At 39.2% G+C, this 57,671-nt stretch carries 55 protein-coding genes, 1 pseudogene and 1 riboswitch (2 of these 57 running past the window's edge); of the genes and pseudogenes, 45 read left to right on the top strand and 11 right to left on the bottom strand.

From position 1 onward, the window contains the following. The 17 genes and pseudogenes from ACHUFV_RS17990 to ald form a co-directional block, all read left to right on the top strand. Positions 1-833: the 3' portion of a vWA domain-containing protein gene (locus ACHUFV_RS17990; protein ID WP_394236546.1), read on the top strand. Its footprint begins 583 nt before the window's first position; the window shows 833 of its 1,416 coding nt (coding positions 584-1,416); its start codon lies beyond the left edge, outside the window; the stop codon is at positions 831-833. Between the two features lie 131 nt (positions 834-964). After that, positions 965-1,942 (top strand): 2-hydroxyacid dehydrogenase, encoded by a 978-nt coding sequence (locus tag ACHUFV_RS17985; protein ID WP_394236544.1) that lies wholly within the window; start codon positions 965-967, stop codon positions 1,940-1,942. Between the two features lie 168 nt (positions 1,943-2,110). Next, on the top strand, positions 2,111-3,217 hold the full coding sequence (locus tag ACHUFV_RS17980) for a DUF6920 family protein (protein WP_394236542.1): 1,107 nt from the start codon (positions 2,111-2,113) through the stop codon (positions 3,215-3,217). A 235-nt stretch (positions 3,218-3,452) separates the two neighbouring features. Beyond that, positions 3,453-4,088, top strand: a complete 636-nt coding sequence (locus ACHUFV_RS17975) for a GAF domain-containing protein (protein WP_394236540.1) — start codon at positions 3,453-3,455, stop codon at positions 4,086-4,088. Between the two features lie 3 nt (positions 4,089-4,091). Further along, positions 4,092-4,484 carry a helix-turn-helix domain-containing protein gene (locus ACHUFV_RS17970; protein ID WP_394236538.1) on the top strand — a complete coding sequence of 131 codons (393 nt, stop codon included), beginning with the start codon at positions 4,092-4,094 and terminating at the stop codon, positions 4,482-4,484. Between the two features lie 108 nt (positions 4,485-4,592). Beyond that, a pseudogene (locus tag ACHUFV_RS17965) lies at positions 4,593-6,181 on the top strand (spore germination protein). After that, the gene (locus ACHUFV_RS17960; RefSeq protein WP_394236537.1) at positions 6,171-7,271 is read left to right on the top strand and encodes a GerAB/ArcD/ProY family transporter; all 1,101 of its coding nucleotides are present in this window, start codon (positions 6,171-6,173) and stop codon (positions 7,269-7,271) included. The pseudogene ACHUFV_RS17965 and the gene ACHUFV_RS17960 overlap by 11 nt, the downstream one beginning before the upstream one ends. Next, on the top strand, positions 7,268-8,476 hold the full coding sequence (locus ACHUFV_RS17955; protein WP_394236535.1) for a Ger(x)C family spore germination protein: 1,209 nt from the start codon (positions 7,268-7,270) through the stop codon (positions 8,474-8,476). The genes ACHUFV_RS17960 and ACHUFV_RS17955 overlap by 4 nt, the downstream gene beginning before the upstream one ends. A gap of 194 nt (positions 8,477-8,670) precedes the next feature. Next, positions 8,671-9,237, top strand: a complete 567-nt coding sequence (locus ACHUFV_RS17950) for a PAS domain-containing protein (protein ID WP_394236534.1) — start codon at positions 8,671-8,673, stop codon at positions 9,235-9,237. Between the two features lie 44 nt (positions 9,238-9,281). Continuing rightward, positions 9,282-9,638 (top strand): response regulator, encoded by a 357-nt coding sequence (locus ACHUFV_RS17945; protein ID WP_394236532.1) that lies wholly within the window; start codon positions 9,282-9,284, stop codon positions 9,636-9,638. Between the two features lie 143 nt (positions 9,639-9,781). Further along, complete coding sequence (locus tag ACHUFV_RS17940) at positions 9,782-11,911, top strand: EAL domain-containing protein (RefSeq protein ID WP_394236530.1); 2,130 nt, start codon at positions 9,782-9,784, stop codon at positions 11,909-11,911. 2 nt (positions 11,912-11,913) lie between these two features. Next, a complete protein-coding gene (locus ACHUFV_RS17935; protein ID WP_394236528.1) occupies positions 11,914-15,147 on the top strand; it encodes a response regulator in 3,234 nt (1,077 codons plus the stop codon). Positions 15,148-15,178: 31 nt separating this feature from the next. Then, positions 15,179-16,033 (top strand): CheR family methyltransferase, encoded by an 855-nt coding sequence (locus tag ACHUFV_RS17930; protein WP_394236526.1) that lies wholly within the window; start codon positions 15,179-15,181, stop codon positions 16,031-16,033. 297 nt (positions 16,034-16,330) lie between these two features. Continuing rightward, a complete protein-coding gene (locus tag ACHUFV_RS17925) occupies positions 16,331-16,495 on the top strand; it encodes a Spo0E family sporulation regulatory protein-aspartic acid phosphatase (RefSeq protein WP_394236524.1) in 165 nt (54 codons plus the stop codon). Between the two features lie 26 nt (positions 16,496-16,521). Beyond that, entirely contained in the window at positions 16,522-16,671 is a 150-nt protein-coding gene (locus tag ACHUFV_RS17920) for an anti-repressor SinI family protein (protein ID WP_394236522.1), read from the top strand. Positions 16,672-16,726: 55 nt separating this feature from the next. After that, positions 16,727-16,901, top strand: a riboswitch (cobalamin riboswitch). Positions 16,902-16,997: 96 nt separating this feature from the next. Beyond that, entirely contained in the window at positions 16,998-18,047 is a 1,050-nt protein-coding gene (cobT, locus tag ACHUFV_RS17915) for a nicotinate-nucleotide--dimethylbenzimidazole phosphoribosyltransferase (protein ID WP_394236520.1), read from the top strand. Between the two features lie 208 nt (positions 18,048-18,255). Next, positions 18,256-19,401: an alanine dehydrogenase gene (ald, locus tag ACHUFV_RS17910; protein WP_394236518.1), complete on the top strand. Its 1,146-nt coding sequence runs from the start codon at positions 18,256-18,258 to the stop codon at positions 19,399-19,401. Between the two features lie 68 nt (positions 19,402-19,469). Here the strand turns inward: ald and ACHUFV_RS17905 are convergent, their stop codons facing one another. After that, a complete protein-coding gene (locus ACHUFV_RS17905; RefSeq protein ID WP_394236516.1) occupies positions 19,470-19,931 on the bottom strand; it encodes a RidA family protein in 462 nt (153 codons plus the stop codon). A 357-nt stretch (positions 19,932-20,288) separates the two neighbouring features. Between ACHUFV_RS17905 and ACHUFV_RS17900 the strand changes: the two genes are divergently transcribed. Further along, the gene (locus tag ACHUFV_RS17900) at positions 20,289-20,741 is read left to right on the top strand and encodes an OsmC family protein (protein ID WP_394236514.1); all 453 of its coding nucleotides are present in this window, start codon (positions 20,289-20,291) and stop codon (positions 20,739-20,741) included. Positions 20,742-21,421: 680 nt separating this feature from the next. Further along, positions 21,422-22,825 (top strand): amino acid permease, encoded by a 1,404-nt coding sequence (locus ACHUFV_RS17895; RefSeq protein ID WP_394236512.1) that lies wholly within the window; start codon positions 21,422-21,424, stop codon positions 22,823-22,825. 42 nt (positions 22,826-22,867) lie between these two features. On the opposite strand, the gene ACHUFV_RS17890 is transcribed toward ACHUFV_RS17895, so the two are convergent. Then, positions 22,868-25,954, bottom strand: a complete 3,087-nt coding sequence (locus tag ACHUFV_RS17890) for an efflux RND transporter permease subunit (RefSeq protein WP_394236580.1) — start codon at positions 25,952-25,954, stop codon at positions 22,868-22,870. A gap of 92 nt (positions 25,955-26,046) precedes the next feature. On the opposite strand from ACHUFV_RS17890, the gene ACHUFV_RS17885 reads away from it, so the two are divergent. The 6 genes from ACHUFV_RS17885 (at position 26,047) to ACHUFV_RS17860 (ending at position 31,873) form a co-directional block, all read left to right on the top strand. Further along, on the top strand, positions 26,047-26,871 hold the full coding sequence (locus ACHUFV_RS17885; protein WP_394236510.1) for a TetR/AcrR family transcriptional regulator: 825 nt from the start codon (positions 26,047-26,049) through the stop codon (positions 26,869-26,871). A 168-nt stretch (positions 26,872-27,039) separates the two neighbouring features. Further along, positions 27,040-27,183 (top strand): GapA-binding peptide SR1P, encoded by a 144-nt coding sequence (locus ACHUFV_RS17880; protein WP_394236508.1) that lies wholly within the window; start codon positions 27,040-27,042, stop codon positions 27,181-27,183. A gap of 258 nt (positions 27,184-27,441) precedes the next feature. Then, positions 27,442-28,476, top strand: coding sequence for an LLM class flavin-dependent oxidoreductase (locus tag ACHUFV_RS17875; RefSeq protein WP_394236506.1), 1,035 nt, complete (start codon positions 27,442-27,444; stop codon positions 28,474-28,476). Positions 28,477-28,624: 148 nt separating this feature from the next. Beyond that, entirely contained in the window at positions 28,625-29,335 is a 711-nt protein-coding gene (locus ACHUFV_RS17870; RefSeq protein ID WP_394236505.1) for a response regulator transcription factor, read from the top strand. Continuing rightward, positions 29,332-30,810, top strand: coding sequence for a sensor histidine kinase (locus tag ACHUFV_RS17865; protein ID WP_394236503.1), 1,479 nt, complete (start codon positions 29,332-29,334; stop codon positions 30,808-30,810). Before ACHUFV_RS17870 ends, ACHUFV_RS17865 begins: the two co-directional genes overlap by 4 nt. Continuing rightward, on the top strand, positions 30,800-31,873 hold the full coding sequence (locus tag ACHUFV_RS17860; protein ID WP_394236502.1) for a LolA family protein: 1,074 nt from the start codon (positions 30,800-30,802) through the stop codon (positions 31,871-31,873). The genes ACHUFV_RS17865 and ACHUFV_RS17860 overlap by 11 nt, the downstream gene beginning before the upstream one ends. Positions 31,874-31,952: 79 nt before the next feature. Here ACHUFV_RS17860 and ACHUFV_RS17855 read toward each other — a convergent pair whose 3' ends face one another. Next, a complete protein-coding gene (locus ACHUFV_RS17855; protein WP_394236501.1) occupies positions 31,953-32,075 on the bottom strand; it encodes a hypothetical protein in 123 nt (40 codons plus the stop codon). A gap of 319 nt (positions 32,076-32,394) precedes the next feature. Here ACHUFV_RS17855 and ACHUFV_RS17850 point away from each other — a divergent pair, with 319 nt between their 5' ends. From ACHUFV_RS17850 to ACHUFV_RS17835, 4 genes are all read left to right on the top strand, one after another. After that, entirely contained in the window at positions 32,395-32,640 is a 246-nt protein-coding gene (locus ACHUFV_RS17850; protein WP_394236499.1) for a hypothetical protein, read from the top strand. 130 nt (positions 32,641-32,770) lie between these two features. Next, positions 32,771-32,905, top strand: a complete 135-nt coding sequence (gene yhfH / locus ACHUFV_RS17845) for a protein YhfH (protein ID WP_394236498.1) — start codon at positions 32,771-32,773, stop codon at positions 32,903-32,905. 264 nt (positions 32,906-33,169) lie between these two features. Further along, positions 33,170-33,907 carry an SDR family oxidoreductase gene (locus tag ACHUFV_RS17840; RefSeq protein ID WP_394236496.1) on the top strand — a complete coding sequence of 246 codons (738 nt, stop codon included), beginning with the start codon at positions 33,170-33,172 and terminating at the stop codon, positions 33,905-33,907. A 175-nt stretch (positions 33,908-34,082) separates the two neighbouring features. After that, positions 34,083-34,793 carry a class I SAM-dependent methyltransferase gene (locus ACHUFV_RS17835; RefSeq protein ID WP_394236494.1) on the top strand — a complete coding sequence of 237 codons (711 nt, stop codon included), beginning with the start codon at positions 34,083-34,085 and terminating at the stop codon, positions 34,791-34,793. Between the two features lie 199 nt (positions 34,794-34,992). Here the strand turns inward: ACHUFV_RS17835 and ACHUFV_RS17830 are convergent, their stop codons facing one another. Next, positions 34,993-35,364 (bottom strand): hypothetical protein, encoded by a 372-nt coding sequence (locus ACHUFV_RS17830; protein ID WP_394236492.1) that lies wholly within the window; start codon positions 35,362-35,364, stop codon positions 34,993-34,995. A 322-nt stretch (positions 35,365-35,686) separates the two neighbouring features. On the opposite strand from ACHUFV_RS17830, the gene treP reads away from it, so the two are divergent. The 4 genes from treP to tatA all read left to right on the top strand — a co-directional run bounded on the left by treP (position 35,687) and on the right by tatA (position 39,942). Next, positions 35,687-37,114 (top strand): PTS system trehalose-specific EIIBC component, encoded by a 1,428-nt coding sequence (gene treP / locus ACHUFV_RS17825; protein ID WP_394236491.1) that lies wholly within the window; start codon positions 35,687-35,689, stop codon positions 37,112-37,114. A gap of 88 nt (positions 37,115-37,202) precedes the next feature. Then, positions 37,203-38,885: an alpha,alpha-phosphotrehalase gene (treC, locus tag ACHUFV_RS17820; RefSeq protein WP_394236489.1), complete on the top strand. Its 1,683-nt coding sequence runs from the start codon at positions 37,203-37,205 to the stop codon at positions 38,883-38,885. A gap of 15 nt (positions 38,886-38,900) precedes the next feature. Next, the gene (gene treR / locus ACHUFV_RS17815) at positions 38,901-39,617 is read left to right on the top strand and encodes a trehalose operon repressor (protein ID WP_394236487.1); all 717 of its coding nucleotides are present in this window, start codon (positions 38,901-38,903) and stop codon (positions 39,615-39,617) included. 124 nt (positions 39,618-39,741) lie between these two features. After that, positions 39,742-39,942, top strand: a complete 201-nt coding sequence (gene tatA / locus ACHUFV_RS17810) for a twin-arginine translocase TatA/TatE family subunit (RefSeq protein WP_394236485.1) — start codon at positions 39,742-39,744, stop codon at positions 39,940-39,942. Positions 39,943-40,031: 89 nt separating this feature from the next. On the opposite strand, the gene ACHUFV_RS17805 is transcribed toward tatA, so the two are convergent. Further along, entirely contained in the window at positions 40,032-40,829 is a 798-nt protein-coding gene (locus ACHUFV_RS17805) for a Cof-type HAD-IIB family hydrolase (RefSeq protein WP_394236483.1), read from the bottom strand. Between the two features lie 182 nt (positions 40,830-41,011). Here ACHUFV_RS17805 and ACHUFV_RS17800 point away from each other — a divergent pair, with 182 nt between their 5' ends. The 4 genes from ACHUFV_RS17800 (at position 41,012) to ACHUFV_RS17785 (ending at position 42,580) form a co-directional block, all read left to right on the top strand. After that, a complete protein-coding gene (locus ACHUFV_RS17800) occupies positions 41,012-41,164 on the top strand; it encodes a hypothetical protein (RefSeq protein ID WP_394236481.1) in 153 nt (50 codons plus the stop codon). A gap of 173 nt (positions 41,165-41,337) precedes the next feature. Beyond that, positions 41,338-41,472 (top strand): protein YhfH, encoded by a 135-nt coding sequence (gene yhfH / locus ACHUFV_RS17795; protein WP_394236479.1) that lies wholly within the window; start codon positions 41,338-41,340, stop codon positions 41,470-41,472. 194 nt (positions 41,473-41,666) lie between these two features. Continuing rightward, positions 41,667-42,344, top strand: a complete 678-nt coding sequence (locus ACHUFV_RS17790; RefSeq protein WP_394236477.1) for a hypothetical protein — start codon at positions 41,667-41,669, stop codon at positions 42,342-42,344. A gap of 68 nt (positions 42,345-42,412) precedes the next feature. Next, on the top strand, positions 42,413-42,580 hold the full coding sequence (locus tag ACHUFV_RS17785) for a hypothetical protein (RefSeq protein WP_394236475.1): 168 nt from the start codon (positions 42,413-42,415) through the stop codon (positions 42,578-42,580). Positions 42,581-42,881: 301 nt separating this feature from the next. On the opposite strand, the gene ACHUFV_RS17780 is transcribed toward ACHUFV_RS17785, so the two are convergent. Continuing rightward, a complete protein-coding gene (locus tag ACHUFV_RS17780) occupies positions 42,882-43,619 on the bottom strand; it encodes a CsxC family protein (protein WP_394236473.1) in 738 nt (245 codons plus the stop codon). A gap of 222 nt (positions 43,620-43,841) precedes the next feature. Here ACHUFV_RS17780 and yhfH (ACHUFV_RS17775) point away from each other — a divergent pair, with 222 nt between their 5' ends. The 3 genes from yhfH (ACHUFV_RS17775) to yppF all read left to right on the top strand — a co-directional run bounded on the left by yhfH (ACHUFV_RS17775) (position 43,842) and on the right by yppF (position 45,811). After that, positions 43,842-43,973, top strand: coding sequence for a protein YhfH (yhfH, locus tag ACHUFV_RS17775; RefSeq protein WP_394236471.1), 132 nt, complete (start codon positions 43,842-43,844; stop codon positions 43,971-43,973). A gap of 222 nt (positions 43,974-44,195) precedes the next feature. Continuing rightward, the gene (locus ACHUFV_RS17770) at positions 44,196-45,440 is read left to right on the top strand and encodes an MFS transporter (RefSeq protein ID WP_394236469.1); all 1,245 of its coding nucleotides are present in this window, start codon (positions 44,196-44,198) and stop codon (positions 45,438-45,440) included. A 188-nt stretch (positions 45,441-45,628) separates the two neighbouring features. After that, positions 45,629-45,811: a YppF family protein gene (yppF, locus tag ACHUFV_RS17765; RefSeq protein ID WP_394236467.1), complete on the top strand. Its 183-nt coding sequence runs from the start codon at positions 45,629-45,631 to the stop codon at positions 45,809-45,811. Between the two features lie 111 nt (positions 45,812-45,922). Here yppF and ACHUFV_RS17760 read toward each other — a convergent pair whose 3' ends face one another. From ACHUFV_RS17760 to ACHUFV_RS17745, 4 genes are all read right to left on the bottom strand, one after another. Further along, the gene (locus tag ACHUFV_RS17760) at positions 45,923-47,158 is read right to left on the bottom strand and encodes an ATP-binding protein (RefSeq protein ID WP_394236465.1); all 1,236 of its coding nucleotides are present in this window, start codon (positions 47,156-47,158) and stop codon (positions 45,923-45,925) included. A 396-nt stretch (positions 47,159-47,554) separates the two neighbouring features. Next, on the bottom strand, positions 47,555-48,355 hold the full coding sequence (locus tag ACHUFV_RS17755) for a CsxC family protein (protein ID WP_394236463.1): 801 nt from the start codon (positions 48,353-48,355) through the stop codon (positions 47,555-47,557). Between the two features lie 115 nt (positions 48,356-48,470). Further along, positions 48,471-49,091: an RraA family protein gene (locus tag ACHUFV_RS17750; RefSeq protein WP_394236461.1), complete on the bottom strand. Its 621-nt coding sequence runs from the start codon at positions 49,089-49,091 to the stop codon at positions 48,471-48,473. A 444-nt stretch (positions 49,092-49,535) separates the two neighbouring features. Beyond that, positions 49,536-50,354 carry a histidinol-phosphatase gene (locus ACHUFV_RS17745; protein WP_394236459.1) on the bottom strand — a complete coding sequence of 273 codons (819 nt, stop codon included), beginning with the start codon at positions 50,352-50,354 and terminating at the stop codon, positions 49,536-49,538. Between the two features lie 172 nt (positions 50,355-50,526). On the opposite strand from ACHUFV_RS17745, the gene ACHUFV_RS17740 reads away from it, so the two are divergent. The 4 genes from ACHUFV_RS17740 (at position 50,527) to ACHUFV_RS17725 (ending at position 55,463) form a co-directional block, all read left to right on the top strand. Continuing rightward, positions 50,527-50,877, top strand: coding sequence for a hypothetical protein (locus tag ACHUFV_RS17740; protein WP_394236458.1), 351 nt, complete (start codon positions 50,527-50,529; stop codon positions 50,875-50,877). Positions 50,878-51,071: 194 nt separating this feature from the next. Then, complete coding sequence (locus ACHUFV_RS17735; RefSeq protein WP_394236456.1) at positions 51,072-53,336, top strand: EAL domain-containing protein; 2,265 nt, start codon at positions 51,072-51,074, stop codon at positions 53,334-53,336. A 41-nt stretch (positions 53,337-53,377) separates the two neighbouring features. After that, positions 53,378-55,048 carry a thiamine pyrophosphate-binding protein gene (locus tag ACHUFV_RS17730; RefSeq protein ID WP_394236454.1) on the top strand — a complete coding sequence of 557 codons (1,671 nt, stop codon included), beginning with the start codon at positions 53,378-53,380 and terminating at the stop codon, positions 55,046-55,048. A gap of 16 nt (positions 55,049-55,064) precedes the next feature. After that, the gene (locus ACHUFV_RS17725; protein ID WP_394236452.1) at positions 55,065-55,463 is read left to right on the top strand and encodes a carboxymuconolactone decarboxylase family protein; all 399 of its coding nucleotides are present in this window, start codon (positions 55,065-55,067) and stop codon (positions 55,461-55,463) included. Positions 55,464-55,577: 114 nt separating this feature from the next. Here the strand turns inward: ACHUFV_RS17725 and ACHUFV_RS17720 are convergent, their stop codons facing one another. Beyond that, positions 55,578-56,939, bottom strand: coding sequence for a sigma-54 interaction domain-containing protein (locus ACHUFV_RS17720; protein WP_394236450.1), 1,362 nt, complete (start codon positions 56,937-56,939; stop codon positions 55,578-55,580). A gap of 566 nt (positions 56,940-57,505) precedes the next feature. On the opposite strand from ACHUFV_RS17720, the gene ACHUFV_RS17715 reads away from it, so the two are divergent. Further along, positions 57,506-57,671, top strand: partial view of an aromatic ring-hydroxylating oxygenase subunit alpha gene (locus ACHUFV_RS17715; protein WP_394236448.1) — the beginning only. Its footprint extends 917 nt past the window's final position; 166 of the gene's 1,083 nt are visible here — the first part of the coding sequence; its start codon is at positions 57,506-57,508; the stop codon falls past the right edge of the window.

Genomic DNA, 57,671 nt, shown 5'->3' with positions numbered 1-57,671 from the left:
AAGAGTCTATTGAGGATTTTGCTTCAAACCTGCCTGACAAAGCAAAAGTTTCTTTAACAATCTATGGACACAAGGGGACAGGTTCTGAAGCAGATAAGAAACTTTCATGCAGCAGCATCGAGGAAATCTACCCGCTTTCCACTTATGATGCAGACATTTTTGCGACAGAATTAGAATCTATTGCTCCAAGCGGATGGACATCAATGGCGGCATCACTTACACAGGTCGGTGAAAAACTGGCAGTCGAGAGTAATGAGGAGTCGACGAATGTCATTTATCTTGTTTCAGATGGTAAAGAGACATGTGATGGGAATCCGGTGGAAGCAGCAAAGCAGCTTGCTGACTCAAATATCAACCCTATCATAAATGTAATTGGGCTTGCTGTACAATCAGAGGATGCGAATGAACTGCAAAAAATAGCTGAGAGTGCTGAAGGCCGCTATATTAATGTGAAAAATCAACAGGAGCTTGATAAGGAATTTCAGGAATCAAACAACTCCATTCAGCAATGGATTGATTGGCATAGACAAAATACTAGTGAAGCAATTGATCAATTAATGGAAGATAAACAGCGCCTGATGGACTTAAATGAACAAACAGTGGATAGACTTATGCTATTCCTTCGTCATGCCAAACAGACATTAATGGATTTGAATAAGACGCAGGACCTTGATCAGGAGGTTTATAATATAGTATTTGAGGACTTGGAGAACTTTTATAACACAATGTATAGGGAGAAGGATGAGCTCTATACTGCGAAATTTAAAACAATTGAAGAAACCTATAACAGTACTAAAAGTGAAATAGACGAGACGTATAATAATAATTTTTAATACAAAAAGGACAGGTGGCATTTAATACATGTGCAGCCTGTCCTTTTCTTAATCTCAAAATGGTGTTGTCCGGGGCTTTCGCTTGGTACAATCATCTATAGGCAGGTATTTTGACTAAGAGGGGTTGAAACATGAACGCGAAAGTATACATAACAAGAAAATTACCGGATGAAGTAGTAGAAAGACTGGAGGAGCATTTCCATGTTTCGATGTGGGAGGATGAGGACACAGCAGTCCCATATGAGATATTGAAGGAAGAAATCAAAGAAGCTGACGGTTTATTCTCGACGGTAACAGAAACCATTGATGAGAACTTACTAGAGCAGGCTGAAAAACTAAAAGTCATCAGTACAATGGCGGTTGGCTATAATAACATAGATATTGCAGCGGCAACGAAGCGGAATATAATGGTAGCTCATACACCTGGCGTATTAACAGAAACGACTGCAGACCTTACATTTGCTCTTTTAATGGCTGCTTCTAGAAGATTAATAGAGGCTTCTGATTATTTACGGTCAGGCCAATGGAAAACCTGGTCTCCCTTGCTGTTGACGGGTCAAGATATTTATGGTGCCACAATGGGAATTATCGGCTTTGGAAATATCGGCCAGGCATTGGCTAGAAGAGCTAAGGGTTTTAATATGAATGTGTTGTACTATAATCGTAGTCGCAAGGAAGAGGCTGAAAAAGAGCTAGGTGCGGTTTTTACGGATATGGAAACGTTATTGAAGGAATCGGATTTTGTCTGTATCTTAACGCCTTTAACCGAGGAAACGAAGCATTTGATAGATGAGAAAGAATTAGGACTTATGAAGAAAACAGCCATTTTAATCAACACCGCACGTGGTGAGGTGGTGAATGAGGCTGCATTGTATACAGCCTTGAAGAACGGGCAAATTTTAGCTGCTGGTTTAGATGTCTTTCAACAGGAGCCTATTTCACTGGATCATCCTTTATTGACACTGTCTAACGTTGTCGCCCTACCGCATATCGGAAGTGCCAGTGTCAAAACAAGATTAGCCATGGCCCATTTAGCAGCGAAACAGCTGATCGAAGGGTTACAGGGGAAGATACCTCAGCATCCGGTAAATCCCATGGTGTTCAAATAATGATAAGATGGAAACGCATGTCTATAAGATATGCGTTTTTTAGTTGTGAAGGTTTTGAAAAAGGAAGCAAAAGAACCGTCCCTCTGTAACTTATCTCCTATGACTCTATCTATTATAGGTATAAAATGGAAGTAGGGAGTAGTTTAGGGATAGAAGGGTGGCAGGGTGATGAGGATTGTGTTTGTGTTTGTTGTCATGGTTCATGGGCTGATTCATTCATTAGGGTTTTTAAAGGCTTTTCATTTTGCGGAGCTGAATCAATTAAAATTAGCCATATCAAAGCCAATCGGCATCCTTTGGCTGGTTACTGCGATTTCCTTTTTATTTAGTGTCCTGTTATTTATGACTAATAAAAACTGGTGGTGGATGCCTTCACTGCTTGCTATTTTGCTTTCACAAACGGTCATTAGTTTCTCTTGGCAGGATGCGAAAGTTGGTACAATCGCAAACATCATGATACTTATCGTCACGTTAGCTGGGTATGGATCGTGGCAATTTCATCAGCAGGCAAATAAGGAGATTCAACAATTCTTGTCAGAAGTAAGTATGGAACAAACGAAGTATATTTCTGAACAGGAGCTTAATTCATTGCCAAGCATTGTTCAAAAGTGGCTGCACCAGACTGGAATAGTAGGCAAAGAAGAGATGAAGACCGTCTACCTGAAACAAAGGGGGCAGATGAAATTAAAAACGGACCAGAAGGAATGGTATCGTGCTGAAGCCGAGCAATACGTTAGGATTGAAGAACCAGGATTTATTTGGAAGGTTGATATGAAAATGCTGCCGTTTGTTCATGTAGCAGGAAAGGATCGGTTTCAAGAGGGGAATGGTACAATGACCATGAAAATTGGATCCCTAATCCCAGTTGTAAATGTAGCAGGTAATAAAAAAGTGGATGAATCTTCTTTACAGCGATATTTGCTTGAATTGCCAATATATCCATCTGCAGCACTTCAGCCTTACATTACATGGGAAGAAATGGATGAAAAAACGGCGAAAGCGGCAATGACCTACAAGGGTATTTCGGGGTCGGCCATTTTTCATTTTAATAATCAGGGAGAATTGGTAAAAATAAGTGCACTGCGATACAAGGATTCTGATGAAAAGGCTAAACGAATGGAATGTATCGGGGAAATACAGGATTATGAAATAATGAACGGAATAAAAATACCTGCAAAAATCGATATATCTTGGATGCTTGAGGAAGGGAAATTTACTTGGTATACACTAGAAATTTATGATTATCAGTATAATTTGGGGAAAGGGGACAGGTAATACGCCTGTTCTTTTTTGCTTATGGAGATGAATGAGTTATCAAGAATAACCTTTCAAAATATGGCCGACCAATACAAGCTTCAAATTGATTTCTTAGAAAAAATAATTCAGACGTTAAAGGCGTGAACAAGTGAACAAACACTAATCCGAAAGTTTAACAAGGATAAGTGTTTTTTTGTTTGTATTTAGGTTTTTTTGCCTCCATAAAGGATAAAATGGAAAAATGGAGGAGAGAATGCGGAATAAAGATATCGTTGTTTACATGAAACAATATGCAGCAAATAAAAGAATAAAAGCTCTTTTGCAAAAAATTAATCCCTTATTAGCTCAAAATGAAGAAAATATTCGAGTCCATCTGGATGCACTTGTTAACCAAGTGATTTCTGAGAATGAGTTTCAAGTAATTAATATGAAAATGGAGTTAGGTAAGCTTTGCTTAGATCTAGAAAAAGCAATTCCGGATGGGCATGTAACCATGCTATTTTATTGTCAAAAGGAAAATAAAATTTATCATGGAGCCGCACCAAATTTTCCTGTAGAATTTTTTGACTTTTTTAATGACATTAACGAAAAAAGAGCATTTGGAGAAACATGCGGGTCATGTGGAGCAGCTGTCCATAACCGAGAGGTCGTTGTGACAGACATTCAATCAAGTCCGCTATGGGGTCCATTTCGAGAGCATTTTACTAGATACGGATTTCAAACAGGATGGTCCATCCCTTTTTTTCGAGAGGATGATGTGATTGGAACCTTCGCTATTTACCATAGAACACAAAGAGGGGTAAAAAAGGAAGAAATAGCCCTTGTACAAAAGAAGATAACTCAGTATCAGGAAGCTATTTATTACATGGCTGAGCAAATTGCAGAATAGACATTGGTTGAAAGAGGAGAAGATGAGAGTATGTATCATAACCGTTTACGAGAATTGAGGCTGGAGCAGGGATACACGATGGAGGAGGTTGGCAGGATGATTGGGGTAAAAAAATCGAGCTACGCTTCATATGAATCAAAATACCGCCAGCCGCCACTTGAAAAGCTTAAAAGCTTCTCGAAATTGTACGGTGTTTCAGTTGATTATATCCTTGGTTTAACGGATGAACGGAATGCGGAAGAATCGATGCATATTCGTTTAAGAGAGATTTGCGGTAAAAAAGGTCTTCATTGGGATGGAATGGAGATTCCAGGTGAAGTTCTCAGCCTGCTTGAGAATGTACTAGAGGATGCTGCTAGGAAGTATACAGACCTGTCATACCGTAAGGAGAGTTAAAGATACTTATAGAAAGTATCTTTTTTTTGTTTTTCATGCATGTAAAAAATAGAGATTGAGATACTAAGATTAATGTTCGCTTTCCGTGAACTCGAAGGGAGGGATTAGATGTCATTTTGGCAAAAAAAGAAGCAATCTAATCAGGAAGATCATCTAACGAGTGAAACGAAAAGAATTAATACGAGTATTGAGGATAATATTAAGTATCTTAATAAAATATTAAAAAACGATATTGATTTTTCAATAAGGAAATTTCTTATAGGAAAGGTACGTCCGGCAGCTGTTGTGTATATTGACAGTTTAGCGGATAAGGAGATTATTAATCGCGATATCATACGGCCATTACAGGAACATGATGAGTTAGAGGCCATTGAACAGCAAGAGAAAAGTCAGTCACTATCACAATGGTTTTTTGACGAAGTCCTATATCATTGTGGTGGAAGCATAGCAGATGATTGGAAAAGCGTTCAGGACGGCCTGCTGCATGGTGCTACGGTTGTGTTAATTGATGGGGAAAAGAATGTCCTTCTACTTGATTCCTATAAACCAGAAAAGCGCGGAATACAACAGCCTGAGACTGAACGAGTGATTAGAGGACCGAGGGATGGTTTTATTGAGCAGCTGACTACAAATGTTTCCCTATTACGCTATCGCCTCCCAATCCTGAATTTCGTGTGGAACCAATGGAAGTGGGGGAGAGGACGAAGACGAGAGTCGCACTATGCTATATCGATAACATTGTCAGTCCGGAGCTTTTGGAGGAAGTAAAAAAAAGAATTCAAGATATCAAAATTGACCGAATTCTAGATGCGGGATATATTGAACAGTTTATCCAGGATAATCCCCGTTCTCCGTTTCCGCAGGTACAAAATACGGAGCGTCCGGATAAAGCAGCGGGTAATATTTTAGAAGGACGAATTACTATTTTAGTAGATGGTTCATCCTCAAGTCTTATTGTGCCATCTGTTTTTAATCAGTTTTACCATACGAGTGAAGATTACAATGAACGATGGCTGATCACATCAATCACTCGTGTGATCCGTTTTATGGCTCTTATCTTCTCATTGACCTTTTCTTCGTTTTATATAACGGTTCTATCGTATAACCCTGAAATGATTCCGGCTAAGTTTGTGGTAGCTGCTGCAAGTGGCCGTGCCGGTGTTCCCTTTCCCGTTGTGGTAGAGGTATTCCTCATGGAGGTAGCAATGGAGATTTTACGAGAGGCTACTGTCCGAATGCCCCAACAGGTAGGTGGTGCCTTATCCATTGTCGGCGTTCTTGTCATTGGTCAAGCAGCTGTAATGGCGGGATTTGTTAGTCCCATCACAGTGGTTATCATCGCAATGTCAACAATTGGTTCCTTTGCAACACCCTCCTATAATGCGGCAACAGCCTTTCGAATGCTGCGATTTCCATTGATTCTCTTATCAGGAGCCTTTGGGTTATTAGGTCTGGCTACAGGATTGATGTTTGTTATGAATCATATGCTGTCATTACGTTCATTTGGTGTACCCTATTTGGCACCTGTGACTCCTGGCAATTACCAAGGATTTAAGGATTCTCTTATCCGGGCACCACTTGACTGGCTGCGAAATCGTCCGGCTCTATTACATCCGCAAAATATCAAAAGGGTAGACGGTGAAATCAATGAGAATCCTAAAGTTGGAAGGAAGGGAGGCAATTCAAATGAACAATAGGGATGTCGTTACTCCCGTTCAACTAGCCACGATTATCATCAGTTCTATATTAGGTGTGGCCATGCTCGCTCTTCCACGGTTTGTGGTACGAGGAGCGGGATTTGGAGCCCCTTTTGCCAGTTTAGTAGGAGTATTAATCGCTTTTATCGGTTTGCTGGCAATCGTTTTTTTAGGCAAAAGGTTTCCACAGCATACAGTCATTGGATATAGTGAAAAGCTCTTAGGGAAGGCAATCGGGAGGTGTTTTAGTGCACTGATTATTGTGTTTTTTGCTATTGTCACTGGACTGGAAACCAGGCAATATGCCGAAATTGTTGCCGGTGCTTTAATGCCAAATACCCCGATCCAAATCGCGATTTTTTTTATGCTGCTACTATGTGCGACAACCGGGTTTCAAAAGGTGGCAACCTTTGCCTATATTCATTTTTTCTATATGCCGCTTATCATGTTTCCAATCTTTCTCGTATTAATTCCTGCTTTTCAGGATATCGAAATCTATCATGTTACACCCATATTAGGGAACAACCCAACCTTGAAGGAATTTATGAGCGGCGGGATTATTGTGAAACAAGCAGTATTAAACTTTTTTGTGATATCAATGGTTATTCCTTTTATGAAGGAACCGAATAAATGTGTAAAAAGTGGAATATGGGGTTATTGGATTGCATGTTTCTTTGTGGTGTTCATTATTACCATGACATTAGCTGTTTTCGGAGAAGAAGAGCTTCAGCAATCGTTTTGGCCAGTCCTCGTACTTGGGCGAATGGTCCATATTCCTGCACAGGTCTTGGCCCGAATAGATGCCATCCTTCATATCTCATGGATTTATGGTACGTTCACCACTTTATTGTCTTTTTATTTTGTGGTTGTCAGAGGGGTAAGTGAGTTATTTAAATCGGAACATTACCGGCTCATTTCCCTAATCGGCTTTCCTATTATGTTTGCCATTGCTATGTTCCCAGAGGATATTTATGAAATGTACGATCTAATTTTACAAATAACCTTTTATGGAATCTTTCTTACAATCGTTTATCCTGTTTTCCTACTAGTTGTTTCATTGCTGCGTAAGAAAGAGGGAGAAACGGTATGAGGAGAACACTACATATTATCTTGATGATATTCCTTATCTTACTTTTAACAGGCTGCTGGGATCGGTATGAGTTAGAGGATCGTGCCAATATATTAGGAATTGCTATTGACTTGGCACAGGAAAAGGATTTAAGTGATGAACCAGAAGTCACTCACCGTAAGGGTCATTTTCCAATTAAAAAAAGAGAAACACTATATAAGGTTACGGCTCAAATTGCCGTTCCTGGAAAAATTAAATTAGGTCCTGAAGGAGGAGGAGGCCAGGGTTCTGAAAAGACGGCATGGGTACTTGAAACATTTGGTCATACGATGAAGGATGCTATGTCAAATCTCCAGCAGCAATTAGCTGAAAAGCTTTATTTGGGTCATTTACAGATAGTAGTCGTTTCAGATGAAATTGCAAAACGGGGCTTGTCGGAAATTAATGATTATTTAAGGCGGGACTATGAGGTAAGAAGGACCGCGTGGATGATTGTTAATGAAAAAGACGCATCAAAGGTCATGAAATCCGCTCCACCGATTGAAACGGTCCCATCAATCTATCTATCAAGCACGTTAGACCATGCTGTTCGTTTTGGTAAGCTTCCCCGAGAATATCTTGGGAAATTTTGGACAGATATATCGGACGATGGTGTCAATGCCATCTTGCCAACTGTAAAAGTGATTGAAAATGATCGTATTCTGGTTGACGGTCTTGCATTTTTCAAGGATGCGAAGCTGGTTGGACGCACGTCATCAATTGAAATAGGTGCCTATATGGGCATGAAGGAAAAAAGTCCAGGAGGTTATTCGATTGCGGTGTCATTGGATAATGGTCGTGGTGTTTATTTTATTCAATCACAAAAAAGAAATCCAGATATTAAAGTGAAGGTAAAAAATGGAGTACCAAGTGCTAGCATACATGTGAAGGTAGATGCAGTCGTAGATGAAGAGGTAAATACGAATAGATTAAACACGAAAAATCTTAAGAAGCTTGAGCAAGCAGCGAATAATAAAAGTGAAGAGATATGTCGGGAGCTGCTTAAAAAGGTCCAGAAAGAGGGATCAGATGTATTGGGGCTGGGAGCGAGAATTAGAGCGAAGTATGGGGAGTATTGGGATCAAGAAATCAAAACGGAAGAAAGATGGTCAGAGGTATATAAGGAAATGGATATTAAGGTAACTGTTGACTATCACATAAAAAGAGCGGGAATGGAATGGAATTAATAATATTAATGAAGAAACTAGTTTCTAGCAGGAGCTAGTTTTTTTGTGAAGTGGTAACACTGCTTTTGTATGAATAATAGGAACTACCTCCTATCTAGAATAAGAATACAAGGTGATATCTTTTATAAAGCAATTCACGGAAAATAAGGACAAGAAAAGTTCATTGGGGAATACGAATTTGGGGGAATTTAAACATGCGAAAATTAACATGGTTCAATCATAAAAGAAAAAATGTAAATGTGGACTCTTTACTAGTATACAATCCGAGCCCTGCTACAGCTATACATGAAATTGATACGGTAAAAAGTATACTGTTCTACTTAGTGAGGCTTTCTAACTATATGATTGAACAGACTTCAATCCATCAATCCCGATTTAATAGTGTATGGAAATCATTAGCTGTAGGAAACAAAAGGGGAGATGCACTTACAAAGGAAATTGGGATTCCTAGTGGGTTTGAAGCAGTAACGGGATTTGACTCTGAACATTTTACTGATGAGGACTCTTGGGAAGCTATTATACATGAGGCTGATTATCAAGCCTATCTGGAAGAAATCGCAAAGCTAGCAGAGGTCGGAAGCATGAGTCATAAATACCGTGTGATTGATAAAAATGGAGACGTGATCTGGGTTCAAGATAGAATTCTACCTATCTATCAGTTTGAAGCGGATTGTTTCCAACTCGAAAGAATAGTAACAAATATTTCAATTCAAAAAGAATTTGAAGACAGCATGAAACACGAATTAGTAAAACGAAAGTAAGTAGAATCTATCACATTATTTTTATTAGGAAAGGTTGATGTAAATTGCCAAAAACGATACTAATAGCAGATGACTCTGTTTTTATGAGGAAGTGGTTAAAGGATATCCTGAGGGAGAGCAGATATAACGTTATTTCTGAAGCGAAGGATGGCTATGAAGCGATCCAAAACTATAAGCTGTTTGCTCCTGACATTGTTTTAATGGATATCACAATGCCTAACCTGGATGGTATTGATGCACTAAAAGAAATCAAGGCGTACGATTCAGCCGCAACGGTCATCATGTGTACGGCAATGGGTCATAAAAGGATGATTCTGGATGCTCTTAATAATGGAGCCAGTGATTTTATTATTAAACCTAATTTTGCCAACCTCATCCCAGTATTGCAAAAGATTGGGTGAATTCCGAAATTTATAGATACTTTCTATATATAATCAATAATTCTGCAGTATTAAACCATAAATTAACTCTATCCAATTTCCTAGATTATGCTATTCTAGTATATAGAAAATACTATATACATAGTGGGAACGAGGTTAAAAGTGTGAATATCGATGAACCTATTAATATTCTCCTAGTAGATGATCGAGCTGAAAATCTATTAGCTCTAGAAGCGATTATTGAACATGAGGATTACAACTTAATTAAAGCCTATTCAGGTGAAGAAGCATTAAAATACCTATTAAAATATGAATTTGCTGCGATTTTATTAGATGTGCAAATGCCGGGAATGGATGGATTTGGAACAGCAAAGATCATCAAGACAAGAGAAAAAACAAAAAATATTCCAATTCTATTTATAACCGCTAATAATATGGATTCTGAGCATATTTTCATGGGTTATTCAGTAGGGGCAATTGATTATCTGCTCAAGCCCTTTGATCCTTTTATTCTAAAATCAAAGGTTGAAGGCTTTGTGGAATTATATAAAATAAAGCAAAAATTAATCCAGCAAGCCGAGGCACTCAAAGAAAAGAATCGAATCATCGAACACATGGCCTTTCATGATGGACTGACAGATTTGCCAAATAGACGAAAATTTAATGATCAATTAATCTTTTATATAAATGAAGCAAGACGAAAGAATCAATCATTAGGGATTCTCTACTTGGATATGGATCGGTTTAAGTATGTAAACGATTCTCTCGGTCATATCATAGGAGACAAAATGCTGCAGGAAATTGCCACTCGATTGGCAGGTTTATTAAGTGAAGGGGACTTACTTGCGCGAGTGGACGGCGATGAATTCAACATCATTTTGCCTGAATCAGATCGGGAGAGCTCTTTGATGGTTGCCGAGAGTATTGTGGAAGCATTTAAAGAACCCTTTTATATTGATAAATATGAGCTATTTATGACATCATCGATTGGATTAAGTATTTTTCCATATGATGGGGAAGATTCACTTTCCTTAATCAAGAATGCAGACGCGGCTTTACGCCGAGCGAAGGAACTAGGAAAGAATAAATACAAGGTATTTCATACTGGATTGAATCTCAATTCATATCGCAGCTTTCAAATGAGAAACGATTTACGAAAGGCAATTGAAAGAGAAGAATTGGTTCTTGTCCTTCAGCCAAGAGTGGATATGGAGTCTAGCCTTGTACTAAGCGCTGAAGCTTTGTTACGGTGGAATCACCCAAGCTGGGGAACGATTTCTTCTGAAGAGTTTCTTCCAATGGCAGAAGAAAATGGACAGATTCTTGAGATTGGTCAATGGGTTTTGAGAAAGGTTTGTGGACAAATAACAAGTTGGATCAAAAAGGAACTAAATCCAGTTCGAATTGCGTTCAAAGTGAACGCGCAAGTCTTTTTACAAAACAATCTTATCGAGAGCTTCTACAAGATCTTATTGGAGACCGGCATAAGTTCCGAACTTTTAGAGGTGGAGATTACCGAGTCTGATATTTTGAAAAATGAAGATTCAATCATTCCTAAATTGCTGCAGCTGCGAAATATGGGAGCACGTGTGATTCTCGATGATTTTGGGACGGGCTATTCGTCATTAAATTATTTAAGACGTTTTCCAGTTGATATGATAAAAATTGATAAATCCTTTATTCAGGATATTTCAGAGAATCATCACCAAAGTCAAATTCTTATCGAATCGATTACTTCTTTGGCAAATAAACTTCAGCTATCGGTTATAGCTGAAGGGGTAGATACACTTGAACAACTGAAACTACTAAAGAACTATCATTGTCAAGAGTACCAGGGCAATTTATTTAGCCGACCGGTTTTACCAGCAGATTTTGAAAGATTTTTATTACATGGCAGTGAAAATTCCATTCAAAGAGAAGAAAATAAGCATGTTGTAAACCTTCCCAATAACATTCTGGGTTCAGCAAACCCGGTTCTCCCAAATCAGGATAAAGATTTCAAACAAGAAATTATTGAGGCTGCACTTATTCATATGAAGGATCAATTTAAAATTTCTTCACGTGAAATGGATGTATTTACATGTATTATCAGTGGCAAAAGCAATAAAGAGATTTCAGAGCAGCTATTCATAAGCGAACATACTGTCAAAAATCATATTACAAAAATTCTTCAAAAGTTACATGTAGCAGATCGAGTGCAAGCCATTTCGATGGTCTATGAATTTTGCATTAAAGAAGGGGAGAACTTCTACACTAAATTCAATCAAGCAAACGTAAAACCAGAAAGGGCCTAATAATGAAAATCAAAACAAAGCTTTTATTGGCATTATGTACTTTACCTGTTCTCCTAGTCATTCTTATTGGCATTGGGTTGGTACAAAATTCAGATCTCAGTAAAACAACCCGTGCCATACAAACAAACTACCAGCTATCTTCTACTGCAGGACAAATTCATACGGATGTAAAAAATGCCGGAATACGTATTCGAAACCTAGTGATTTTTACAAATGAAGCAGCACTGCAGAAGGAGTTAACCACGTTAAAATCAACAAGGGATGAAATGAAGCAAGATATTCGTTTTCTAGAATCGAATACAAAAACAGCTGAACAAAAAGAGCTGGTTTCGAGTTTAAAACAGACAAACAATGAGTTTAATTTATACCAGGATGAAGTCATTGCCGCTGTTTCCCAGGGGGATAAAGAAAAAGCACTTGCCTTAATTAATGAAAGCTCTGCGGAGATTCATGAAGAATTTTTCCAAGTTATTTCTGGAATTACCTCCACCTTTAGTTCAAACCTGGAATCATCCATCACAACCATGTTAAAGGACTTTCAGAGAGAAATTATAATAGGTGTAGTGATATTAGCAATAGTGATAATTCTTATCATAAGTATTCTGTTTCGAAATATCCGTACAATAACAACTCGTTTGAATGCTATGTCTAAGATTATGAGTGATGTAGCAAATGGAAATGCCGACTTAAGTACGAAGCTGGATATCCAATCAAATGATGAGATGGATGAAGTGGCTATTTCTTTTAATCAAATGACCGAATCACTAGAAATGCAGAAGAAAAAGGAACAAGAGCTATTATGGATAAAAGCAAATATTGCTGACATAACAACAAGCTTAAATGGTTCACATGACTTAAAAACATTGGGAAGTCAGTTCCTATCAAAAGTTGTGCCATTAGTTGAATCGAGTCATGCTGTATTCTATGTAAAGGATCTTAACGAGCAAAATCAGCCGGTCTATCAGCTTCTTTCTACCTATGCTTTTAAGGAGAGGAAACATCTATCGAATACGATTCGTTCTGGTGAAGGGCTTATCGGGCAAGCAATTTTTGAAAAAACACCTATTATTTTGACTGAAGTACCTTCCGATTATGTTCGTGTATCCTCTGGTTTAGGTGAAGCACCTCCCCTAAATTTATATGTCCTGCCTATCCTTTTTGAGGGAGATGTTAAAGCGGTTTTAGAGATTGCCTCCTTTAAACCATTTAGTGAAGCACAGCAAGCTTTCCTAGAAGAGCTTATTAATGGGGTAGGTATTATCCTTGAAAGTGTGATGGCCAGTATTCAATTAGCCAAAACACTGGAGGAGTCACAAAGATTAATGGAGGAAATCCAGGCTCAGTCGGAAGAATTGCAAAATCAGCAGGAGGAACTGAGAGCGACAAATGAAGAGCTCGAGGAACAAACGCAGGCGCTAAGACAGTCGGAGGAAAAACTCCAAATGCAGCAGGAGGAGCTTGAACAAGCAAATGCGGATTTAGAAGAAAAGGCGAAAGACTTGGAAGAACAGAACAAGAGGTTTGAACGAACGAATCGAGAAGTAGAAAAGGCAAGAGCGGAGCTGGAAACGAAAGCGAAGGAGCTCGCTTTAAGTTCGAAATATAAAACAGAATTCCTTGCCAATATGTCCCATGAGCTTCGAACACCGTTAAACAGTTTATTAATTCTATCCAAGCTATTAGCTGATAATGGAGAAGGCAATTTAACCTCTAAGCAAGTCGAATTCTCTAAAACAATCTATTCCTCTGGTCATGACTTATTAATACTGATTAATGATATTTTGGATTTAGCAAAAATCGAGTCAGGAAAAACGCAGACCCATTTGAGTGACGTGATGCTAACAGATATTGCAGGCTTTGTTGAAGCTAGCTTTAGACCAATTGCCAATGAGAAGAATTTGAATTTCTCTATTAGCTTAAAGGAAGGAGTGCCGCATTCCATCTATAGTGATGGAGCTCGAATTCAGCAAGTATTAAAAAATCTGTTATCAAATGCCTTTAAGTTTACGGAGGAAGGCGAAGTCTGTCTTGAAATTGGATTAGATTCAAAAGCTGATAAACCAAACAGAGTTGTATTCACTGTTAGAGATACAGGGATTGGGATATCAAAGAACAAGCAGGATTTAATTTTCGAAGCCTTTCAACAGGCAGATGGTACCACAAGTCGTAAATATGGAGGAACAGGCTTAGGGTTGTCCATTAGCAGAGAACTTGCTGTTTTATTAGGCGGGCAAATTGTTGTGGAAAGTGAAACAGGGAAGGGAAGCTCGTTTGCCTTTTATGTTGGTGATTATAAAGAAACGATTATGCCTGTAGAGGCAATTGCTGCTAATGGGGCGGCTGCAGCCATGGAACAATTAGCCGATACGGAAAGAGAATCCAGCCACAAAGAGCCATATTTTGAACCAGAACAGTCAGAAGAAGAAAATCATATTAAAAGACTCCTGCTGGTGGATGACGATATGTGGCAGCGAAGCAGTATCATGGAGCTAATAGGGGATATGGACGTCATTATCAAAGCGGTATCAACAGGCAATGAGGCAATAGAAGAATTAAAGGTGAACAGCTTTGATTGTATGATTCTTGATTTAGGTTTAACAGATACAAGCGGATTTGATTTATTAGAAAAATTAAAGGAAACGGAGCATCTCCAAAAAGTAAAAATCATTATTTATACTGGACGAGATTTAACGTCAAAAGAGGAAATTCAATTAAGAAAGTATACTCAAACGATTATCATCAAGAATGAGCACTCTCCGCAGCGGTTAAAGGAAGAGCTTGAATTATTTATCCAGGAAACGCAAGTGACGGAGAGTAGGAACGATGAGCCGCATAATATGGAAGTGAGTACACCGTCCGGTCTGCAAGGTAAGAAGGTTCTGCTTGTTGATGATGATGTCCGTAATGTATTCGCCCTTTCCAGTATTCTTGAGATGAATGGTATGGAAGTTGTATTTGCAGAAAATGGCATTGAAAGTCTTGAAATCCTGCAGCAAAGTCCGGGTATTGAGTTGGTATTGATGGATATTATGATGCCTGAAATGGATGGATATGAGGCAATTAGAAGAATAAGAGCGATGAATCGATTCATGGAGCTGCCAATTATTGCTTTGACAGCTAAAGCGATGAAAAACGATCGCGAGAAATGCTTAGAGGCTGGAGCATCGGATTATATTGTCAAACCGATCAATCCTGATCAATTGATTTCATTAATGAAGGTTTGGTTATATCAATAAGAAGGGAAATTGTGTGTGAATGATCGATTCAATGGATACAAGTATTTTGTCAACACATGAAAATTCTGAGAGCGAATTGGAGAAGATTGAAATTGGATTGCTATTAAAAGGCCTGTATGATTGGTGCGGGTATGACTTTCGTAATTATGCCTATCATTCCATTAGAAGGAGAATCTGGCATAGAGTACATGCGGAAAGGCTAACTAGTATTACCGGACTGCTTGATAAAATTCTCCATGATTCTGCATGTTTACAAAGGTTGATCGCTGACTTTTCCATCAACGTGACAGAGATGTTTCGTGATCCTATCTTTTTCAAGGAATTTAGAGAAAAGGTTGTGCCTTTATTACGAACGTATCCATCGATTCGAATTTGGCATGCAGGCTGCTCAACAGGGGAAGAGGTATACTCGATGGCCATGCTGCTTCATGAAGAAGGGTTGTATGAACATACGAAATTATATGCAACAGATATCAATCCCAATGTCCTGAAGACAGCAAAGAACGGGATATTTTCTTTAGAGAATATGAGGAAGTACACGAATAATTATATACAGGCTGGAGGCAAGAGGGCCTTTTCCGACTATTATAGCGTTACAAAAAATGGTGTGAAGTTTGACTCGTTTCTTTCGAAGAACATCGTATTTGCTCAGCATAATCTTGTTTCAGACCGTTCCTTTAATACGTTTCATGTGATCCTGTGCAGAAATGTGTTGATTTATTTTAATAAAACGTTACAAAAGAAAGTGCATGAGCTCTTTTATGATAGTCTTGGTATGTTTGGCATACTTGGCCTTGGTGATAAAGAAACACTCTATTATACAGAAATGAATGATTTATACGAAGAAATCAGCAGAAAGCAGAAGCTGTATAAGAAAATGAAATAAAAAGCAAAGGCTGTCCTATCAGTTATCAAGCATCCACATTTACCTATTCTAGAGCCAGTTTACGCGAAGTGAGACTGGGTAATAGGGCCGTGATACTTGTCTTGTTGGACAGGCTTTGCCTTTTTTGATTAAGATCAGTATAGGAACTTGTTCCTATATCGTTTGAGTGTGTTAGAATAAGAATACATGGTGATATCATCCTGCGTTTTCTTCCCTCATAATAGAGTTATCAAGTGATAGAGGTATGAAGGGTATATATTGACGTTGATTATGGGACTTTTTGAGGGGGAATCCATCATGATAGAAACAATGATTCAAATAGAGGAAAGTATCAATAGGTTAAAGGCAGAGCTTGTGGAAATATGGGGGCAAAAAGGATTTCTGCATAATGATACAATTGAAAAAAGCCAAAAACTAGATCAATTTATCGTAGAATATCAGAAGCTGAAGCTGCTATCATAGTGGAAAATGTAAAGGGGAACATATTTATGAAGGTAAAAGAAAAGGATAGACTTTCAGGGGAATGGCTCAAACTAGTAAAGGAAGCCATGGAATCAAACAAATCAAAAGAAGAGTTTCGGGCATTTTTAGAAGAAAAGAAAACTAGTACTAGACAGAATGGTTGTGAAGCGCAATAAACTAGGGCGCTGCTTGACGAAGGCTAGTATTCTTGTTATGTTAATGGGTAGAAAAATATGCATACTAACAGTAGGTGCCCCTTGGGGAGAATAGGGAATGGAGTGAGAATCTTCAGCGGTCCCGCCACTGTAAGGGGGAGTTTCATTGGAGGTGCCACTGGAGTGATCTGGGAAGGTTTGATGAAATGATGATCCTGAGCCAGGAGACCTGCCTATCTGTTTTTGACGTTATAGATGATGGAAAAGTCTGTAGTTTATTTGATATTCAAATAGACTGCAGGCTTTTTTGTTTTTTATGACGTAAAAGCCATGGAGGGGAAGAGAAGATGAACTTATTACAACAGACATTAGAAAAGATTGCAGGCTTGGATCAGGAAATAACAGCAATGGCCAGGGAAAGGGTCGATAATCTAATTAAGCCTGCGAAAAGCTTAGGAAAGCTAGAACATCTTGCTGTACAGCTGGCGGGCATTACAAGGAATCTGAAGCCAGATTTTAATCAAAAGGCTGTCATTGTTATGGCAGGTGACCATGGGGTATATGTGGAAGGTGTGACAAATAATCCTCAGGAGGTAACGGCTGCACAAACGCTGAATTTTGCAAAGGGATTAACCGGTGTTTGTGTCATTGGCCAAGTCTCAGGAGCTAAGGTTGTACCGGTGGATATCGGAATTAACGTAGAGATGCCTGCAGATGCTGGGATTATCCTTCGAAAAGTGAAAAACGGAACAGACAATATGGCGATAGGACCTGCTATGACAAGAGAAGAAGCCATAAAAGCCATCGAGGTTGGGATCGACATTGCTAATGAACAAATCGAGAAAGGTGTCAATTTGCTGGGCACGGGTGAAATGGGAATCGGTAACACGACACCAAGTACAGCGATTCTGTCTGTTTTACTCCATTGTGATCCGTTAGGAATAACGGGGAGAGGTGCTGGTTTAGGTAAAGGTGGGATTGAACATAAAGCGGAAGTAATTAGGAGAGCCATTCATTTAAACCAGCCAAATCCTGACGATGTGATCGATATACTGGCGAAGGTTGGGGGACTGGAAATAGGCGGGATGGCCGGCGTCATGCTTGGGGCAGCAGCTAACCGAATTCCTGTTGTCATTGACGGATTTATCTCTACCATCGCAGCCATTATTGCTGTTGGTCTTGAACCAAAGGCGAAGGACTATATGATTGCTTCCCACGCTTCACAAGAGCCTGGTGCTAAAAGGGCCAGCGAATTTTTGGGCATCGAGCCAATGCTACTGATGGATATGTGCTTAGGTGAAGGCTCAGGTGCTGCATTAGCCTTTCCAATCATTGATGCTGCCTGTTCAATGTTGAAGAATATGCCTACCTTTGCAGAAGCAGGGATGGAAATATAGAAAATCATGTGCCAGGAATGTTCTGATAGAGGATTGCCTGGCTTTTTATTTCTTATCGAAAGTACTTTTGTGAAATAACTAACATTTTGTGAAAATAAACAAAAAAATTATTTTATATTTTCTTTTTAAAACAAAGATATTATCTATAAATTGAATTATGATAGCGTTATCAAAAGGAAATACAAAGAAGTTAAGGGAGGCTTTTTCAATGATTATTGGAGTACCTATGGAAATTAAAAATAATGAAAATCGTGTTGCATTAACACCTGCTGGGGTTGTTTCATATATACAGGCTGGGCATAAGGTATTAGTCGAAACGAATGCTGGAGCTGGCAGTCTTTTCACCGATGAGGATTATGTAAATGCTGGGGCACAAATCGTTGAACATGCGGAAGATGTTTGGGCACAATCTGAGATGATTATGAAAGTAAAGGAGCCGCTTGAAAGCGAATACAAATATTTCCGTCAAGGTTTAATTCTATTCACGTACCTGCACCTTGCAGCTGAACCAGAATTAACAAAGGCTCTTAAAGACTCTGGTGTAACAGCCATTGCCTATGAAACAGTAGAAGTAAACCGTACCCTTCCATTGCTTTCACCAATGAGTGAGGTAGCAGGAAGAATGGCTGCACAAATTGGAGCTCAATTCCTGCAAAAAACAAACGGCGGGAAAGGAATTCTGCTTGCAGGTGTACCAGGCGTTGCCCGCGGAAAAGTAACCATTGTTGGCGGAGGGGTTGTTGGAGCAAACGCAGCAAAAATGGCTATTGGACTTGGAGCGGATGTAACGATTCTTGATTTAAGTGCGGATCGTCTTCGTCAATTAGATGATATCTTTGGAAACTCAATTAAAACCTTAATGTCTAATCCATTCAATATTGCTGAAGCAGTGGCAGAAGCTGATTTACTAATTGGGGCTGTGTTAATTCCGGGGGCAAAAGCACCTAAGCTAGTATCTGAGGAAATGGTTAAGTCAATGAAGCCAGGATCCGTTATTGTTGACGTTGCGATTGACCAGGGCGGTATTGTTGCAACAAATGATCATGTAACAACACATGATGATCCAACCTTTGTAAAACATGGCGTTGTTCACTATGCTGTTGCCAATATGCCAGGTGCTGTTCCAAGAACTTCAACCATTGCACTAACAAATGTAACCGTGCCATACGGATTGCAAATTGCAAATAAGGGTGTATTAAAAGCAATTAATGAAAACCCAGGCTTAAAGCTTGGTGTGAATGTTGTAAACGGCGAAATTACCTATCTATCAGTTGCCAATGACCTTGGATATGAATATGTTCCAGTGGATAAGGCATTTGAAAAAGAATTGGTGCCAGTTGCAGTGAAAGCATAATCCTACTAAAGAGAAAAAAATGCCAACATCTTATAATAGGATGTTGGCATTTTGTATACCTAAATAAATTAATCCTCAACCTCGACAATGATTTCAAGCTCTACTGCTGCATTTCTTGGGAGCTGTGCCAATCCTACTGCTGTACGCGCGTGTACACCCTTTTCACCGAAGACTTCCACAAATAAATCAGAGGCACCGTTGATTACCTTTGGATGATCTGTAAAATCGAGAGCTGAATGCACCATCCCCAACACCTTTACAATCCGTTTCACACGAGTTAATTCTCCCAGCTCACTCTTTAGTATACGAATGACATTAATCGCTGCCTGACGGGCTGCTTGATAGCCATCTTCTATCGTTAAGTCTTGTCCCAGTGTTCCTAAGTATTGATCTGAAATTTGACCGGATGTAAAAATCAAATTGCCAGTACGGACACAGCCAATATAATTTCCTAATGGCTGTCTTGCCGGTTCAAGAATGATTCCTAACTCCTCAAGCCTATTCTCTGGTGTCTTAATTGTATTTGTCATATCCATATCCCTCTCTTTTTATTAATGATAAAGTTTTTTACCTTTTTTAAATATTTCGACATAAAGCTGGTAAATTCCTTTTTTGAAAAAACAAATAATTATTTTGGAAGCAAGAGAACCGTCCCCTTGCTTCCTAGTTTGATATATTTATAAAGTGTGTAGTATGGAGTATGTTATTGTAGTATAATATGGATATGTAGTTAACTTTTCCCTTTTTGTTTTGAAAACGTTATCAATAGGTGTACATAAGTTAGACATTATTAAAGTTAACTATGTGAAAGTGGTTTGTCGTTCGAGTAAGAGGGTAAAGGCTATTTGAAATGCATGTAACTTACACTTGAATGGAGGATGTTTACTATGGGTCAAAAAATGAAGTTTAAGGTAACTGGTATTGGGGATGGAATGCGTTCTGATTCCGTGGCAGGAAAGCATAAGATTGCACTTGATGAACCTGTTTCAATGGGTGGAAAGGATTCTGCTATCGATCCGCTGTCAACTTTATTGGCGGCACTGCTTGGCTGCGAAAATGTTATGGCTCAATTAATAGCAAAGGAAATGGATTTTGATCTACAGGGTATTTCCTTTAAAGTAGAAGGAGATCTTGATCCTAGCGGTTTGATGGGAAATCTAGATATTAAGCCTTATTTTGAACAAGTCATCGTAAAGGCCTTCATTGACACAAGTGAATCACAGGAGAGAATTAATGAGCTGCAGGCAGCTGTAGACCTTCGTTGCCCCGTATTTAGAACATTAAAGGACGCAGGGATTCCTATTGAAAATCGTTGGGAAAAAACAACAGTCCTTGTATAGTAAGTAGTTCCGATAACGATGAGAATATCAACATCACAGCACAGCTAACATAAGATTTCGGAGCATGAATAACAATATAACTAAAACACAAAAAAGCTTGGGGTTTTTCCCAAGCTTTTGTTTTTACTATGTTTTTCTTGTTTAAATAAAGGGGAAGTTATACAAGTTTATTAGACGCTAAAACGTGTTTGATAGATAAGCGAAGAAACTTCCTTTAATAAGGAAATAACACTGAAAATAGCTTAAATAGACGGAAGGATTCCGACTATTTACTCGAAAAACATAAAAATGGGTCATTTTGCTTTGCTTTATCGGAAAAGCTCCGCTTATATACCCCGAATCGAGCACTATTATACAGTTTAAACGAAAAATCTCCGCTTATTATAACCTTCTATATATAGCAATTCGTTTGATAACATTATTAAATACAGCCAATGGACGGTGCCTTTCTATAATCTATTTAGGGGCACTGTCTTTTTTTATGAATAGAAAAGAGTACAAATGTTAAATCTATAAATTTTTTTTTGCTTTTGATAAAAAAATATAGATGTCTGATAATAATGATAGTATAATATTAATATAATATTAGCGTTGCAAATAGCTTTTATAGGTAACATAGTTTGAAAGCGCTACCATTATTACATACTTCATAAGTCATCCATTTTAGAGGGGGAAACATGATGCAAGCAGGACATTCGCCAAATCAACTGCAGAGAGGCTTAGAAGAACGGCATATCACCCTTATGGCGTTAGGATCGGCAATCGGGGTTGGATTATTTTTAGGCTCTGCATCAACCATACAGCTAGCTGGACCGGGAATTCTATTAGCTTATGTTTTTTGTGGAATGATTATCTTTTTTATCATGAGAGCATTAGGGGAGATGGGGATTCAAAACCCTATTTCTGGATCATTCAGTCAATATGCCCGTGATTATTTAGGGAATTTGGCTGGTTTTATTACAGGCTGGAATTATTGGTTCCTTTGGACAGTCACTTGTATGGCTGAGCTTACAGCTGTTGCCATTTATATGGGCTTTTGGTATCCGGACGTTCCGCGCTGGATATGGGCTCTTTCTGCATTGGTCATCATGATGATGGTCAATTTTTTATCCGTTAAAGCGTTTGGAGAGCTTGAATTTTGGTTTGCGCTCATCAAAATTGTCGCAATTGTCTTTATGATTGTTGTTGGCTTTGCTATGATATTTTTCGGATTTGGAAATGGCGGAGTGGCAACTGGTATCAGTAATTTATGGAATCATGGCGGGCTTTTACCTAATGGCATTACAGGCGTATTTATGTCATTGCAAATGGTTATGTTTGCCTTTTTAGGTGTAGAAATGATTGGTCTGACGGCAGGGGAAGCAAAGAACCCTGAAAAAACACTTGCAAAGGCTATTGATACTGTATTCTGGCGGATCCTTATATTCTATGTTGGAGCATTATTTGTTATTATGTCCATCTATCCTTGGACAGAAATAGGTGTTAATGGAAGTCCTTTTGTGTTAACATTCGATAAAATTGGTATTCCGGCAGCAGCTGGAATCATTAACTTTGTTGTATTAACAGCTGCTCTTTCTTCCTGTAACGGAGGTATTTTCAGTACGGGACGGATGCTGTTTAACCTAGCGGAAAATGGAGAAGCTCCAAAAGCATTTGCTAAAATTAATAAAAATGGTGTTCCAAGTTTAGCGATCGTGGCAACGGCAGCAGCTTTAGTTATCGGAGTCCTTTTGAACTATTTAGTGCCGGCAAAGGTTTTTGTTTGGGTTACTTCGATTTCAACCTTTGGTGCCATTTGGACATGGGCAATGATTTTATTATCACAATTGAAATATCGTAAAGGTTTAACGTCGGAGGAGCAAAAGCAGTTAAAATATAAAATGCCGCTTTATCCTTTCAGCTCCTATTTTTCGTTAGCGTTTTTAGCGCTGGTCATCGGCATCATGGCGTATTTTCCAGATACTAGAGTAGCGCTTTATGTTGGTCCGCTATGGATTGTCATCCTTGTGGCAGCGTATTATATGGGAGGCTTCAACAAAAAAGGAAAATCATCTTCAGAAGAAGTGGATGAAAAAGCAGTATAACAAAAAAAGAGGAAGTCCCGAATTCGGGATTTCCTCTTTTTTTTAGTTTTCTTCTATATCTTTTCGGTTCTTCTTAAATAGCTTTGATAGAACTTCATATACGATTGGAACGATGATTAAGGTTAACAAGGTTGAACTTGTTAGACCACCGATAACGGTAATTCCAAGACCTTTCGAGATAAGGCCGCCACCGCCGGTACCAATGGCCAGTGGAATCAAGGCTCCAATGGTTGCAATGGCTGTCATCAGGATAGGGCGCAGACGTGTGGATCCTGCTTCTAGGATGGCTTCGCGCATGCCCATTCCATCGTGTTCCATATGAATGATTCGATCCACAAGCACGATGGCGTTCGTTACGACAATACCAATCAACATTAATAGACCCATCATAACAGACACAGAAATGGTTTCACCGGCGATTAATAAGCCGACAAATGAACCAATAACGGCAAATGGCAGGGAGAATAAGATTGCAAATGGAGCAAGACCCTCTCCAAATGTTACAACAAGAATAAAGTAAACGATCGCAATCGCTGCCAGCATCGCTATACCAAGCTGTGTGAAGGTTTCAGTCATATCTGCCTGAACACCAGCTACTCCCAGTGTGACACCTTTCGGTAAGTCTAGTTTATCAATCGCATCATCAACTGCTGAGGTTGCTTTTGAAAGGTCATCGCCAATGACTGTTCCTGAAACAGATGCGTAGTACTCACCTTTGCTTCGCGCAAGTGTGTTAAGTGTTGTTCCTTCTTCAACGGTCACAAGCTCTGAAAGCGGCATAGTTGTACCAAGTGCTGTTGGCACCTGTTTCGCTAAAATGTCATCAACCGATTTTGGCTCTTCTGTTTGTTCTTGCTGAACAATCACTTTTAAGCTGTTGCCGTCTTTTTCAATTGTAGTTAATACATCCTCTGTTTTCATTGGGTTTAACATCATGAGGATTTGACCTGTCGTTAACCCGTATTGCAATAATTCATCCTGCTCCACTTTGAAGGTATACTCAACGTACGGATTTTCAGCGCTTGAAGTGACATCCTCTAAGCGGTCATTCTTTTTCATCACACCTTCAACCTTATCTACAGCCTCATATAATTTATCAAGATCCTCGCTGTAGAAGGTATAGCTGACTTCGTTGGTACCCATGGATGACATAGAAGTAAAGTTTTGGCTTTTCCATTCTCCGGATTGACCAATATTAAAGACATAATCTTCGATTTCCTCACGTACTTCTGGGAAGTTATCCATTTCTGGATCGAAGATGAGGTACATTAATGCGCCGTCACCGCCGCCGCCCATCATCGCAGCCATTGGATCGCCGCTTTCCGTTACTGAAACCTGAACAATATCAATATCATCACGTTTTAACAGTTTTTGTTCCACATCTTGAACGTTTGCTAATGTATCCTCCATTAGCTCACCGGTTCCAGGTGTGTATGTTAAATACATTACCTTTTCTTCTTCGCTTCCCATAAAGCTGAAGCCGATTAATGGTGTTAACGCCAAGCTGCCGCCTAATAAAACAATGGCAATAATAGAAGTAATAATCTTATGGTTAAGTGCCTTATTAAGGACTCCTTTGTACCAGTTCGCTAATTTACCTGACTCTTTATGACTGCTTTCGGTTTTCTCACTGTAAAGCTTTTTCTTAAATAAGAAATGTGAGAGTGCCGGTACAATCGTAATCGCAACAAGTAACGAAGCGCCAAGTGCGAAGGTCATCGTTAATGCGAACGGTGCGAATAATTCTCCCACCATACCGCCGACAAAAATCAGTGGAGCGAAAACCGCAACCGTTACTAATGTCGAGGATAAAATAGGTTTGAACATTTCAATTGTCGCTTCACGAATGAGCGCTCGACCGGTTAATTTTTCCTCGCGTAAGTGCATGCGGCGATAAATGTTTTCTACAACGACGATGGAGTCATCGATAACACGGCCGATAGCGACTGTTATGGCACCAAGTGTCATAATGTTCAACGTGATATCCAGCCAGTGTAAGAGCAGGAGTGCCATGAAAATCGAAACTGGGATGGAAACAATCGATATAATCGTTGATTTAAAATCACGCAGGAATAATAAAATAATTAATACGGCAATTAATCCGCCGAATACTGCTTTTTCAACCATTGTTGAAACAGAATCTTCAATTGGTTTTCCTTGGTCAAGTGAAACATCGATAACAAGACCATCGACTTTCTTTTCTTCGTCTTTAATTAAATCCTTCACAGCGTTTACAACATGGACTGTATTTGCCTGTTGTTCTTTAACAATTTGAATCGTAATAGAGTTTTCTCCGTTTGTACGTGAAACAGATTGTTCTTTACCGATTAGTTCAACCTTCGCGATGTCACTAAGCTTTACAAATGGGGAAGGCTGAGTAGCTGATGGGGTTACAGGGATCAGCATTTCCTTTAAATCATCAATCGAGTTGAACTTGCCATCGATTGATACGGCTTGTTCACCTTCTTCAAACTCATACAGGCCTAATGACACGGCAAGATCGCTTGCTTGTATCATTTCCTTTACTTTATCTTCCATTAAACCAAGCTCAGCCATTTTGGCTTTATCATACGTAAGCTGAATTTCTTCAATGTGCTGTCCTGCAATTGTTACAGAAGCTGCACCATCAATTTTCTCGATTTTTGGAATTAAAATGTCTTCAACTGTAGAGGTTAATTCAACAATATCCTCTGTTTTACTGCTGACACTAAGTGCAACAACCGGCATCATATTCATGCTGATGGCGGTAACCGTTGGCTCTTGTGCACCTTCAGGCAGGTTGACATTATCTAAGGCAGCTTCTAGAGCGCGCTTTGCCTCATCCATGTCCACTCCATATTCGTATTCCACCTGAAGATTGGCCATATTGGAATAGGAGTTAGAGAAGACATTTTTCACATCTTCAAGCCCCTCGACTGCTTGTTCAAGAGGGATGGAAACATCCTGCATGACCTTTTCAGGAGTTGCTCCTGGATATACATCCATAACCATTAAGTATGGGATCGAAATATCAGGGATGGTTTCCATTTTCATTTTGGTAGCTGAATAGACACCGGAAACGGTAATGATAATGGTCAGCAGCCATACTGCAAGTTTATTTCTTATAACAAAATTGACTAGCCCTTTCACTTTTACACCTACCCTTAATTGACTTACTAAGCTCAAGTATTTATACTAATGACTAGTCGGTCATTTGTCAATGATTACAGGAGATGAAATACATGCTAAAGAAACAATTAATCATGGAAAAGGCATTAGAGCTTTTTGCGAGGCAGGGCTTTGAGGCAACTTCCATTAAGCAGATAACGGATTATTGCGGGATTTCAAAAGGTGCTTTTTACTTATCGTTCAAGTCGAAGGATGAATTGATTTTAACATTGATTGACCATTTTATGATTCAAATCACTTCAGACATTGACTATATAGTCAAAAATACTAAAGATGATGAAAAGCTATTATATGAATTCTATTACACGACATTCCATACTTTTTATCAGCGTTCTGATTTTGCTAAGATTCTAATCAAAGAGCAGCTACAGACGTTAAATCAAGAGCTAATTGAAAAAATTCATTCGTACGACCTTCTTTTAGAAAAAGTAATTCTATCTATGATTGACCGATTATATGGGGAAGAAATCAAACGGACGAAATATGATTTAATGTACTGTATCAAAAGCTTTATGAGCATTTATTCCAATTTATTTTTATTCTATAATGTTCCATTAGACTTGAATCAGATGAGCCAATCACTTGTAGAAAAAACAACCATCTTGGCTAAGCATACAACCATTCCGTTTTTATCTGAAGAGCTTGTCCAAATCACAAAGCAGCAGTTCCAAGAAAAAATATCAAAGGAACAGCTCGTAGAAATGATGGAGCAAAAAATCGCCGAAATGGATGAATCCATTGAAAAAGAATCATTAGTCCTGTTAAAGCAGGATATACTTGAACCGAGCCTAAGTCCTGCTATTGTAAAAGGATTGCTTGAAAATATTCGCAATCATCCACACTGCAAATGGATCGCCTATCTATTGCGAAATAATTAGAATGGTGTCAGGCACTGCAAAAAGACAAATTGGGGAATTTGTCTTTTTGCAGTGCCTGACACCAAAGTGATATAATAGGAATAGAGAATGGTAGGTTGCTTGATTGACACCAGGATGTTTTCGTTGTTTGTTATTTGAAAGCGCTTCAATTTTGGAGGGGTGAGTGAAATGACAGATCAAGCAGTTGTAAGGCAGGGAACGATTATTTGTCAGGTGTGTGAAAAGGAAATAGACGCAGTCGAAAATACAAACGGTGTCAAGACATGGTATGGCATCTGCAAAGACTGTTCCGATCAAAAGGAAAAGCAATAACCATTCTGATACAATACAGTATTAGTGATATTGAACAAATACGATAGAGGCCTATTCAGGTCTCTTTTTTTAGGAAGCAAGGGGACGGTTCTTTTGCTTCCATTTTGTATTATAGTTTTAAGAATCATAAAAAAATCATAGAAAATAGATACTGATATTTATGAACTTGTCTGATTACTTTGAGGCATATTAATAAAGAAAGGAATGCCGACTTCTAGATAAATTTATAAAAAGAACATACAGCTGGAGGGATGACCATTGGAGATAGGAGTTACTACATTTGTAGAGACGACGCCGGATGTTAATACGGGAAAGGTGAAAAGTCACGCGGAGAGAATTCGGGAGGTTGTTGAGGAAATTGTCTTAGCCGACCAAGTCGGATTAGATGTCTTTGGTGTCGGTGAACATCACCGTGAGGATTATGCAGCATCATCACCAGCCGTTGTACTTGCGGCGGCTGCATCGCAAACGAAAAAAATTCGCTTAACCAGCGCGGTTACAGTGCTTTCTTCTGCAGATCCTGTGCGTGTATTTCAGGATTTTGCTACGCTTGATGCTATTTCAAATGGAAGGGCAGAAATCATGGCAGGAAGGGGTTCATTTATTGAATCGTTTCCGTTGTTTGGATATGATTTGGATGATTATGATGAATTGTTCGATGAGAAGCTGGAATTATTATTGAAAATTCAGGAATCTGAGAAAGTGACGTGGAGCGGAAAGCATCGGCCTTCTATTCAAAATCGAGGTGTTTACCCACGTCCTGTTCAGAATCCATTGCCCGTATGGATTGGGAGCGGAGGTACGGCAAAATCAGTTGCACGCGCAGGACACCTTGGGCTGCCGTTGGTTTTAGCAATCATCGGAGGCAGACCACTGCAGTTTGAAACACTTGTTAGGCTGTATAAAAAATCAGCAGCCAGAGCGGGCCATGATGTTTCGAAGCTGCCAATAGCGTCACACTCACATGGTTTTATTGCAGAGGATTCGGAAACAGCGGCAAATCAGTTTTTTCCCTCTACCCAGCAGGCTATGAATAAACTAGGACGTGAGCGAGGTTGGGGTCCATACGACCGAGCTACCTTTGATTTCGCTCGCAGCATAGAGGGCGCGTTGTATGTAGGAGATCCTAAAACCGTTGCAGAAAAAATCATCTACCTCAACCAAAACGTTGGCATTACACGCTTTATGCTGCATGTACCGGTAGGCTCAATGCCACACGATGAGGTCTTGAAGGCCATTGAACTGTTAGGCAAAGAAGTAGCACCTATTGTTCGAGCAGCCGTTTCAAAATAAGTGCAGGGGGACGGTTCTCTTGCTTCCGATTTTTTGGAAGCAAGAGAACCGTCCCCCTGCTTTATGTTATGATTTATTAAGTGTTTATAAATTTCCATAAATGGTAATTTTCTGGTTTTATAATAGATGATGTGAGAGGGATTTGGTGATGGGTGTGAGTGAGCGGATTTTGTTGGTGGAGGATGATCGCGAGATTGCTAGAATTGTATGTGATTTTTTGCGGAAGGCGGGGTATTTTGTAACGTGGTCCTCGACCGGGAAGGAAGGATGGGAGGATTTCCGGCAGGAGGCCTATGATTTGGTGCTGGTAGATTTAATGCTGCCCGAGATGGATGGGTTTACGCTTTGCAAAAGTATTCGGCTTGAAAGTGATGTGCCAATTCTGATTATTAGTGCAAGACATGAACAGGAAAGTCTTGTTCAGGGCTTGGATATCGGGGCGGATGATTATGTAACTAAGCCGTTTCGGCTTGAGGAGCTGCATGCCAGAATCTGTTCACATCTGCGCAGATACAGGCGTTATTTAGGTAAGGATAAACAGGGGCATCAAACATCCTATTTCCATGGTTTAAAGCTTGATTTTTCAAAGGAAGCTGCCTATTTGGATAATGAGCCGTTATTGTTAACAGCGAAGGAAAAGGATTTACTTCTTCTTTTAGCAAAAAATCCTTTCAAGACCTTTGCAAAGTCTGAGCTGTATCAGCATATTTGGCAGCAGGATGACCAAAACGGGAATAATACGGTGACCGTACACATCAAAGGTCTCCGGACGAAGCTGAAGGATGAAATGCGATCTGCCAAATATATTCAAACGGTATGGGGTGTCGGCTACCGCTTTATTGGTGAACCGATTCTATGAAAATTAAATATTGGCTTATGCTGAGTTATTTTATTGTCATGCTCCTGCCTGTTGCTGCCCTTTTTACTCTTTACATTATGATCAGTCAGTATGACCAAAAACAAGATTTAATTGAGTACATGGAGGTTTCTAGTACACTATCCACCTTAGAGCCCTTGTTAGAAAATCATCAGCTTTATCAAATTCAGCCTGAGACAGCCTACGAGGAGATAAAGAAGCAGGCAAATGAGAGGACCAAAATTTCTTTGTATCGTTATGATGGGGTGATGCTGTTTTCTTCCATAAACGAACCTTACTTAAATCGATTTAATCAAAGTAATCTTAATCAATTTTATGAAAACTTGAATGAAGTGCAAAAAAATTTACGAACGTATTCAGTTAAAAAAACGGTCTTTTATAAAGGAAGGCTAATTGGAATTTATGAAGTGACACTGGGCCGAGATCAATGGGTCGAAATGGTGCAAAATCGTTCTCTTATTCTAGCTGTCTCCTTTCTCTTATTTTTCACAATCACGTATGCCATTGTTGTCATTCTTTTGAATCGAAAGCTAAACCGACCGTTGCAGCAGTTGCGTTTCCAAATGACAGCTTTCGCGCAAGGACAAGCGGAACAAGAAAACGCTCGGCCGAGCAAGGATGAAATTGGTGAGGTGCTGCGCCATTTTTATCAAATGAAGGAGCAAATAGAACAATCACGTATAGAGCTGGCCAAACAACAGAAGGAAAAGGAATTTATCGTTGCTTCCTTAACACATGATTTGAAAACACCGTTAACAGTCATTCAAGCCTATACAGAGGCATTGCAGAGCAATAATGAGTTATCTAAGAAGGAAAAGCAGGAGTATCAAACCATTCTATTTGAAAAATTAACCTATATGAAACAGATGCTGGATGATTTAAGTGTGTATACAGCCCTTCAATCCTCAAAGGAAATCGTCGAGCTGATTGAAGTGGACGGGGAGGAGTTTTTTGATATGCTTTTGTCTGGCTACGAGGAGCCATGTCGGAACAAAGAGATAGATTTGCAGGTTGAGCAATTTGTGAAACTCAGCTATTACGTAAGTGTGAAGCATTTCGTGCGAATTGTAGATAATTTAATGACGAATGCGATACGCCATACATATGTAGGTGGTCGAATTTGGCTGGCAGCTTTTTCAAGCGATCAAAGGCTGCCGGATTGGATTTTTTCGAATTTTAACAGTGAGCTGGAAGATTGGAGAGCGGGAGGAACAATCCTTCTTATCCAAAATGAAGGGAATGGGATTCCACAGGAATGGCAGGAAAAGATATTTCAGCCGTTTGTGCAGGGTGAAGGAGCAAGAGGCCGTGGAGGCAGCTCCGGTCTTGGGCTTAGTGTGGCAAAAATCTTAATTGAAAAGAATGGCGGAAAAATCAAATTATGGTCAGCAGATGGCTTAGGTACACTAGTTGCATGCTGGCTAAGAGAAACGGAGTCGGTCACAGGTGAAAGTTAAGAAGTTAGTCTATGGAGTGGTAGTCAGTCTTACTTTATTAGCGGGGTGTTCAGGCGAAATGGCGGCATCTTCTTCTGAGGAAATTATTTCAAATGTATTGGATAGCGAGAAAAAATTTGAACCTTACTATGCTAAAGCAGTGATGAAGCATTACGAAGGGAAAGAATTAATGGGAGAAATCGATATTGAGGAGTTTGCAGGTACAAATGGGAAAAGAAAGATTATTACAAACGACAAGCTGAAAGACAACGCTGCTGGCTATGCTGTAAATGATGGTGAAAAGATTCTTTCCTATGAAGAAGGCAGCGATGTTGCCTATCAAATGGATATTTCCAAAGAGGAACTTCCCTCAACGATGACGCAAAAGGAGCAATTAACGATGCTGCTTGAGGGAATCAAAGAAACCCACGATGTCGAAATGGCAGGAGAAGAAAAGATTCTTGGCTTTGATACGTATCACCTAAAGGTGAAGGCCAAATCAAAGGATGCTATTTTAGGAGATATGGAGTATTGGGTGGACCAGAAAACGTGGTTTGTCTTGAAGTCTATCACAACGACGGGCGATATACGTTCTGAAATGGAATACACAGAAATTCAATTCTCACCTGATTTTACTGATGATACGTTCACGCTGGAGCTGCCGGAAAATGTGGCAATGAAGAATATGGAGGATGAATTTCAGTCACAGACAGGTACAGTGGAGGAAGCAGTGAAGGCATTTGGTAAATCGTTTCTACTTTTGGCTGAGAAGGATGCAGAAATCGAACATATCGAATGGTATGAACTAAAGGGTGAGATCAATCGGACGGAGGTTACCGTTTACTATAAAAAGGATGGTATCCCGTCATTGATGTTATCCGTGTTTCCAACTCCAGAAGAACCGGGTATGGAAATTAAAGAGAGTGAAGTAAAGGTTCGCGGTCAAAATACAGAGATAATGAAGGAAATAAACTCGATTAGCTGGGATGAAAATGGGATTCGGTATTCCATCATAATTCAGCATCCAGACCTAACGGTAGAAGAGGCAATTGCTTTAACGGAGAATATGATTATGAGTAAGTAAAATCAAAAAAATGAAAGAAAGTGGGCTCTGGCTTACTTTCTTTCATTTTTTTTGGTGGAATACAATAGGGTACATACGCTTAACGTTTTCCTTTTTGGGTAAGTTGGTGGGTAATTCGCTGGAAGGCTGCTTCGTCAAGAATGCCTAGCTTAGTAAACAAGGCTGAATAACCGAGAACTCTTTTATTGACGCGATGATTCATAGTTTGTCTCAGCTCCTTTTTTATTAGTTTATGCGTTTGCAAGGAAAAGTTTCCTTAGGGAAAAACTTTTGGTTTTATTCTTATCTAGTGGAGTATTCTTCAGTAGGGTATCTTCTGGTTGGTATGTATCCATTCATACAGCTCTATTCAATTTATGTGATCCTGAAATAGTAATAGTAAAACTTGATTCGGATCAATTTTTATTGAGAACGATTATCATATAATGATAATAGAAAGAGTGACAACATCAGCAGATGCAATGGTAGGTGCCTGCTTACAGTATGAAATAGATTAACTCAAAAGAGGAGAGGGATTTGAAATGACTCAACTTACTTTATATGTACATGGAATAACTTACATTGACAGACTTCGTTCCATCGAGCAGTGCATCAAAAACTTAAGCGGCATTGTTTCAGTTAAAGGTACATTGCCAAAGGGAAAGATTATCGTAAAATTTCAGCAAAGCTTCGTTAGTAGCATGGAAATCATTAATAGAATTGAAGGACATGGGTTTGAAGTGGTTAAGAAGATACAAAAGGACGATGGTTTCGAAACGTTTAATTAATAGCTTACTTGGACATGTTCTGCTAATGAATCATTTTATAAAATGTTTGCATTTTTTTATGCGTGCTGCATACTCTGTATTATAACAGTTTAAATGGAGTGAATCTGTTTCAAACAAAGGGAGGGATAAAATGTTACAAAGTCCAGTTGAATTCTTCAGGGAATTACCGAAGAAAATATGTGCAGAGTGTGGGCAGATTATAGAGGAGCAGGCTGAATCCTATTTAATGGAATGCGATCGCTGTTTGTCAAAACGAGTTGAATAAATGAAATCGATACACTTCTCTCGCACGTAACCCAACCTCCCTTTATTCGGAGGTTTTTTTGTGCGTTCTATTTGTTAGATTTGGGTTGAAATATAAGACACGGTCATGGTGTTTTGTTCTGTATGATAACAAATTTAAAAGCAGGAAGCAGGAGAACCGTCCCCCTGCTTCATTCGGAATGGAAGGTAAGCAAAGTGTGTAATTCTTTGAGATAAAAAAATCATTTGATACAATTTAGGTGACTATATGAGTGGAGGGTTACATATGACATTAAGTGGAAAAGCGGCAATTGTTACGGGTGCAAGCAGTGGGATTGGGGAGGCGACTGCGTTTGCGCTGGCAAAAGCGGGTGCAAATGTGGCGTTGGCAGCTCGCCGAACAGAGCGTCTAGAAGAATTGAAAGTGAAGATTGAACGTGAAACAAACGCAAAAGCGATTGTTATACGTACCGATGTAACGGATAAGGCTGCTGTGGAAGGTCTTGCCGCGAAAACGAAGGAAGCATTTGGCTCAATTGATATCCTAGTGAATAATGCTGGAGTGATGCTCCTTTCCTATATCAAAAATGATCTAATTGATGAATGGACGAGGATGGTGGATGTTAATATCAAAGGTGTGCTTCACGGCATTCATGCAGTCCTTCCGACGATGCTTGAACAAAATACTGGTCATATTATCAACATTTCATCAGTTGCCGGTCATGAGGTGACCCGAACAAGTACGGTTTATTCTGCAACTAAATACGCTGTCCGTGCTCTTTCTATGGGACTGGAGAAAGAGTTCTCAACAACTGGATTACGCGTAACAAATATTTCTCCTGGAGCAGTTGAAAGTGAATTAAGAGAGCACATTACAGATGAAGAGGTTCGTGCTAATTTGGGAAATAAGAAGAGAACGCTTTTAGAAGCGGAGGATATTGCCAATGCAATTGTCTATGCAGTGTTACAGCCTGAATATGTGAATGTCAATGAAGTGATTGTGCGTCCGAAACTGAATTATTAATAGGTTTTTGAGAATGGAAAACAGCAGCTGAATGGATATTAGCTGCTGTTTAGTATGGCGATAGAAATATTATTCTTAATAAGTCATGTGATAATTGAGTCTTTATTGATGAAAACTAAGCAGAATAATGAAGCAGAAGAACCGTCCCGCTGCTTCTAAAGTGAGGTGTTTGTTGATGGCGTTTTATGAGAGTTTAGCACCGTTTTATGATGAGATTTTTCCTGTGAATGTGACGGCCTGTGATTTTTTGTTATCGTTTTTTGAGAAGGCTGACCTTGTGCTGGATGTTGGCGCTGGTACGGGTAATATGGCAATAGCGCTCGCGAAGAAGGGGCTGCGGGTGATTGCGGCGGAGCCGGATGTTACGATGGCTGATTATATTCGGCAAAAGGCGGTTGAAGAAAACGTAACCATTCCCGTTCATATCAAAGCTATGCAGGGAATGGATCAAATAACCGAAAAGGTTAACGGGATTTATTGTATTGGAAATACACTGCCGCATGTGAGTAACGCAGAAGAGTTAAAGGTTTTTATAAATAAATGCCATGAGCTGTTAAGCGAAGGTGACCACTTTATCCTACAGCTTGTAAATTATGAAAAAGTACTTTCAGCGGTTGAGGATTTTTCATTCCCAGTCATTCAAAAGGAGGGCTTACTATTTACTAGGGAGTATAGACAGGAAGGAGACAAGATTATCTTTACGACCAACTTAAACGTAAAAGGGGATAGCTTCTCAAATTCTATCCCATTATTTCCCATAACCTCCCGAAAATTAATTCCCATTCTTCAAGAGACCGGCTTTGAAGTGGAACATATATATGGGAATTTCGCACGACAAGACTATTCAGCGAACTCACCAGCATTGATCGTTGTCGCCAAAAAATAGCAGGAAAGGGTGGTTCTTCTGTTTCTAATGTAGCAGAGTGGCGGTTCTTTTGCTTCCAATGAAGCAGAGAGTCGGTTCTGCTGCTTTCAATGAAGCAGAGGGACGGTTCTGCTGCTTCCAAAATGATAGCGAATGAACGGTAATGAAATAGGAAAGAGTCTGAGTGTGGATAGTAGGCACTCAGTCTCTTTCCAATGGTTTATAGCGGTTCCCAGGAAAGGAGAACGCTGCCTTTATGCTTTTTACCTTCTACCTGTAGTTTATATTCACCGGCTTCCTGAATCTGTATTGTATCACCCGGGTTCAGGGTGCTGACTTCTTTCCCATCGGAATCTAGTACAATCGCCTTAATCTCTCCAGCTTCTGTATGGGCGGTTAAGGTAACCTCTATAACCTCGGAATCTCCCACTGTTACATTCTTAAAAAATTCTCCCGAAAACTGATTATATTCGCCCGTTATCCTATTCTCGAACGCATTAATTTCTCCAATTGTAATCGTATAAGAACCTCCTGAACATCCAACAAGTAAAACTAACATAAGCAATAATAATGCTCCCAGCCTTTTCATCATTATTTTCTCCCTTTTATTAAGATAGGAAACTTGATTCTAGTTAAGTGTATCTTCAATAGCTAATACGTTTGAAAATAAAAAATGTTCGGAATGTCACTGAATTGTCAAGAGTTTTCTTGTTTCGTTAAGAATAGGAAGCAGGAGAACCGTCCCCCTGCTTCCTAAAAAAGTAGATTGACAGATTTGTATATACAAGTTACAATGAAAACGTTCCCAGGAAAAACATGTATATACATGTTGAAGGGGTGGAAACGGATTAATATTCCATATTTATTTTACAAATACTTTAATTATGTTCTTCGATAGAAGAGGAGGAAAAATGATGAGTAACTATACTCAACCGGCAAAAGAACTTCTTGAGCATGTTGGCGGCAGTGAAAATATTTCTGTTGTGACACACTGTGCAACAAGAATGCGCTTTGTTCTAAATGATCCGAAGAAAGCGGATAAGGATAAAATTGAAGCTATTAAGCTTGTAAAAGGAACCTTTACCCAAGCTGGACAATTCCAGGTTATTATCGGGAATGAAGTGTCTTCTTTCTATAATGAATTTATTAAAATGGCTGGTGTAAGCGATACCTCAAAGGATGAGGCAAAGGAAGCTGCGAAGCAAAACATGAACATTCTGCAGCGAATGATTGCACACCTTGCTGATATCTTTACACCGTTAATTCCGGCTATCGTTGTTGGGGGTCTAATTCTTGGATTCCGAAATATTATCGGGGACATTAAAATGTTCGAGGACGGCACGAAATCCTTAATCGAGATTTCTCAATTTTGGGCTGGAACCCATGCATTTTTATGGCTGATTGGGGAAGCCATCTTCCACTTCCTGCCTGTTGGAATTACATGGGCAGTGGCAAGAAAAATGGGTGCTACTCCGATTCTTGGAATTGTACTAGGGATTACGCTTGTTTCACCTCAGCTGCTTAATGCTTATGGTGTTGCCGGCGCGACAGAAATTCCATTCTGGGATTTTGGTTTTGCAAAAATTGATATGATTGGTTATCAGGCACAAGTTATTCCAGCTATACTAGCAGGTCTATTATTATCTTATCTTGAGTTGAAATTACGTAAGATTGTTCCAAATGCGATTTCTATGATTGTTGTTCCATTCTTTGCATTAGTTCCAACGGTTTTGATAGCCCATACTGTATTAGGTCCAATTGGCTGGCAAATCGGCTCGTTCATCTCTGATGTGGTTTACTCTGGTTTAACTTCTGCTTTTGGATGGTTATTTGCAGCAATCTTTGGCTTTGCTTACGCGCCGCTTGTTATCACTGGTTTACATCATATGACAAATGCGATTGACCTACAGCTAATGAGTGAGCTTGGCGGAACAAACTTATGGCCAATGATTGCCCTTTCTAATATTGCTCAAGGTTCAGCCGTTCTAGCGATGATTTACATTAATCGTAAAAATGAAGAAGAAAAGCAAGTATCGATTCCTGCTGCCATCTCTTGTTATCTTGGTGTGACAGAGCCGGCGATGTTCGGTATTAACTTAAAATACGGCTTCCCGTTCTTAGCTGCCATGATTGGTTCCCTAGTGGCAGGCGTGATCTCAGTAGGAAGCAATGTGATGGCAAACTCCATTGGTGTCGGCGGTCTTCCTGGAATTCTATCCATTCAGCCGCAGCATATGCTGACTTTTGCGATTGCCATGGTAGCAGCGATTGTGATTCCGTTCATCTTAACGATTGTATTTGCGAAAACAGGCATGGGTAAGGTTTCTTTTAAAAGAAAATAAAAACAAATAGAAGGGGAACAATTAGTTGTTCTCCTTTTACTATTTAGATGTTCATGGAAGAATTTAATAAAAGGACAGGTGTTTGAATATGAATCAGCCTTGGTGGAAAAAAGCGGTCGTGTACCAAATTTACCCAAAGAGTTTTAATGATACGACAGGTAATGGTGTCGGGGATATAAAAGGAATTATTGAGAAGCTGGATTATTTAGCAAAGCTTGGTGTTGATGTCGTTTGGTTAACGCCGATTTATGAATCGCCACAGCGTGATAACGGCTATGATATCAGCGATTATTTTCAAATTCATGAACCATATGGAACAATGGAGGACGTTGAGCTTCTTTTAGCTGAGGCACATCAGCGCAATATGAAAATCATTATGGATATTGTTGTGAATCATACCTCCACCGAGCATCAATGGTTTATTGAATCCAGATCCTCTAAGGACAGTCCGTACCGAGATTATTATATTTGGAAGGACGGACAAAACGATGAGCCGCCGACAAATTGGGATTCGAAATTTGGCGGCAATGCATGGCAATTTGATGAAGAAACAGGTCAGTACTACCTGCACTTATTTGATGTGACACAGGCAGACCTAAATTGGGAAAATGAACGGGTTCGTAAAGATGTCTACGATATGATGAAGTTTTGGCTTGATAAGGGGGTTGACGGCTTCCGCTTGGATGTGATTAACCTGATTTCAAAGGACCAGCGATTCCTTGACGATGACGGCTCAGTCGCACCTGGAGACGGGCGCAAATTTTACACAGATGGTCCAAAAATTCATGAGTATTTACATGAGATGAACCAAGAGGTGTTTTCAAGGTACGACATGATGACTGTGGGGGAAATGTCATCAACTTCCATTGCTAATTGTGTTAATTATACGAATCCAAGCCGCCAAGAGCTTGATATGACGTTCAGCTTCCATCATTTAAAAGTGGATTATCCAAATGGTGAAAAGTGGACGAAAGCTGAATTTGACTTTTTACAATTAAAGCAAATTCTTTCTAAATGGCAGGTTGAAATGAACGAAGGCGGCGGCTGGAATGCCCTGTTCTGGTGTAACCATGATCAACCTCGCGTCGTATCACGATTTGGAAATGATGGAGACTATCACCGAGAATCTGCGAAAATGCTTGCGACGACCATTCATATGATGCAGGGTACTCCTTACATTTATCAAGGCGAAGAGTTTGGCATGACGAACCCGAACTTTGAGAGCATCGATCACTATCGCGATGTGGAATCATTAAATATGTTTCAGATTTTACAGGGAAAAGGAATGTCCAATCAGGAAATTCTAGATATTTTGAAGCAAAAATCACGAGATAATTCGAGAACTCCCGTACAGTGGAATGATACTGAGAATGCGGGCTTTACTTCAGGAGCCCCATGGATCAATGTAGCGGCAAATTATAAGGAAATTAATGCAGAAAAAGCGATGACCGATAAGGATTCTATTTTTTATCATTATCAAAAGCTTATCTCTCTACGAAAAGAGTACGATATTGTTACAGAGGGGAATTTTGAGTTGATATTGGACGATCATGATGCTATTTTTGCTTATATACGGAACGATGGTGATGAAAAGCTATTGGTTGTGAATAATTTTTATGAAAAAGATGTTGAATTTCAGCTCCCTGAACACAAGGATTTAACGGAATTTAACAGCAAAATTCTCTTATCCAACTATAGTGATACGTCTGAAAATCCGTTAAAATTAACATTAAGACCGTACGAGTCTGTTGTATATTACCTAAAAAAGTAAACTGGGGTTTTGACAATGACAAACAAGTATTTGATGATCCATAACGAAATTGCCAAGCAAATCGATAAAGGAGAAATTGCAACCAACTCACTTTTGCCTTCTGAGCATGAATTAAGTGATCGTTACAATACTTCGCGAGAAACCATTCGCAAGGCCTTGAATTTGCTATCGCAAAATGGCTATATCCAAAAGGTACGCGGAAAAGGCTCGATTGTCATCAAAAGCACAAAGATTGATTTTCCAGTTTCCGGCTTAGTAAGCTTTAAGGAATTGGCAGATAAGATGGGTGAAAAGCCTCGGACGATTGTGGAGGAATTGTCGCTTGTTAAGCCGGAAACATATATTCAAAAGCAGCTGAACCTATCAAGTAAGGACCAGGTCTGGCAGGTATTTCGGATAAGAGAAATGGGCGGGGAAAAGGTCATTCTTGATAAGGATTACCTGAATAAGAAATTTGTCCCTGAGCTAACAAGAGAGGTCTGCGAAAACTCTATCTACGAGTATCTTGAAAAGGAACTTGGATTAACGATTAGCTTTGCGAAAAAGGAAATTATTGTCGAAGAGCCAACAGAAGAGGATAAGCGTTTACTAGATTTAGAAGGGTTTCACTGTGTCGTCATCATTAAGAATTATGTCTACCTTGATAACGCAAGTCTATTTCAATACACCGAATCCAGACATAGACCCGACAAATTCAGATTTGTCGATTTTGCGAGAAGAACACATCAATAATAGAACGGACCCATATGATTTGTGAAGTTTATATGAAGTTTCCCTCATTTCATAACAAAATAATTTAATAAGTTTTATAATAGCAATATAAATATTACTTTATTCATAAAGGAGGTCTTCTATTTTGTTCTCAAATATAGGTGTACCTGGATTAATATTAATAATTGTGTTGGCTCTTATTATATTCGGACCAAAGAAGCTTCCGGAACTAGGCCGTGCAGTTGGCCAAACACTAGGTGAATTTAAAAAATCAGCTCGTGAATTAACCAGTGAAGTTGTAGATGAAATAGATGAAGTGAAAAAAGAAGTAAAGAAAGAGGTGTGAGAAATTTTCTCACATCTTTTTTTTGTAAAGGATGCAGAGGGACGGTTCTGTTGCTTCCATTTTGGAAGCGACAGAACCGTCCCTCTGTTTTATAGGTTCAATAAATGCTTCACAGCATAGGCAAATCCGTTCTCGTCATTTGTTTTGGTGACAATGTCTGCCTGCTGCTGTACTGAGGATGGGGCGTTACCCATAGCAACGGAGGCTGTCGCAACTTTAAATTGCTCGACATCATTTCCGCCATCTCCGAACGCATAGATTTCATCGAATTTCTTGTTGGTAAGTTCCTGAAAGCGCAGGAGCGCCGTTCCTTTGTTTGCTTCAATAGACGTAAACTCAATATTGTTTGGGTGGGAGGATGCCATAGAAACCTCCAATTTCCCTTCGATGGCTTTTCTAGCCTGGGAAATTTTTTCAAGCTCATCGTGTCGAGAAACAGCCATAACTTTATAAATTTTGATGTTTTCTTTTGCCAATATTTGATCGTAATCATAATCCTGGAAAATCGGTTCAATTTCTTCAGGGCGTTTATCCTGGATGTCCGGATTTCGGCACGGAAATCCGCCTTGGTTTGTATAGACCATTATCCATAAACCTAAATGATGTAAAATGGGAAACAACTCTTTATAAGCTGGAATTGGCAAAGAGGCTTCAAATAACGTATCACTTGTTTCAGAGTAAATGATTGTCCCGTTTATGCTGATAATGGGCGGCTTAATCTTTTGTACAGCATCCAATTTCACTACATCTTCAACGGCACGACCAGTGTTAATGATGACACTGTGCCCCTGCTCCTGCAGATCGCGGAGGACCTGTAGATTTTCATTTGAAACCTCATGCTTAGAATTTAATAATGTACCATCTAAATCTATAGAGAAACATTTCATGTTGGTGAGTTCCTTTCTTCCTTTGTCCATTTTACTATAGCAGAAAATTCAGTTTGAAAAAACTTTTCTCTAAAAAAGAGCAGAAATGAGAGGAAATTTCATTATTTCATAACCCGAATAAGTTTTATGCTGTCGTGTATCTTATAAATGTACGATATCCAAAGAAGGAAAGAGGGATAACAATGGTTAATTATAACTTTGAGAAATTTAGGAAGATACAGAGTCAACATAAGAGTGAGTACGGTGGAGAAAAAGGCCACGGTTCAAATAAAGACACTTATAATACACAGGAAAATACAGACAAATCACCAGGGGCTGGCGGCAGAACAGTCTAGGAAGCGGAGGGACGGTTCTCTTGCTTCCATATCATAAAGAAATAAAAGAAGCGGGATCAATTCCTGCTTCTTTTTTTATGAGAAAACGTACATAGTCTGTGAAGAATTACATATACTGTATTATAACAACAGTTAATTAAAATGAACTGTAGTATAAAACGGAGGCGATTCTAATGCTACAAAACCCAGTTGACTTTTTTAAACAATTACCACAAAAGGAATGTGCAGAATGTGGTCAGGCTATTGAGGAACAGGCTGAATCCTATTTAATGGAATGTGACCATTGCTTATCAAAGCGGAATGAATAAAAACAACACTCCTTAATATGAACGAACTCTTTGTAGGATAACCCATTCTTATGAAGGGTTTTTTGTTTTGTATAAAATATTTTAGAAGCATAAGAACCGTCCCCCTGCTTCCAATAATTAACGACCTAAATGAAGGAAGGATTTTTATTGGGTGGTCATACTATTGTTGTTGGTATTGAAAGGGGAGAGTGTGTATGGATTTAGAATGGTTTGACCGGGTCTGTGGTGAGCTGCAGGATAGCCTGGATTCGATTTGTAGTAAGTATGATGAAAATGGCGGGATGTCTGTCGAACGTGGGTCAAAGCATCCGAGAATTGATTTTTTCGTTGAAAATGGCGATGAGGATAGGGATTATTTTTGTACGATTTATTTTGATCCGCGAAATGAAGAATTTTATATTGAATCCTTTGATCCAGATTTAGGATATGAAAGCAAGGTCGTGTTAGCTGACATTGAGGATATTGTTGATGCAGTACATGAAAGCTTCCACATCTATATGGATGAGGATGCGGCAGCATCAGATGAACTGTTTGACGAGGATACCGGTTATTATGTAGCCGATGATGATGAGTTAGAAAGTATTGATGATGATGGGGACGATGCAAACATTCTCTTAGAACAGGTTGATGTCGAATGGGAAACACCCGAAGTGACAGCCTATTATCTGGAAAATGAAGTGGAGGTCACGTACCAGTTTGGCATTGTGCAGGAAACTGGTGATGGTGTGTTAAGACGTGTCAATCGGATCTGGACAGAGGATGATGATTTGCTAAAAGATGAAACAAATTTTATTTTCAGCAGGGAAGAAGCTAGTACGATTATTGCGATGATTGCCAGCCATATGGATGCGCTCAGTCCAATGCAGCAATAATATTAGTAAGCGTTGCTGAAACAGGCAGCTGCTTTTCAATTTTGTCAAAATGAAAAGGGAGAATTAAAATGCCGAATGATGAAAAAGTAACAGATGTGGTAGATCAGCCCTCAATGGCTAAAAGCCGTACGGACCTTGGGATTGAAAAGGAAACAAAGAATGCAAAGCTGGCGAGTAAACCAAGAGTCGGGGAAACCATTATTGGGAACGACGGGATAACAGGACGTATCAGATAGAATGATACTTAATAGTATTATGAAGAAAGTGGCTGTTCACATGTGAGCAGCCACTTTCTTCATATGTATAAGAGTTCATCAAAATTCAAATATACAATGGGAAGTAAGGCCATTATTTAAGAAAATAATGGCATTGTGAGGAAGATGGTAAAAGTACCATCCCTCACATGCATATTTCAACAGTTTCAGAATGGGATCAATAAATGATGATGATAATTTGCAGGAACTTTTTCATAAAACAATGAGGAAGTGTAGCTTGATGCTGGCAATACTATGATTTTGTAAAATGTCTCTTTAACAGTTATTCACAATCACAGTCATCGTCATTGGTTGTAGATGATACATATACATGCTGATTTTGGAGAATTTTTATGCTGAAATCAATAACTAATTTATCTTCCGTTTCTGTAAACGTGCCTTCATTCATGAGTCCAGTAGATTCAAGCAGACATCTATCCACTGCCTCCACCCATTCAATGATTTTACTGGAAACCAATTCGCAATAGGGAAGTTCGTTATAATACTCTGAACTTGCCTGATGGAATTGGGAAAGGTCACTTGATAGCAGTTCATCCTTTTCAGGGTATCCAACTGGTAAAGGTCTCGTCACGTAAAAATCAAACTCATGACGGTTATTCGTTTTCGGCATTTCTGGCTTTACAATGTAATCTTTAATTTCTGTAATGAGATTAAACGGAATATGCTCAGTATGGGATTGTATATTACTTGAAACTGCTGTTGAAGCTGCTGATTGCTCTGTTACAGCTGCATACTGAATGTTTTTACGAACATACCCTTTAATAAATAATTTATTCGTTGGCAGTAGCAGTCTGCATTGTGTAAGAACCAGCTGCTTTTTAACATCTTTAATTTCGAGAACATCTTCAGGAAAACGAGTTCTGTGGATCGTATGAACCTGTAAACTAGGCTCAGCTAAGACGACAGGCATCTTTGTTAGTACCTTGCCAATGCTTATTTGTGGGCGGTAATGCTTTTGCTCAAAATCATCCTTATGATTGTGTTTATTATTATTTGACATTTTATTGCCTCCTACTGGGAACAGAATAGTGTATTCTATGCTGGGCAAATAACCATGTTTGGGTAAACGCCCAGAGACAAACTAGAAAACGAAAAAACATTTAAAATCAGGGATAGTGGATTTGGGATAAAAAAATAATCATCATTTGTGATAATCAACATATACTGTACTATAACAATAAAGTTCGAATGAATCTGTATTATAAAAAGGAGAGGGTATAAAATGCGTAGTACAGTTGATCAGGTGAAGGAATTACCGAAAAAGGTATGTGTGGATTGCGGTCAAACGATTGACGAGAAGGTTGAGTCCCATTTAATGGAATGTGATTATTGCTTATCGAAGAAAGCGGAGTAATAGACAAAGCCGCCAAAAAAAATCCTCCAAATTTGTTGGAGGTTTTTTTTATGTTGATAGGAAATTAAAAGTTGGATGACAAATGCAGAAGCATGCCTTCTGAATTGACATTTATCATGAAGTACATTAGTTTAAAATCTGATATATGTTACTTCTACTACTTAATACATCTCTATTACATATTTTCGAATACAAACTTTAAATTAGAAGGTAGTGAACAAGATGAACGCAACAAATTTTGAGGCGACGGATCAATGGAAAAAGAATATTATTCTTTTTTTAAGCAGCCAGACGATTTCACTCTTTGGCTCCTCGTTAGTTCAATATGCTATTTTTTGGTATATAACCTTATCGATGGACTCCGGTGTCATGATGACTGTGTATATTATATGCGGGTTCATTCCCACTTTTATTTTGTCTCCGATAGCGGGGGTATGGGCTGACCGTTATAACCGAAAGCTTCTGATTATGATGTCAGATGGAATGATTGCATGTGCTACATTGATTTTGGCTGTTGTCTTTTTAATGGGGTATGATGCGACCTGGCTATTATTTGTCATCTCAGCTATTCGTGCGTTAGGTACCGGGATTCAAACACCGGCAGTTGGTGCGATTCTACCTCAAATTGTACCGAAGGAGAAGCTGACACAGGTGAACGGAACCAATGGGAGCATCCAAGCAATTATTATGTTTGTTTCACCCATTGTCAGCGCAGCTTTATTATCTGTCACAACGCTTGAAATCATTTTCTTTATTGATGTCGTGACAGCGGCTATTGCGATTTTGACGTTGTTAATTTTCTTCCATATTCCATTACATCAAAAAGCAAGGGAAAAACAATCAACCAGTTATTTTTCTGACTTAAAGGAAGGGATCTCTTTTATTAAGCGAAATGATTTTTTAAAGGTGTTCTTTCTGTTTTTCGCTATTTTCTTTGTCTTAATGGCGCCGGCTGCTTTTTTAACGCCGCTGCAGGTGACCCGCACGTTCGGGGATGAAATTTGGAAGTTAACCGCTATCGAAATTGCCTTTTCTGTTGGGATGATGGCAGGCGGGGGGATTATCGCAGCCTGGGGAGGCTTCCAAAATAAAATACATACGATGACCTTTGCTAGTTTGATTATGGGGGCTTGTACTTTCGCACTGGGCATCGTCCCTAATTTTTGGATTTATCTTGTATTTATGGCTGTTACCGGTATTGCAATGCCTATTTTTAATACACCGACAAATGTCTTATTACAGGAAAAGGTAGATGAGAATTATCTGGGAAGGATCTTTGGTGTCTTTGGCATGATATCCACATCCATGATGCCTATTGGTATGCTGATCTTCGGCCCGCTTGCTGACATATTCCCAATCGAATGGCTCCTCACCGGAACCGGATTACTAATGCTCATCCTCACGATTCTTTTTGGCCGTAATAAAATACTGCTGGAGCAGGGGACCACCACATTAGCGACAAAATAAGATGTCAGGCACCACAAAAGGACAAAGTACGTGAACTGTCCATTTGTGGTGCCTGACACCGTAAAATTTTTGTAGAAAAATGTCGGTAGTTTGAATTTTTTTAAAATAAGTGTAATCTAAATCACATGCTATAATAATCTTGTCAATAATCGTAAGTAAAAAAATGCCAATGAAAGAGTGGGATTACTATGTTACTAGAAGGATTAATTAACCGTTTTAAATCAGAAAGAAATCGTAACCCATCACATGTCAATGAACTACTAGATTTTGTTCAAAGAAGTTATATATATGGCGAACTATCAATTAAAGAATATAAAAACCTATATTTCGAACTAGACAGAAAAAACGCAGTTAAGCCAAGTTTTTCATAAAAAAGTAAATGTGGGCGGTTCTGTTGCTTCATGGAAGCAACAGAACCGCCCACATTTTTTTGAACCGCTGCTTTTTCCCATAGAACAAGCAGCGGTTCTCATAGTTTAGGCTTACACTAGGTGGTTTTTTGGAACAGTGGGTAAAATGACTTCAACGGTCGTTCCTTTATGCAGTTTGCTTGTGATTAGTAGTTCGCCATCATGATTTTCAATGATTTTATAGCTGGTCATTAATCCTAAACCCGTTCCTTTTTCCTTTGTGGTATAGAAGGGTTCTCCTAAAGTGGGAATGCGGTCCTCTTGAATGCCAATGCCTTGATCAATAAAACGAATCGAAACCTTGTCCTTTTCTAGTTTCTTCACTTTCACATCTATATTTCCACCATTTGGCATGGCTTCAATAGAGTTTTTCAAAATATTAATAAATACCTGTTTTAATTGATTTTCTTCACAAACAATCGTCGGGATATCTGCTTCAAATTCAACAAAGATTTGTATATTATTCATAATAGCCTGTGTGTTTACAAGCGTCACGACATCCTTTATTAAATGCTGAATCTCTCTGTCCTGAAACACTATGGCGGTTGGTTTTGCTAAAACTAGGAATTCACCGATAATGAGATTAATCCGGTCCAATTCTGATAGGACAAGGTCAAAATATTCTTGATCCTCTGTATATTTTGATTTGAACAGCTGGACAAACCCTTTGATGGAAGTGAGAGGATTCCGTATTTCATGTGCAATCCCAGCAGCCATTTGTCCGACTAAGGCCAGCTTTTCTGATTTCTGCAGAAGACCCTCAGTTTCTTCTTTTTTATCCGTAATATCTTTACACACAGATAAGATGGCCTTTTTCCCATTATGGCTGATTAACCTGCTGGAGATTTCAACGAAAATCGTTTTGTTATCCAGTCGTACTAGTTTTTGCTCCACATTATTCGTTGGTTTTTTCTCTAGCTGGAGTAGATCCATCCGTTTCTTCGCAAGTTCTTGATAATGAGGAGTGATAAAGTGATAGATGGATTTACCGACGATCTGATCCTTGTGATCAGCTCCCAATAAATCTTTTCCAGCCTCATTTACATAAAGAATCATATTTTGATGATGGATAAGGATTGAGTCCGGTATCGTTTCAATTAATTGCTGATAGCTCTTTTCTGTTTCATTCATTCTATCAATATAGAATTTTAATTTATCATATTGATTGCCAATGAACCAGGCAATCAATATTCCAATGATTAGATCAATCATACTCTTCCAAATTGATAAATCTCCAAATAACAGCACCTGGAAACATTCAAAAAGAATAAAAATACTAATAAAAAATACTCGTCCATGGAGTCTCATACATCATATCCTCTTATTACATTCAGTTATTTAATAATATTTTAACATAAAAATGATAAGAACGTCACAAACACTTGGGCGACATAGAATGGTATGCAATAACCCATTCACTATGCACCATGGCAGTCAACTAGACAAATAGTGAGTTCTAGTACTTTTTAGGAAGACCCATGCAAAAAAAAAACCGCATATAAAATGCGGTTCAATGCTGGTTTTGTTATTGACTAATACCCAATATAGCGTATGCAAAGAAGGGTGAATGTGTATATAAAATATATAATTTTTTAGCATCTTTTTTTAGAGTTAGTCTATGAAAATTTGTACATAGATTGGGTGAGTGTTGATTAAAAATGAAAGGTCGTATACAGCATGCCATGCGATTACTTACAGTCATGTTTAGATGCCAGCTGATGATATAAATATCTGTTGATTCTGGAGAATCTTCAGCTTAAAGTCAATTACGATTTTATCATCAGTGGATCGAAAAGGTACATCCTCCTGTAGAAGTTCACCGGATGAACCGAAAATTCCATAGGTTCGTCTTCGAGCGATAGGATACCTAGTCAACGCTTCATTCCATTCAATGATAGTATGTGAAATTAATTCACAATACGGTAGTTCATTATAGTATTGTTTGCTTTCCTGATGAAATTGGGTTAAATCACTAGAAAGCATCTGATCCTTTTCTGGAAAACCCGAAGGTAGTGACTGTGAAATAAAAAAATCAAATTCGTTATGGCTGCTACTTTTTGGCAGCTCAGGCATTGAACTAAATTCTTTTATTTCTGTCCGCAATTCAAAAGGGATTTTCTCGGTATGCGATCGAATATCGGATTGAATAGAGGTTTGTGTCAGGTAATCAGATAACGCTGGATCCAGTATCTGCTCCGGGGAACAATCCGATTGCTCTACAAAAAGGGCTGGGGCTGCGTATCGAATGTTTTTACGAATATACCCTTTTATAAATAATTCTTTTGTAGGCAGTAACAAGCGGCATTGCGTAATCACCAATCTTTTCTTTACATCCTTGATTTCTAATACATCCTCAGTAAACTCTGTCACATGAAATAAACATTTCTGTAGGTCTACTTCTGCTAAGACAACTGGAAACTTAGTCACCATACTGCTATGATGCAGCTGGTGTTTTTTGGGCTCACAATCGTAATGATCATTTGTATTATTTTTATTTTCAGGCATTTGTAAATCCTCCACAGGCACAGACTAATGTATTTTATGTGGGATAAAAGACTATGTATAGGTTCGTGCCTAGAAAAAAGGATTTACGTTTGGTACCTGCTCAGTTCAAGAGTGCTTATTTGTCTCCAAGAACGGAGAGTAAATAGTGCAGTGCTTTTTCTTTGCTTCCGGTATATTGTTCCTGCCGCTGCTGATCCTTCTTTAATTTTTCAATCGTTGCTGCAAGAATTTCCTCTTCTTTCCCTGAAGGAACCACGATTACTCCATCCGCATCTCCGACAATGATATCGCCCGGGCTAACGCTTACTCCACCGCAGGAAATTGGGATTTGCAGCTCCCCTGGTGCCGCCTTTGCACTTGCTGCAATGGTTGAGGCACGGCAAAACACAGGGAAATCAAGATCCCTTATCCCTTGGATATCACGAATAGCACCATCTATGACGATTCCCTGAAGCCCCATGTTTTGGGCCAGACTAATAACAAAATCACCTGCAACCGCGCGCTCCGTATATCCTTTTCCATCCACTACCAGCACATCACCGGGCTTCGCATCTCGTATTCCCCTTAATATGCCTGTATTATCTCCAGCTGGAATGGAAACCGTAAAAGCTCTTCCGGCAATTTTGAATGAATCCTTTAATGGTTTTATGGCCGTGTTCATATGGTTATAACCCTTTAACGCATCCGAAATTCCTGTTGTAGGTAAGCCGAGAAACTTTTCTGCAACTGATGACATCCATGAGCCCCCCTTTGAGTATAATATTAATTATTTATGTATAAGCATGATTTTGTAAAGATATGACTTCAAAAAGCAAGACGGAGTCCGAAGCCAATTAAACTTCGAACAAGGAAAGGCGAAAAAAGCAAAAATGAGTCTGAAGCCGGGCAAACTTCGGACAAGGAAAGGCGGAAAAAGCAAAAATGAGTCTGAAGCCGGGCAAACTTCGGACAAGGGAAGGCGGAAAAAGCAGGATCGAGTCTGAAGCCGAACAAACTTCGGACATGGAAGAGCCGAAAAACCAATAATAGGTCCGAAGAAATAGAAATACCAATCGTCCACCTAAACAAACGTTATATATAATAGGAATCGCTTGTTTTCCAAACGCCATAAAGTTTTTTGGTGATAGGGTACATGCTATCGTCTTTTTTAATATAGCTTCATATAAAGAATCATTACACTTTATAATGAAACAGAAAATCTTTTCCGTTCTTTAAAATAAGACCATTCTTTATAGCCGATTTCTTTTAGTTTTTTTCTAACCAGTTCGAAGTCATCGCCGACTCTTTCTGGAGTATGGGCATCTGAACCGAACGTTACTTTTACTTCGTAATGATGGGCCAATTCAAGAATATCATCGGAAGGATACCAGCCGCCCACATCCTTCGTTTTACCCGAGGTATTGACTTCAATGGCAACATCCTGCTCTGCAATTATCTTCAAGGTTTTTTCAACGGCAGCTGTTTGGATGGAGGAGAAGGCAGGATAAAAACTCTTCATCGCATCAATATGACCAAGAATATCATACATCCCACTCCTCGCAGAGCTTTCAATCAGCTCATAGTAGGCTTCCTTTGTTTTTACCCTTTGAGCTTCTGAAAGCCCCTCCCAACGGGTTTTATGAAAAATGCTTTCCCCATCCACGTAATGGACAGATCCTATAATATAATCAAAAGGATAGGGTTCAAAGCAGCGGCGATAGTGATTGACGCTTTCTGGGAAAAAATCAGCTTCAATTCCCAGCAAGACATCAATTTTGCCCTCATACTCCTTTTTTAGCTGCCGTACTTCTGCTATGTAATGAGGAAATTCACTTTTTGCCATTGTGATATGTGGGTATGGGTGATCTTCCTCACGGCCAAAATAGGGGGAATGATCAGCAATACCAATCATGGAAAGTCCGCAATCGATAGCAGCCTCAATATAATCCCGAATGGTCCCTTGTGCATGCCCGCACCTTTCATGATGTGTGTGAAAATCAAATTTAGTAGGTAAGTTCATTATAGCGATCATCCTTTTACAACCATTTACTGTTATTGTACCAAGTTTTTGGAAAATGAATCATAGGTGCTGCCAAAAAAGGTGTTTGGTATTTTTATATAGTCTGTCACTCGTTCGCCCACTATGCATTTTTCATGTTGTCAGTCATACAATTCTAATGAGGTGGTGGAAAGTGGATTTCGACCGAGAAAAGGCAAACCTGTTGGCGGAAAATATTAGAGGGTTTATCCAATTTGTCCAGAGAAGTTATCAGCAAAACAACAGCTATCTTTCAGATCCGGATAAATTGTACCGGTTGAAGTTGCTTGTTGACGAATTTCATTTGACAATCATTGCAGACGAACTTACTAGAATAAATAAGTTCATGTACGATCAAAAGTACACTGGTCTATTAGTCAATCGCTTTAGAAAAGCAATCCACATTATCGGAGATTATATTGATCAAAATTCCAATGAGTTGTTCATTTTCACTGCCAGGCTTCATACGTTAAGGTCTATTTGCAGTTCATTTACTTCTATTTAATGATTAGACTATCTTTTAAGGAAGATAGTCTATTTCCTTGTATTAATGATATACTTCATCATATTATACGTCCCTGTTTTTTCCTGTATGTTCATGGAATCTGTTATTGTAAAATAATAGTATGGATGACTGGCGAAAAATGTCGTATTTTAACGAAATGTATGATAATCTTTTTGGTAATTTAGTAGAGAAGGATGGATAGAATGCTTCAAATTGTGGATAAAACATCAATTGTTCATGCATCTAAACAGTTCTGTAAGCAGTCCGGCCTTGACCCAACAGTGATTCCTCAGTCCAAATGTATTCCTGAAAATGAGATTAAGGAAAAGCTGAAGAGCTATGAGGAAATTTTATCAGTAGCAGGCTTTTTTATGGATCGGTTTCTAAACTCTATCAAGGATAAGGGAATTCCTTTATTAATCTCTGTCAGCAATGAGGAAGGCGTCATTTTGCAAATAGCAGGGGACCAATTAATAAGGAATGTTATGGATAAAGCCGGCTTTCGAGTTGGAATACAATTTATGGAGGAAATGTCGGGAACAAATGTCGTTAATCTGGCGTTAAAATATCGAATGCCCTTTGAATTAATCGGCGATGAACATTATCATCACTATTTTCATCAGGCAGTATGCTATTCTGTACCATTTTCTTATCAAGAGCAGGATAAACTCCTCGGTACCATTTCAATCATGACTTCTATCGAGTATGAACATCCTTTTTTCTTAGCCATGCTCATTACGATGGTAGATTCGATTGAACGTGAATTACAGCTGCGAAAACAGAATAGCAGATTAAATGTACTCAATCACATTCTTATTAATACAACCCGTAATGGAATTGTCGCAACAGATAGAAACGGCATCATCCTTGAATTTAATCTATACGCAGAAAAAATCCTAAAAAACGGCAAAGAGTCTGTTATTGGGAAGTCAGTAAGCTGTCTAACTAGTATTAACAGCTTCATCGATCAAGTGTTAAAAGAAGAAAAGAAATTTGAAGATATCCAGTTAAGCTTTATGGATGCAGAATCAGGTAATACTATTGTCTGCCTTTTTGATGCTTTGCCTATCTATGATCAAAAGGGGATATTGATCGGTGCTTTAGGGCAGTTTCGCGATATTACAGATCGATTTGAATCAGAACAAAAAATTCGTTATTTGGCTAATCATGACGAATTAACCGGTTTGGCGAACCGTCGATTATTTAAAAAGAGAATGACAAATGAGATTGAAAATGCAGCGGATTCCCGTAAAAAATTAGCGATTGTATTTATAGATCTTGACCGTTTTAAACATGTAAATGATACCTTCGGACATAGTGAGGGGGACCACCTCTTACAGCAGGTATCAGATCGTTTAAAGGAATGTGTAGGATCCGATTGTGATTTTGTTGCCCGTATGGGTGGAGATGAGTTTATTTTTATTTTGCCTGGACGGGACACATATGAATCGATACAGACCGACGCACAGGCTATCTTATCGAACTTTGAAAGACCATTTATGGTAAGCGGGTTTGATTTACACATATCAGCAAGTCTAGGAGTCGCTGTTTACCCGGATAATGGTAAACATCTTGAAAGCTTACTGATTTGTGCAGATAGTGCAATGTATCAAGCAAAGGCAAATGGTGGAAACAATTATCAAATTTATACACCAACAATGTATGCAAATTCTCATAAGAGGCTGTTCATGGAAAATGCTTTGCGGAAAGCGGTTGAGAATAAAGAATTGTTTTTGGCCTATCAGCCTCAAGTAGATGCGAAGACAGGACAGCTCCTCGGGATGGAGGCATTAGTAAGGTGGCAGCATCCACAGCTTGGTATCGTATCGCCAGATGAATTTATTCCCATAAGCGAAGAAACAGGCATCATCATCCCTTTAGGAGAATGGGTTATCAGGGAGGCCTGTTATCAGAATAAACGTTGGCAGGATGCTGGGTATCCACCTGTAAAGGTCTCCGTTAATTTATCAGGCAAGCAGTTTGCTCAAGGTCGAATAGTAGATGATATTAGACAAATTTTAAAGGAAACGGGACTTGAACCGAAATATCTTGATATAGAAATTACTGAGAGCATGATGATGGACGTGAATCACTCTATTCAAGTTTTAAAAGAGTTATGTGATTTGGGTGTGCAAATTTCAATCGATGATTTTGGTACGGGATACAGCTCATTGAGCTATTTAAAACGTTTTTCCATTCATCGTTTAAAAATCGACCGTTCATTTGTTCAGGATATAACAATAAGCTCGAGTGATGCCAGCATCGTAGAAACCATTATTGTGATGGCGCGGAATTTAGGGATCGGAGTTATTGCTGAAGGGGTAGAATCAAAGGAACAGCTCGAATTTTTAGTTGAAAAAAATTGTGACGAAGTCCAGGGATATTTATTTAGTAAACCCCTTTCTGCCGAGAAATTTGAACGTGAATTTTTACAAAGGATTAAAGCAAAGATAATCTAATTAAACAAAAGGCAGGTAGAGTAATGGGGATGACCTCTAAGATGACGTATCATTTGGACGGATTACACAAGGAGAAAACAAAGGCTGCGACAGTGGCATCCTTGCTTTCTACACACTTGAAAAGATTAGGGGTATCCCATGTATTCGGGGTTCCTGGAAAAGCTGTTACTCCTTTGATTGCAGAGATGGATCGGCAAGGAATTCAGTATGTATTAAGTAAATTTGAAGGAGGAGCCGGTTTTGAAGCAACCGGCTTTGCCCTTGCTTCCCATACGTTAGGAGTGGCACTTGGAACATCCGGACCAGGTGGGACAAATATGATTACCTCTGCTGCTCAGGCAAAGGCTTCGCATGCACCGGTATTATTTATTACAGGCCATCCATCTGTCCGTGACACAGGAAAAGCACTTGGGCAGGATGCTTCAAGCTTTGGAACGAATATTGTTCGTTTATTTGAGCCTATAACGAAATTCAGCCGCTCGGTGGAACGCGGCGATTTGTTTCCACTATTTCTGCGTCATGCAATTGAACAAGCTTTTACAGGAATAAAGGGGCCGGTACATTTACATATCCCGTCAGATGTACTGATGGAAGAAATAGAGCATTTTGATATTCCCCACCCTTATCATGTACAGCCGATGATTGCCTCTAATTTAGATGAAGTGATAAAAGCTTTAGATCAAGCAAAAAGCCCTGTGTTGTTTCTTGGAAAAGGTGTTCACTCCTCCCGTGCTTATGAAGAAGTACAGAAGTTTGCGGAGCATTGGAATATCCCTGCTATGACGACTCCGAGTGGAAAAGGCACATTTAGGACGACGCATCCATTGTCTCTGGGAGGTTTCGGTCTAGGGGGAACAGATGAGGCTGATCTCTATTTGAAGCAGGGTGTGGATGTTATGGTTGTCATGGGAACGCGGTTATCCGACATGAGCCTTGCGGGGATGACCGACGATATGTATCCGGAAAAAATCATCCATTTTGACTTGGATATAACCTTTATTGGGAAATCGATTCCAGTTCCGACCATCCCTGTATTAGGAGATTTAAGAACAAATACTAAAAAAATAGTAGAATTAACAGCTGGACGGTTTATGAAGAAAGCTTCACCTATCAAGAAGCTGCAGCCTAATCGTAATCACTACTACGAAAAACCTGCTCTATCAGCAGGACTGACGATTAAAACGATTCAAGAAAGAATTCCAAAAGAATCATTGGTTATCAGTGATTGCGGCAGTCATACGTTTTTTGCAATCCGTGACCTGGAAATCTATCAGCCTGGGGGTTTTATTTTTGATAGTTATTTTGGTGCAATGGGACATGGAATTGGGTATGCAATTGGAGCCAAGGCAGCTCGTCCAGACCTTCCTATTGTGTGTTTAACAGGGGATGGTTGTCTGCTCATGCACGGCACCGAAATATCTACAGCTGTCAATTATCATTTACCTGTAATCTTTGTTGTGTTAAATAACGGAAGATTGGATATGGTAAATAAAGGAATGTCCGCGCATTTAGGGAAAGAAGTGGGGACCGCTTATGAAGTTCCCGTGAATGGAGCACTATTTGGACAATCTCTTGGGGCAAATGGATTCCGTTGTTATACAATTGAAGACATTCATTCTGCAATGGATTTCGCTCTCGGCAATGATGGACCAACTGTTGTGGAAGTCATGGTTGACCCAGATGAAATACCCCCGACAATGAAGCGCGGCTAAAGACAGGAGTGTTTGAATGACTGATAAAAAGAAGAATGAGCGTTATGATCGCGGGCGTGAAACGATGTTGGAAATGATGGGGCCAAGCGGCTCAGACATCATTGAACAGCTTCAGCAGCTTCATCCTGATATGGCCGATTTAGTTGTTTCAGGATATTCTGATATTTATGCACGTCCAGGTCTCGAAAAAAAGGAGAGAGCCATTGTGACGTTAACCTCGCTTATCACACAAGGCTCCTATGAACAACTGCATGCCCATACTTATACGGCATTACACGTCGGATTAACACCAAATGAAATCGTAGAAATCATTATTCAATGCACCGCCTACGTAGGTTATCCTCGTGCATTATCCTCCTTACGGGTCATACAAGAGGTACTAAAGAATAAGGGATTAGAGTTTGAGAAAATGTGAACTGCGTAAGCGCCGCTTAATGAAGAGAGGCTGTCCAGTAGTGTGTGAATGTAAGCAAAGTGATATTAGAGGCTAGGGGGCCTGATATCTTTGCTTTTAGGACAGCCTAGGCTGTTATTCGTTCATTAAATCCTTACAATACTCGTTTATCAGTTTTACAGCCCTTGTTTGGCTTATGTTTAAATCCTTGGCGACTTTTCTTGTGCTTTGGTGTAGTGAGTAGGATTTTCTTACAAAGGAACGTTTTACTTCATCGAGTGCGTCGTCAAGATGGAGCGGTAATTCTGTACGAATTTGGGATTTTACTTTTTCAACGATCATTTCAGGCAAATCTTGTATTTGTATGATAGAGTCACTTGTGACAATCAGCCTTTCCATGAGATTTTCCAGCTGACGAATGTTGCCCGGCCACGAATATTGGTTAAAAAGGTCAAGGCATTCCTGTGAAATCAACTTATTCATATTATATTTCTTATTAATTTTATGGAGAAAGTTATAGGCTAACGGAATAATGTCTTCCTTGCGTTCGCGAAGGGAAGGGATGTGTAAATCAATAATATTCAAGCGATAAAATAAGTCCTCTCTAAATTGTCCCTGCCTCACCATATCCTCCAAATCACGGTTCGTTGCAGCAATAATACGGATATCAACTGTTTTGGTTTGGTGTCCGCCGATGGGAATAAACTGCTTGTCCTGTATGACCTGCAGCAGCTTTGCTTGTAAGGATAGCGGCATTTCGCCAATTTCATCAAGAAAAAGTGTTCCATGATTCGCTGCTTCAATCAAACCGATTTTTCCCTTCTTTTTTGCACCTGTAAAAGAACCCTCTACATAACCGAAAAGCTCTGATTCGAGGAGCTCCTCCGGAAGTGCGGCACAATTTATTTTTAAGAACGTTTTCTCTTTACGGTTACTAATCTCGTGAATATAGCCAGCCAGAACGCTTTTTCCAGTACCAGATTCACCTTGAATTAGTACGGTAGAATCAAACCTAGCAATTTTCTCGCAGACCTTTAAAAGCTCTTTCATCTTAGCTGAGTTGGTAATAATGGTTGGAAAATCCTCCGCTGCTGCTGGCTTTTCTTTATCATTCTTCATACTCATAAACGTTTGCAGCTCCTGTGAGGTCGTCACAATCAGCTCAATTTCATTTTCATCATTCAGTATTGGTACAGCGGTTGTTAGGAGTTCAGCTCCAATATAGGTTTTCTGCCGCATCGTCACTGGCTTCTTCTCTTGAAACACTAATGGAACAATGGAGGGCTTCCAAAGCCCCCTATCCAATAATTCTGTATTATACTTCCCGATAACCTCCTGGGGCTTTAAACCGTAGTGCTTCTCACATACACGATTCACATAAACAATCCGCTTTTCTCCATCGAGAACGAATATTTCATCAGACGAGTAATCCAAGATATCTTTTAGCACATGTCCATTTATTTCGATGTCCATTGGTATATTTGTGTACTGACTCATGCCTGTGCCTCCTGTTTATCATTTCTAGAGTGAATTAGGTGAGTTGAATTGGACTCAGTTTGAGTTACAATCAACTCGAATAAAACTCTGTAAATTTATAATAATATGAAAATTAAAAATAGAATACGCCTATTTACTAGGGTTTTTAGCTATTTTATAAGGATTTTACTAATTGGCACGCTACTTGCATTAATAAAAGACAAGAACATAATTTACAACATAAAGATGGTGGTAATAAGAATAATGTAGCAGACAAATGTGATTAATGAAACCGTTTTATTTGAGTATTGATTTTAGAACAAGTTTGTTTTTTGTTCGCTTGTTGATTGAAGTGGAAGGCACGAAGACTCCTCGAAAATTCTATCGAATTTTCTCGTGCGTGGGCGGATTCAGGGAAGCAATTCAATGTCCTGCGGGAGAAGCGAGACAGTCGAGACCCCGGAGACACGAAGTGTCGAGGAGGCTCGGCGGTCGCCCTAAGGTGCGCGAAGTTTCTTGAACGGAAATCAACAACCATTTTAAAAAAGCCAAAAAAATAAATGAACCCAATATAAGGAGGAAAAACCATGACTTACAATCCAGTTCAAAATAAAGCGAGTAAAACATTTGAAAGAACGATGACATATGATCTTTACACAGATCCAAAGGTATTTGAATTAGAGCAGGAATTAATTTTTTCAAAATCATGGCAGCTGGTTGGGCATGTAAGCCAGGTAGAAAAGGAAGGACAAT

It is taken from the genome of Niallia oryzisoli (assembly GCF_043641075.1).
GTDB classification, from domain to species: Bacteria; Bacillota; Bacilli; order Bacillales; family Cytobacillaceae; genus Bacillus_BD; species Bacillus_BD oryzisoli_A.
This window is presented reverse-complemented; position numbering and strand designations above follow the sequence as displayed.

What these genes read in the sequence shown, in the direction of transcription:
- ACHUFV_RS17985 (WP_394236544.1), top strand. Translation starts at nt 965, where the DNA reads ATGAACGCGAAAGTATACATAACAAGAAAATTACCGGATGAAGTAGTA.
- ACHUFV_RS17980 (WP_394236542.1), top strand. Translation starts at nt 2,111, where the DNA reads ATGAGGATTGTGTTTGTGTTTGTTGTCATGGTTCATGGGCTGATTCAT.
- ACHUFV_RS17975 (WP_394236540.1), top strand. Translation starts at nt 3,453, where the DNA reads ATGCGGAATAAAGATATCGTTGTTTACATGAAACAATATGCAGCAAAT.
- ACHUFV_RS17960 (WP_394236537.1), top strand. Translation starts at nt 6,171, where the DNA reads ATGAACAATAGGGATGTCGTTACTCCCGTTCAACTAGCCACGATTATC.
- ACHUFV_RS17955 (WP_394236535.1), top strand. Translation starts at nt 7,268, where the DNA reads ATGAGGAGAACACTACATATTATCTTGATGATATTCCTTATCTTACTT.
- ACHUFV_RS17950 (WP_394236534.1), top strand. Translation starts at nt 8,671, where the DNA reads ATGCGAAAATTAACATGGTTCAATCATAAAAGAAAAAATGTAAATGTG.
- ACHUFV_RS17935 (WP_394236528.1), top strand. Translation starts at nt 11,914, where the DNA reads ATGAAAATCAAAACAAAGCTTTTATTGGCATTATGTACTTTACCTGTT.
- ACHUFV_RS17930 (WP_394236526.1), top strand. Translation starts at nt 15,179, where the DNA reads ATGGATACAAGTATTTTGTCAACACATGAAAATTCTGAGAGCGAATTG.
- ACHUFV_RS17925 (WP_394236524.1), top strand. Translation starts at nt 16,331, where the DNA reads ATGATAGAAACAATGATTCAAATAGAGGAAAGTATCAATAGGTTAAAG.
- ACHUFV_RS17920 (WP_394236522.1), top strand. Translation starts at nt 16,522, where the DNA reads ATGAAGGTAAAAGAAAAGGATAGACTTTCAGGGGAATGGCTCAAACTA.
- cobT (WP_394236520.1), top strand. Translation starts at nt 16,998, where the DNA reads ATGAACTTATTACAACAGACATTAGAAAAGATTGCAGGCTTGGATCAG.
- ald (WP_394236518.1), top strand. Translation starts at nt 18,256, where the DNA reads ATGATTATTGGAGTACCTATGGAAATTAAAAATAATGAAAATCGTGTT.
- ACHUFV_RS17905 (WP_394236516.1), bottom strand. Translation starts at nt 19,931, where the DNA reads ATGACAAATACAATTAAGACACCAGAGAATAGGCTTGAGGAGTTAGGA.
- ACHUFV_RS17900 (WP_394236514.1), top strand. Translation starts at nt 20,289, where the DNA reads ATGGGTCAAAAAATGAAGTTTAAGGTAACTGGTATTGGGGATGGAATG.
- ACHUFV_RS17895 (WP_394236512.1), top strand. Translation starts at nt 21,422, where the DNA reads ATGCAAGCAGGACATTCGCCAAATCAACTGCAGAGAGGCTTAGAAGAA.
- ACHUFV_RS17885 (WP_394236510.1), top strand. Translation starts at nt 26,047, where the DNA reads ATGCTAAAGAAACAATTAATCATGGAAAAGGCATTAGAGCTTTTTGCG.
- ACHUFV_RS17880 (WP_394236508.1), top strand. Translation starts at nt 27,040, where the DNA reads ATGACAGATCAAGCAGTTGTAAGGCAGGGAACGATTATTTGTCAGGTG.
- ACHUFV_RS17870 (WP_394236505.1), top strand. Translation starts at nt 28,625, where the DNA reads ATGGGTGTGAGTGAGCGGATTTTGTTGGTGGAGGATGATCGCGAGATT.
- ACHUFV_RS17865 (WP_394236503.1), top strand. Translation starts at nt 29,332, where the DNA reads ATGAAAATTAAATATTGGCTTATGCTGAGTTATTTTATTGTCATGCTC.
- ACHUFV_RS17855 (WP_394236501.1), bottom strand. Translation starts at nt 32,075, where the DNA reads ATGAATCATCGCGTCAATAAAAGAGTTCTCGGTTATTCAGCCTTGTTT.
- ACHUFV_RS17850 (WP_394236499.1), top strand. Translation starts at nt 32,395, where the DNA reads ATGACTCAACTTACTTTATATGTACATGGAATAACTTACATTGACAGA.
- yhfH (WP_394236498.1), top strand. Translation starts at nt 32,771, where the DNA reads ATGTTACAAAGTCCAGTTGAATTCTTCAGGGAATTACCGAAGAAAATA.
- ACHUFV_RS17840 (WP_394236496.1), top strand. Translation starts at nt 33,170, where the DNA reads ATGACATTAAGTGGAAAAGCGGCAATTGTTACGGGTGCAAGCAGTGGG.
- ACHUFV_RS17835 (WP_394236494.1), top strand. Translation starts at nt 34,083, where the DNA reads ATGGCGTTTTATGAGAGTTTAGCACCGTTTTATGATGAGATTTTTCCT.
- ACHUFV_RS17830 (WP_394236492.1), bottom strand. Translation starts at nt 35,364, where the DNA reads ATGATGAAAAGGCTGGGAGCATTATTATTGCTTATGTTAGTTTTACTT.
- treP (WP_394236491.1), top strand. Translation starts at nt 35,687, where the DNA reads ATGAGTAACTATACTCAACCGGCAAAAGAACTTCTTGAGCATGTTGGC.
- treC (WP_394236489.1), top strand. Translation starts at nt 37,203, where the DNA reads ATGAATCAGCCTTGGTGGAAAAAAGCGGTCGTGTACCAAATTTACCCA.
- treR (WP_394236487.1), top strand. Translation starts at nt 38,901, where the DNA reads ATGACAAACAAGTATTTGATGATCCATAACGAAATTGCCAAGCAAATC.
- ACHUFV_RS17805 (WP_394236483.1), bottom strand. Translation starts at nt 40,829, where the DNA reads ATGAAATGTTTCTCTATAGATTTAGATGGTACATTATTAAATTCTAAG.
- ACHUFV_RS17800 (WP_394236481.1), top strand. Translation starts at nt 41,012, where the DNA reads ATGGTTAATTATAACTTTGAGAAATTTAGGAAGATACAGAGTCAACAT.
- yhfH (WP_394236479.1), top strand. Translation starts at nt 41,338, where the DNA reads ATGCTACAAAACCCAGTTGACTTTTTTAAACAATTACCACAAAAGGAA.
- ACHUFV_RS17790 (WP_394236477.1), top strand. Translation starts at nt 41,667, where the DNA reads ATGGATTTAGAATGGTTTGACCGGGTCTGTGGTGAGCTGCAGGATAGC.
- ACHUFV_RS17785 (WP_394236475.1), top strand. Translation starts at nt 42,413, where the DNA reads ATGCCGAATGATGAAAAAGTAACAGATGTGGTAGATCAGCCCTCAATG.
- ACHUFV_RS17780 (WP_394236473.1), bottom strand. Translation starts at nt 43,619, where the DNA reads ATGTCAAATAATAATAAACACAATCATAAGGATGATTTTGAGCAAAAG.
- yhfH (WP_394236471.1), top strand. Translation starts at nt 43,842, where the DNA reads ATGCGTAGTACAGTTGATCAGGTGAAGGAATTACCGAAAAAGGTATGT.
- ACHUFV_RS17770 (WP_394236469.1), top strand. Translation starts at nt 44,196, where the DNA reads ATGAACGCAACAAATTTTGAGGCGACGGATCAATGGAAAAAGAATATT.
- yppF (WP_394236467.1), top strand. Translation starts at nt 45,629, where the DNA reads ATGTTACTAGAAGGATTAATTAACCGTTTTAAATCAGAAAGAAATCGT.
- ACHUFV_RS17760 (WP_394236465.1), bottom strand. Translation starts at nt 47,158, where the DNA reads ATGAGACTCCATGGACGAGTATTTTTTATTAGTATTTTTATTCTTTTT.
- ACHUFV_RS17755 (WP_394236463.1), bottom strand. Translation starts at nt 48,355, where the DNA reads ATGCCTGAAAATAAAAATAATACAAATGATCATTACGATTGTGAGCCC.
- ACHUFV_RS17750 (WP_394236461.1), bottom strand. Translation starts at nt 49,091, where the DNA reads ATGTCATCAGTTGCAGAAAAGTTTCTCGGCTTACCTACAACAGGAATT.
- ACHUFV_RS17745 (WP_394236459.1), bottom strand. Translation starts at nt 50,354, where the DNA reads ATGAACTTACCTACTAAATTTGATTTTCACACACATCATGAAAGGTGC.
- ACHUFV_RS17735 (WP_394236456.1), top strand. Translation starts at nt 51,072, where the DNA reads ATGGATAGAATGCTTCAAATTGTGGATAAAACATCAATTGTTCATGCA.
- ACHUFV_RS17730 (WP_394236454.1), top strand. Translation starts at nt 53,378, where the DNA reads ATGACGTATCATTTGGACGGATTACACAAGGAGAAAACAAAGGCTGCG.
- ACHUFV_RS17725 (WP_394236452.1), top strand. Translation starts at nt 55,065, where the DNA reads ATGACTGATAAAAAGAAGAATGAGCGTTATGATCGCGGGCGTGAAACG.
- ACHUFV_RS17720 (WP_394236450.1), bottom strand. Translation starts at nt 56,939, where the DNA reads ATGAGTCAGTACACAAATATACCAATGGACATCGAAATAAATGGACAT.